The organism is Lentzea sp. NPDC036955, assembly GCF_055608005.1.
Window position 1 is genome coordinate 1020604 of sequence record NZ_JBVJRC010000001.1, and the last position, 56342, is coordinate 1076945.

Consider the following 56342-nt stretch of genomic DNA (forward strand, 5'->3'; position numbering starts at 1 on the left):
CGACCTGGTGAAGCGGCTGCGGCAGAACCTGCACTACGAGATCGACGACGAGGAGCGCAACGTCTTCCTCACCGGCGCGGGCTCCGAGGCCGTCGAGCGCGCGCTGGGCGAGATCGACCTGTACTCGCAGGAGCACGTCACCTCGACGCTGTCGAAGGTCAACGTGGCCCTGCACGCGCAGGTCCTGCTGCACCGCGACGTCGACTACATCGTGCGCGACGGCAAGGTGCACCTGATCAACGACACCCGCGGCCGCGTCGCGAAGCTGCAGCGGTGGCCGGACGGCCTGCAGGCCGCGGTCGAGGCCAAGGAGAACGTGCAGACGACCGAGTCGGGCGAGATCCTCGACTCGATGACCGTGCAGGCGCTGCTGTCGCGGTACCCGACGCGGTGCGGCATGACCGGCACGGCCGTGGCGGTCGCGGAGACCCTGCGCGAGTTCTACTCGCTCGAGGTCCTCGTGATCCCGCCGAACAAGGAGAACATCCGCGAGGACGAGCACTTCCGCCTCTACGCGACGCTGGAGCAGAAGGAAGCCGCGATCGTCGAGGAGATCAAGACCGCGCACGAGAGCGGGCGCCCGATCCTCGTCGGCACGCTCGACGTCGCCGAGTCGGAGCGGATCTCCACGAAGCTGCGCAAGGCCGGGCTCGAGTGCGTGGTGCTGAACGCGAAGAACGACGCCGAGGAGGCGGCGATCATCGCCGACGCCGGCTCGTTCGGGCGCATCACCGTGTCCACGCAGATGGCCGGTCGCGGCACCGACATCCGCCTGGGCGGCCACGAGGGCGAGGACCACGACCGCATCGCCGAGCTGGGCGGCCTGTACGTGGTCGGCACCGGCCGGCACTCGTCCTCCCGCCTCGACGACCAGCTGCGCGGCCGCGCCGGACGCCAGGGCGACCCCGGTGGCTCGGTGTTCTTCTCGTCACTGCAGGACGACCTCATCACCCAGTACGCGCCCGACGCCGAGGACCCGTCCGAAGTGGACACCGACGGCCGGGTGCGCGACAAGGGACTGCTGCACACCTTCGAGCACGCCCAGCGCGTGGCCGAGGGCGTGGACCTGGAGATCCACCGCAACACGTGGCGCTACAACAAGCTGATCGAGCACCAGCGCGACCTGCTGCTCAAGCACCGGGACGTGGTGCTGCGCACGGACGCCGCGTTCGAGAAGCTCGGCGAGAAGGAGGGTGCGCCCGACGAGATCGCGGCGGAGGCGGCGCGCGGGATCACGCTGTTCTTCCTCGACGACCTGTGGACGCACCACCTGACGTTCCTGTCCGACCTGCGCGAGGGCATCCACCTGCGCGCGCTGGCGCGGCAGAACCCGCTCGACGAGTTCCACCGCGAGGCCATCCCGGCGTTCAACAAGATCGTGCCGGAGTCGTGGGAGCTCGCGAAGGAGAAGTACGAGGCAGCGAAGATCACCGACGACGGCTACGACCTCGCCGACGCCGGGGTGAAGCGCCCCAGCTCGACGTGGACGTACCTGGTGCACGACAACCCGTTCGGCTCCGGGCTGGAGGAGACGATGAAGGGTCTGGTCAAGATGGTGCGCGGCCAGCGGCGCTGACCGTCACGGGCCGGACCGTCACGAGCAGGACCGTCGCTGCCCGGCCGTGACGGTCCGACGGTCGCGGCTCGACCGTCGCGGTCCGATCATCGCGGCTCGACCGTGCCGGTCCGATCGTCACGATCTGGGCAGCAGGTCGTCGGCCGCCCTGGCGGGCCTGGGCAGTTCCTCGGCCCGCGTGACCGCCCTCGCCGGGGTGGCCGCGGGTCTGGCCGCCACCGCGGGCGCGGCCGTGCTCCTGCTCGCCGTCGTCATCTCCTCGGAGAGCGTCCTGATCTCCGCGAGGATGTCGAGGTGCTCCTGCGACGGCGGTGGTCCCACGAAGTTGGACCTGTTGTGCGCCGTCCGTTCCGCTCGCTCGGCCAGTTGGCGGATGCGGCGGAGGAGATCGTGCTCCCCGTTGGGGGGCAAGAAGTCCGTCTGCTCCATCACCCGTGCAAGCTTTCGCGTGCACGGGTGACCAGTCGATCCCCTAGTCGGCTGATTCCAGTTTGCGGAGGAGCCAGGCGTGGAAGTCGCCGATGTGGTGCTCGGAGGGCACCAGCACTCCGCCCTGCGCGTAGGCCTTCGAGGCCATGGCGGGCTGGCATCGCTCGCAGGCTTCGAAGTCCTGCTCGTTCACCCGGTGGAACAGCTCGACCGAGCGGGAGACGTCACGGCCGGTGGCGACGACTTCCTTGGCGTAGAGCCAATCGCACTCCACGACCGTCCGGTCCGCGGCCACCGGGTACATGCGGTGCACGATCACGTGGTCCGGCACGAGGTTCACGAAGACCTGCGGCTTGACGGTGATGGCGTAGTACTTCCGGTCGCGTTCCTCCTCCAGCGCCGCAAGCCTTGCGAAGCCCTCACCACCGTCGACGGTGAACCCCTGGACGTCCTCGCCGAACTCGGCGCCGTGGCCGACGTAGTACTGCGCCGCGTAGCCGTCGGCGAACTCGGGCAGCACCTCGGTCAGCTCGGGGTGGATGGTCGCGCAGTGGTAGCACTCCATGAAGTTCTCGATGATCAGCTTCCAGTTGGCCTTGACGTCGTAGACGATCCGCCTGCCCACGGACAACCGGTCGACCTCGTAGCCGTCGATGGCGTCGAGTGACCCCAAACGTTCGGTCACCGCGCTCAGCACGTCGTCCTCGAACCTCGGAGGACTGTCCGAAAGGTTCACCCACACGTAGCCGAGCCATTCGCGCAAATGCACCTTCGTCAGTCCATACGCAACGCGATCGACGTCGGGCATTGAGGTGAGGTTGGGTGCGGCGATCAGGTTTCCGTCCAACGCGTAGGTCCAGGCGTGGTACGGGCACTGGAACGCGCGTTTGACGCTGCCGGCCTCCTCGACGCAGATGCGCGCGCCGCGGTGGCGGCACACGTTGAGGAACGCGTTGAGCGCACCGCGGCGGTCGCGTGCGACGAGCACGCTCTCCCGTCCGACCTGCACCGTGCGGAAGTCGCCGGCGTCCGGGAGGTCGGCCGCGCGGACCGCGCAGAACCACATGCGCTCGAAGATGGCCGCCTGTTCCCGTTCGAAGATCGCGGGATCGGTGTAGTAGCGGCCCTCCAGCGTGGGGATCAGGCTGCCGGTCATGCTCCGCCTCTCAGACGCGCCGGGTCGAACAGGGCGATCGGGTGCCTCGTCGCACCCTCGGCTGCGAGGTCGGCGACGATCTCGCCGACCACCGGCACGAACTTGAAGCCGTGCCCGGAGAACCCGCACGCCACCGTGACGCCGCCTTGGCGCGCGATCACGAAGTGGCCGTCGGCGGTGTTGGTGAACATGCAGGTGGACGCCCGGTCGAAGGTGCCGGTGACACCGGGCATGCGGTCGGCGACCAGCGCCCTGGCCGCCTCGACCTCGTGGTCGTGGACGGTGCGGTCGATGGTCTCCGGTGTGCAGGACCGGCCTTCGCCGTAGATGGCGACCTTGACGGTGCCGCCGCGTTCGGGGAAGCCGTAGAACGTGCGGCCGGCGCGTTCCCAGATGTAGGTGGGGTGGTCGCGGAGGTCCGCGGTGGGGCGGAAGAAGTGCTGCACCTGTCGTTCGACCTCGAACGTGACGCCCAGGTGCGCCAGCAGCCGCGGCGCCCACGGTCCCGGTGCGAGGACGACGTGACCGGTCTCGTAGGTGCCCTTCGCGGTGGTGACGCGGCCGGCCTCCCAGCGGGTCACCGGTTCCGCGAAGCGCAGCTCGGCGCCCGCCCGTGCGGCGAGGTCGAGGTGGGCGCGCACGGCGCTCTCCGGCACGACGTAGCCCGCTCCGGGTTCGTGCAGCGCGACCTCGTGCGGGTGTGGCCGCATCACCGGGAAGCGCCGGCGGATGTCGTGCGCGTCCAGCACCTCGTGCCGCAGGCCGTACTGCTCGGCGCTGCGCCGGCTGCCCGCGACGGTGCGGCTGTCCGGTGCGCCGACGAGGACGCCGCCGACCCGGTGGAAGATCCGCTGCCCGCTGTCGTGCTCGACCCGGTCCCACAGCTCGTGCGCGCGCAGCAGCAACGGGACGTAGGCCGGGTCCTCGAAGTAGGCCTGCCGCGTGATCCGCGACTCGCCGTGGCTGGAGCCCAGTGCGTGCACGGGCGTGAACTGCTCGAGCCCCAGCACCCGGAGTCCGCGCCGGGCCAGGTGCCAGGCCGCGGCGCTGCCCATGCCGCCGAGCCCGACCACGACGACGTCGTAGGTGCCGCTCACCCGCGCAGCCGCTTCATCCCGGGGTCGAACAGCGGCTCCGGCACCGGCCGCGCGCGCACCCTGGAGCCGAAGTACTCGATCTCGACCTCGCCGACGCCCTCGGGCAGCCACGCGTAGGCGATGTTGACGCCCGTCGTGTACCCGTAGGCCGCGCTCGTGACGTACCCGACCGGCTCACCGCCGTGGAACACCGGCTCGCTGCCCATGACGACCTGGTGCGGGTCGTCGATCGCGAGACACGTGAGCTTCCGGTCGCTGGAACGCTTCCCGAGCGCCTCCTTGCCGAGGAAGTCCTCGTCCTCGCGCACCGCGAACCCGAGGCCCGCCTCGAACGGGTCGTGCTCGTCGGTGACGTCGGTGCCCCACGACCGGTAGCCCTTCTCCAGCCGCAGGCTCGCGAACGCCCCGCGCCCGGCCGCGATCACGCCGTGCTCCCGCCCCGCCTCCCACAGCGTGTCCCACAGCGTCACGCCGAGGTCGGCCGTCGTGTACAGCTCCCAGCCCAGTTCGCCCACATAGGACAGTCGCAGCGCGGTCACCGGCACGTTCTTGACGAACCCCCGTTGCGCGGTGAAGTAGCCCTTCCCGGTGTCGAGCGTGTGCGCGACGCCGTTGAGCAGGTCGCGTGCCCTGGGTCCCCACAGGCCGATGCAGCACGTTCCCGCCGTGATGTCCCGGACGTGGACGTCGTCCGGTGCGTGCCGGGTGAGCCACGCCAGGTCGAGGTTGCCGTTGGCGCCGACCTGGAAGGTGGTCTCGTCGAGCCGCGCGACCGTGAGGTCGCTGCGCACACCGCCGGTCTCGTCGAGCAGCAACGTGTACACGACTGCGCCCGGTTTGCGCCGGAGGTTGTTGGTCGTCATGCGCTGCAGGAACTCCAGCGCGCCCGGCCCGCTGACCTCCAGCCGCTTCAACGGGGTCATGTCGAACATCGCCACGCGCCTGCGCGTCACCAGGGCCTCGGCGCCGCAGATCGGCGACCAGTACCGGCTCGCCCACTCGCCGCGCTCCGGGACCTCCGCGACCTCGGGCAGGTCCGCGTTGGCCTCGAACCAGTGCGGCCGCTCCCAGCCGGCGGCTTCGAGGAAGAACGCGCCCAGCTCCCGGTGCCGCGCGTAGAAGGGGCTCGTCCGCAGCGGCCGGGGGCTCTCCACGGGCTGCAGCGGGTGCAGCACGTCGTAGACCTCGGTGAAGTTCCGGCAGCTGCGCTCCAGCACGTAGTCCGGCGCCAGCTGCACCTGTTCGAACCGGCCGAGGTCGCTGGCGTGCAGGTCGAGCCGCGGCTGCCCGTCGACGATCCACTCGGCCACCGACCGCGCCACCCCGGCCGAGTGCGTGATCCACACCGCCTCCGCGACCCAGAACCCGCGCACCCGCGGGTGCTCCCCCAGCAGCGGCATCCCGTCGCTGGTGAACGAGAACAGCCCGTTGAACCCGCGCTGGACCCCCGCCTCGGCCAGTGCCGGGAACAGCTCGACCGCGGCCTCCCACGACGGCGCGAAGTCCTCCTCGGTGAACGGCAGCTCCGAGCCGGTGATGTCCCCGGCGGCGATCGGCATGGGCCGGTGCCCGTAGGCCCCGATGCCCAGCGCCCGGCCGTGCGAGCGGAAGTACAGGTCGGCCTCTTGGTGCCGCAGGATCGGCTGCCGCGCCAATGCCCGCGGGTCGGCGGCCAGCTCACCGGTGAAGGCGTACTGGTGCGCCATCGGCACGAGCGGGACGGTCAGCCCGACCATCTCCCCCAGCACCGGCCCCCACATCCCGGCGCACGACACCACGACGTCGGCCGGGAAGGTGCCGCTCTCGGTCCGCACCGCGGTCACCCGGTCGCCGGAGGTCTCGACGGCGACGACCCGCTGCCCGTACTCGAACCGCGCGCCCCGCTCGACCGCCCTCCGCGCCTGCACCTCGGCGGCGGCAACGGGTCTCGCGAGACCGTCGCCCGGGATCAGGAAGCCGCCGAGGACCTGGTCGTGGTCGAGCAACGGGTGCAGGCGCGCCACCTCGCCGGCGTCGACGAGCCGGCTCGGCACGCCCCACGCCGTGGCCCAGCCGTGCCGGCGGGACAGGTCGGCGAGCCGCTCGGGGGTCGTGGCGATCTCCAGGCCGCCGACCTGGTCGAAGCAGCCCAGCGCGGTGTACTTCTCGACCGTGTAGCGGGCGAACGCGGTCATGCTGCGGCAGGGGTTCGTCTGGAACACCAGGCCCGGTGCGTGGCCACTGGACCCGCCCGCCGCGGGCCCGTCCGCCTGGTCGAGGACCGTGACGTCGGTGAAACCGCGTTCGGTGAGCTCGTCGGCGAGCGCGCACCCGACGATCCCCGCCCCCACGAGCACCACGCGAGGCACTGCACCAGGCATCAGGACACCCCTTCGCCGCTGTTGCGCGTCACAGAACTCGTTCCGCTATATGCAACAAGCTGCGGCCAGCGGGACCGCCTGTCAATACCGCCGTTCGTGCCGCGGGCGTGTGCCGGACCGTGAAAACGGGCGGCAGCGGTGCTGTTGACCTCGGTTGGCGCGGCACCCACGCCGAACGCTTACGGGCCCGCTCAGCCCGCGAAGTAGCCGAGCTGCGCCGACAGACCGGCCGCGGCCGCCGACATCGTCGGGACGATCTCCCGCACCCGGTGCCGCGACAACCGGTACGACGGCCCGGACGCGCTCATCGCCGCGACCACCTCGCCGCGGTGGCCGCGCACCGGGACCGCGACCGCGTGCAGGCCGAGCTCCAGCTCCTCGAAGCACACCGCGAACCCCTGCCGTGCGACCTCGTCGAGCTCGGCCAGCAGGCGAACGGGGTCGACCACGGTGTTCTCGGTGTAGGGGTCGAGGTCCTGCGCGGCCAGCCGCGTGCGCTCGGCCTCCGGCAGGTGGGCCAGGAGGACCTTGCCGGACGAGGTGGCGTGCAACGGGGTCCGCCGGCCGATCCAGTTCACCGCCGAGACGGCGGCGGAACCGCGGGCCTGGGTGGTGTTGATGGCGACGCCGGCGTCGTGCACGGCGATGTTCACGGTCTCGCCGAGCTCGTCGGCGAGGGCCTGGCAGACGGGCTGGCCGAGCTTGGTGAGGTCCATCCGGCCGGTGGCGGCGCCCGCGAGCCGGACCACGCCGAAACCGATCGCATACTTGCCGCGTTCCCCCAGCTGCTCGACCAGTCCGCGGGCCTCCAGGACGGAGACGAGCCTCGACACCGTGGACTTGTGCACGCCCAGCTCACCCGCGATCTCGGTGATCCCGGCCTCGCCCTGGGCCAGCAGCTCCAGCACGCTGATCGCCCGGTCGACGGACTGCACCTGAGCTGCCGAGTCGGAGTTGCCCATCGCGCAACAGTAACCGGGAAGCAAAACACCCGGCCGAACTCTTGACGGCGAGTCGGCGGAGCCGGACATTGTGTTGCGTCATTCGGAACGCGTTTCGCTTCACGCAACGGAGGCCGACGATGATCCGCGCCTGCGCTCTCACGGACCTGCCCCCAGGAGAGGCGGTGCGCATCGTCGGCCCTCATGCGCCGATCGCCGTCTTCAACGCCGACGGCACCCTGTACGCCATCGACGACACCTGCACCCACCAGGACGCCTCCCTCAGCGAGGGGTGGCTGGAGGGGTGCCTCGTCGAGTGCCCGCTGCACGCCGCGTCGTTCGACCTTCGCACGGGCGAGCCCACGTGTCTGCCCGCCAAACGACCGGTGAGGACCTACCCCGTTCGCGTGGAGGATGGTGAGGTCTATGTCGATGTCGAGGTGAACAGGGACGTGGCGTGAGGACGATCGCGATCATCGGTGCTTCGCTGGCCGGTCTGAGGTCGGCGCAGGCACTGCGCAGGCAGGGGTTCGACGGACGGGTCGTCGTGGTGGGTGACGAGGTGCACCTGCCCTACGACCGGCCGCCGTTGTCGAAGGACTTCCTGCTGGGCAAGTGCGAGGCGGTGCCGCTGGCCGACCAGGAGGACCTCGACGAGCTTGACGCGCAGTGGCGGCTCGGCGTGCGGGCCACCGGGCTGTCCGCGCGCGAAATCTCACTCAGCGACGGCACCACCGTCGCCGCCGACGGGTTCGTCATCGCCACCGGCGGTGTCGCGCGCACGATGCCGGGCACGCACGTCCTGCGCACCCTCGACGACGCGACCCGGCTGCGCGACGCGTTCGCCGGCGCGCAGCACGTCGGCATCATCGGTGCCGGGTTCATCGGCGCGGAGATCGCGTCGAGCGCCCGCGCGCTCGGCAAGGAGGTCACGGTCGTCGAGGCGCTGCCGACCCCGTTGACCCGCGTGCTGGGACCGGAGATGGGCGCCGCGTGCGGGCAGCTGCACGGCGACCACGGATCAACGTTGATCACCGCCGTCAACGTTGAGTCGGTCAACGTTGACGGCGGGATCAAGCTCGCCGACGGCCGGCTCGTCGGCGCCGACGTCGTCGTCGCGGGCATCGGAGCCCGCCCGGCGACCGACTGGCTCGCCGGTGGCCCGGTCGACCTGAACAACGGCGTCGCGTGCGACGCGGGCGGCGTGACGAACCTCCGCAACGTCGTCGCCGTCGGGGACGTCGCCAACTGCGCGGGGCACCGCGCCGAGCACTGGACGTCGGCCACCGAGCAGGCGCAGGTCGCCGTCCGCAACCTGCTCGCGGGCGAGACCGTCGCCACGCACGCCAACGGCGGCTACGTGTGGTCGGACCAGTACGGCGTGCGGATCCAGTTCGCCGGACGAGCGACGAACGTCGTTCGCGTCGAAGACGGGTCCATCGAGGACCGGAAGTTCGTCGCGACCTACCGGGACGACCGTGACGAGGACGCGGTCGTCGGTGTCCTGGCCATGAGCAACGCCCGGCTCTTCACCCGATTCCGCCGGGATCTCCGGTAGAGACGGTTGTCACGGTTTGACCGCCGCCGGCGACCGGCAACACCCCCATGTCCTGCGTGGACAGACGAGAGGGAGGCCTCCGTGTCGCCGGTGCGGCAGATCATCAACCCCTTCGACCAGAGTGTTCTCACCGAGGTCGAGGACCACACTCGCGAGCAGGCGACCCAGGCGATCGCGAAGGCCAGAACCGCTTTCGACCACGGCGACTGGCAGCACTCGGCGCCCGAGCACCGCGCGGCCGTGCTGAACCGGGTCGCGGACCTGCTGGAGCGCGACAAGGAGGACATCGCCCGCACCGAGACCCTCGACACCGGCAAGACGCTGGTGGAGAGCCGGATCGACGTGGACGACGTCGTCTCGGTCTTCCGCTACTACGGCGGGCTGGCCGGCCTGCTGCACCCCAAGATCGTCCAGGGCACACCGGAAGACGTCATCAGCCGCGTCGACTACGAACCGGTCGGCGTGTGCGGCATGATCGCGCCCTGGAACTACCCGCTGCTGCAGATCTCCTGGAAGATCGCACCGGCGCTGCTGGCGGGCAACACGCTGGTGGCCAAACCGAGCGAGATCACCCCGCTCACCACGATCAGGCTGTTCGAGCTGCTGACCGAGGCCGGGCTGCCCGACGGTGTCGCGAACCTCGTGCTCGGCACCGGCCCCGAGGTGGGTGCCCCGCTGAGCGAGCACCCGGACGTGGACCTGATCTCGTTCACCGGCAGCCTCGCCACCGGTCAGCGGATCATGGCCGCCGCGGCGCGGACGGTGAAGAAGGTCGCGCTGGAGCTGGGCGGCAAGAACCCGAACATCGTCTTCGCGGACGCCGACCTCGACGTCGCCGTCGACTACGCGCTCACCGCCGCGTTCTTCCACGCGGGCCAGGTCTGCTCGTCCGGCACGCGGCTCATCGTGCACACCGACGTCTACGACGACTTCGTGGACGAGGTCGCCCGCCGGGCCGAGCTCGTCAAGCTGGGCAACGGCTTCGACCCCGACACCGAGTCCGGTCCCCTCGTCTCCGCCGAGCACCGCGCCAAGGTCGAGCGTTACGTCGAGATCGCGGAGCAGGAGGGCGCCACCCTGAAGGCCGGCGGCAGGCGACCGGACGAACCCGAGCTGCGGAACGGTTTCTTCTTCCGCCCCACCGTCTACGCGGACTGCCGCGCGGACATGCGGCTCGTCCAGGACGAGACGTTCGGCCCGATCATCACCGCCGAGCGCTTCCAGACCGAGCAGGAGGCGATCGCGCTGGGCAACAACACCGACTACGGCCTCGCCGGCGGTGTGTGGAGCCAGGACCTCGACAAGGCGCAGCGGGTCGCCAGGAAGCTGCGCCACGGCACCATGTGGATCAACGAGTTCGGCCCCTACCTGCCGCAGGCCGAGTGGGGCGGCTTCAAGCGCTCCGGTGTCGGCCGCGAGCTCGGCACCGCCGGTCTGCACGAGTACACCGAGCCCAAGCACGTCTACCAGAACCTCAAGCCACAGGCCCAGAACTGGTTCGCACGCCGCACTCGTTCCGCGCGGGAGGACTCCGAGTGACCGCGTACGACTACGTGATCGTCGGCGGCGGCACGGCGGGCTGCGTGCTCGCGGCACGGCTGACCGAGGACGAGAACGTCACCGTCGCGGTCGTCGAGGGCGGTCCCTCCGACGTGGGCGACGAGAAGATCCTGAACCTGCGCAACTGGATCAACCTGCTGGAGACCGAGTACGACTACGACTACCCGACGGTCGAGCAGCCCAACGGCAACTCGCACATCCGGCACAGCCGCGCGAAGGTCCTGGGCGGGTGTTCCAGCCACAACACGCTGATCTGCTTCCGGCCGCTGCCGCAGGACCTCGACGACTGGGGCCACGGCTGGACGTGGGACGCGGTCGGCCCGTACTTCGACAGGGTCCAGCTCAACATCATCCCGGTGGCGGAGAAGGACCGGAACCCGATCGCGCGGGACTTCGTGGCCGCGGCGCGGCGGGCCACGGGTGTTCCCGAGGTCGAGGACTTCAACGCCGGGCCGTTCCAGGACGGAGTGGGTTTCTTCTCCATCGCCTACCACCCGGAGAAGGGCAACCAGCGTTCGAGCGCGTCCACGGCGTACGTGCACCCGGTCCTGGAGCGCAGGAACCTGACGCTGCTGCTCCACACGTGGGCCAGCAAGATCGAGCTCGACGGCGACCGCGCGATCGGCGTGCACACCGACAAGGGCTACGTCGAGGCGAACAAGGAGGTCCTGCTGTGCGCGGGCGCCATCGACACGCCCCGCCTGCTGATGCTCTCCGGCGTCGGTGACGCCGAGCACCTGAGCAGCATCGGCATCGAGCCGAAGCACGACCTGCCCGGTGTCGGCGAGAACCTGCTCGACCACCCCGAGTCGGTGATCGTGTGGGAGACCACGGGACCGTTGCCGGAGAACTCGGTGATGGACTCCGACGCGGGCCTGTTCATCCGCCGCGACGCCGCCGACCCGCGGCCGGACCTGATGTTCCACTTCTACCAGATCCCGTTCACCGTCCACACGGAACGCCTCGGCCACCCGGCGGTGGAGCACGGCGTGTGCATGACGCCGAACGTCCCGCGCCCGCACAGCAGGGGCCGGATGTGGTTGCGGTCCAGCGACCCGGCGGAGAAGCCCGCGCTCGACTTCGGCTACTTCACCCACCCCGACGGCTACGACGAGCAGACCCTGGTCGACGGCTTCAGGATCGCGCGGAAGATCGCCGAGCAGGAGCCGTTGAGGTCGTGGCTCAAGCGGGAGATCGCCCCCGGCCCGGACGTCACGAGCGACGAGGAGCTGTCCGAGTACGGCCGCAGGGCCGCGCACACCGTCTACCACCCGGCAGGCACTTGCGCGATCGGGTCCGTTGTGGACGGTGACCTGAAGGTCATCGGCCTCGAAGGCCTCCGCGTCGTCGACGCGTCCGTGTTCCCCACCATGCCGACGGTGAACCCCATGGTCACCGTCCTCATGATCGGAGAGCGGGCCGCCGACCTGATCAGGCAGGCGTAGCGGCGGTGACCGCCGAGGACCGGCTGGGTCCACCTGATCGCCCTGCTGGTCACCATCGCGTCGGTCAGCTACGGCGCGGAAGGCTCCGGCGGCTACCTGCCGGCGTTCTTCGCGGCGGGCATCATCGACCTCTACCAGTGCTACGGCTTCGATCCTCAGCGGTGCGCTCGTGGCCGGCCTCAGCCTGCTCTGCATGCTGATCGCCAAGCCGTTCGGCGACTCCGACGCGGCGGCCGGTGGTGCGGTGCCGGTGTCAGCCGAGGAGGCGCAGCAGCCGCAGGGCGAGCTGCACCTCCAGCACGCGGTCCGGCGACTGCCAGTCGCCGAGCAGCGACGTGACCCGGTCGAGCCGTTGCGTGACCGTGTTGACGTGGAGGTGCAGCTCGGCCTTGGCGCGGCTCAGGCTCGCGCCGCAGCGGAAGTAGACCTCCAGCGTGTGCACCAGCTCCGTGCCGCGTTCGGTGTCGTAGTCGAGCACCGGGCCCAGCACGGACCGCACGTAGCCGGACACGTCCGCGCGTTCCCCGAGCAGCACGCCGACGAACCCGAGGTCGGCCATCGTCGCGGCGTCCTTCTCCCTGCCCAGCAGCCGCAGCGCCCGCAGGCAGCGGCGGGCCTCCTCGTAGGCGGCCGCGATGGCCACCGGCCCCGCGACCGGCCCGGACGCGCCGACCGTGGCTCCCAGCGCCCGCGCGACCTCCTGGGCGACCGCCGTCGACCCGGACGGCAGCGCCAGCACCACGTCCCGGTCCCGCGACCCCGCCAGTCCTCTGTGGACCGACGCGTAGTGCGTGGCGGCGCCCAGGTTCCCGTCCGCCACGAGCACGACGTGCGGGTCGGTCAGCTCGACGCCGACCCGGCGGGCCCGCGCCAGCAGCCCCGCCGGGTCGCGCCCGTCGAGGAGGTCGGTGATCAGCTCGCCGCGGACCTTGTTCTCCGCCTCCGCCACGGTCCTGCGCAGCAGCAACAGCAACGCCGTCACGACCGCCGACCGTTCGAACAGCCGCCGGTCGGCGTCCGACAGCTCGGGCCGCCCGGACAGGGTGACCCCGCCGAGCAGCTCCGAACCCGCGAGCACCGCGCACACCCACACGCCGTCGATCCGCACCGCACGGCCGTTGGCGCGCACAGCGGACGTCGGCGCGGTCTCCAGGACCTCCACCGCACCGCCCAGCAGCTCCCCCACCGCGGCGGCCACGTCGGCGGCGGAACCACCGCGCAGCACCAGGTCCGTGAGCCGGTCGTGCGCCTCCTCCGCGCGTTTCATCGCGGCGTTGTTGGCCTGGATGGTCTCGAACAGCGAGGCCGTGTCGATCGCGATGGCCGCGTGGTCGGCCAGCGACTGCAGCAGCGAGACCTCCTCCGGCGGGAACTCCCGCGCGGTCCGGTCGGCCGCGTAGAGCACGCCGATGACCTTCGAGCCGAGCTTCAGCGGCACGCCCAGGATCGCCACCAGGCCCTCGTCGCGCACCGCCGAGTCGATCGGGCCGGTGTGGTTGAACCGGGCGTCGCCGAAGTAGTCGGGCGTGACGTAGGGCTGGGCGGTCTGCGCCACGAGCCCGCCCAGGCCCTCGCCGAGGCCGAGCCGGACCTGCTGGAAGAGCGGCGAGACCGACCCGTCCGTCACCCGCATGTAGGTGCCGGCCGGGTCGTTCATCGACAGGTACGACAGGTCGGTGCCGAGCAGCGTGCGCGCCCTCCGCACGATCGAGCGGAGGACCGCGTCCGGCTCGCGCATGCCCGCGAGCTCGGACGCGGTGTCGAACAACGCCGCCAGTTCGGCTTCACGCCGTCGTGTCACACCCCAACCCTGTCACGTTCCTCCAGGTCCGCACCACGGGTCTCCTTCGCGAAGACGATCGCGACCACGGTGATCACGCAGGTGAGGACCACGTAGACGGCGATGGGGAACGACGACCCGTACGCCTGCAGCAGCGCGGTCGCGATCAACGGGGCCAGCGCGCCGGCCGCGATCGAGGCGAGCTGGTAGCCGACCGACGCACCCGAGTAGCGCACCCGCGTCCCGAACAGCTCCGAGAAGAACGCCGCCTGCGGCCCGTACATCGCGCCGTGCAGCACGAGTCCGACGGTCGTGGCGAGCGTGATCAGCACCGGGTCCCTGGTGTCGAGCAGCGCGAAGAACGCGAAGATCCACCCGGCCATGCCGACCGTGCCGACGAGGTAGACCGGCTTCCGCCCGAACCGGTCGGAGAGGTGGCCCCACACCGGGATCGTCACCAGGTGCACGGCCGAGGCGACCAGCACCGCGTTGAGACCGACCGACTTCGACAGCCCGAGGCCGGTGACGACGTAGACGAGGATGAACGCCGTGATCACGTAGTACGACACGTTCTCGGCGAACCGCGCGCCCATCGCGATCAGCACCTCGCGCCAGTTGTGCTTGAGCAGCTCCAGCGCGGGCGCCTTCTCCTCGGCCGGCCCCTTCGCCTTCGTCTCCTGTGCCGCCTTCTCCTGGGCGGCCAGGAAGATCGGCGACTCCGACACGGTGAGCCGGATCCACAGACCGATCACCACGAGCACACCGGAGAGCAGGAACGGGATGCGCCAGCCCCACGCGAGGAAGTCCGCGTCCGACTGCACCGCCGCGAGGACCGCGAGCACCGCCGTCGCGAGCAGGTTGCCGCACGGCACACCGGCCTGCGGCCACGACGCCCAGAACCCGCGCCGCTGCGGATCACCGTGCTCGGACACGATGAGCACGGCCCCGCCCCACTCGCCGCCGAGCGCGAAGCCCTGCACCAGCCGCAGGAACGTCAGCAGCAACGGTGCCAGGACGCCCACCGACGCGTACGTGGGCAGCACGCCCATCAGCATCGTCGCGCCACCCATCAGCAACAACGACAGCACCAGCAGCTTCTTGCGCCCCAGCCGGTCGCCGTAGTGGCCGAACACCAGCCCGCCCAGCGGCCGTGCGAGGAAGCCGATCGCGTACGTGGTGAAGGCGAGCAGCGTGCCGGTCAGCGGATCGGCGGTCGGGAAGAAGAGCTTGTTGAACACCAGGGCGGCGGCCGACCCGTAGAGGAAGAAGTCGTACCACTCCACCGTTGTCCCGATGAGTGAGGCCCCAACCACTTTCTTGATCATCGACAACTCCTCATTGAGCAGTCCAGCCGCCGTCGACGGCCAACGACGTACCGGTCACAAAACTGTTGTCGCACAACCACAGCACGGCTGCCGCCACCTCGTCGGGCTCGATCAGCCGCTTGACTGCGCTGCGCTTGAGGAAGACCTGCTCCGCGACGTCGGCCGCGGGGATGCCGTGCACCCGCGCCTGGTCGGCGATCTGCTTCTCCACCAACGGGGTCCGCACGTAGCCGGGTGCCACGCAGTTGGAGGTCACGCCGTGCGGCGCGCCCTCGATCGCGGCGACCTTGGAGAAGCCCTCCAGGCCGTGCTTCGCCGCCACGTAGGCGGACTTGAACGCCGACGCCCGCAGCCCGTGCACGCTGGAGACGTGGACCAGCCGTCCCCAGCCGCGGTCGTACATGTGCGGCAGGACGTGCCGGGTGAGCCGGAACGCGGCACCGAGCATGAGCTCCAGCATCGCCGAGAAGCGGTCGGCGGGGAACTCGTGGATGGGGGCGACGTGCTGCACGCCGGCGTTGTTGACGAGGACGTCGACCTCGGCGGGCAACGCGCCGACGTCACCGGTCAGGTCGAGGACGTGCCCGACACCGCCGATCTCCTCGGCGAGCGGCAGCACGCCGGGGTCGACGTCGACCAGGTGGACTTTCGCGCCGTCAGACGACAGGGCGCGGGCGCAGGCCAGGCCGATGCCGCTGGCGGCTCCGGTGACCAGTGCGGTGTGGCCCGTGACACTCGACATGGCCGGAAACGGTAGGCGTGACCGGTCGTGACCGACATGTGGCGGCTCCACATATTGCCTGGTCGCAAGGTAGATTTAGCCACCATTTAGCGAGATTCGGGCATATGTCGCGAGAACGCCGGGTACAGGGGCGTAAGCTCCCGTCACCTGAACGGGGGAAGATCAGAACGAGGGGGCTACCACCATGTCTTTGACACCCATATACGACGACCTCCTGCGCGAGCTCGAAGAGATCGCACAGGAGGCCGGTCTGACCGGTTCGGAGCCCGTCCCCGAACCCGCCGAGTGACTACTTCGGGACAGCGATCAGGTCAGCGGGAACCGGCTGGTCCTTGCTGATCAGGTCGAACAGCTGGGACGCCTGCTCCTTGTTCCACTGCACGACCGAACCCGCACCGGGCACCGTCGGGGTGCCCGCGATCGGCACCGTCCCGCTCTGCGCCTCGCCCATGTTGAGGGCGACGCTCGCGAGGTGCCACACGTGGTCGTCCTCGTTGACCGACACCGCACCGGACGCCGCGTTGAGCAGCGGAACGACGCGGAACGGGTTCGCGAGGGTGGCAGGGCTCTGCACCTTCTCGAACAGCGCCGACAGGAACTTGCGCTGGTTCTGCACGCGCTGCAGGTCCGCGGTCGCGAACGCACGGGTCCGCACGAACCCGAGCGCCTGCGGCCCGTCGAGCTCCTGGCAGCCGGCGGGCAGGTCGATGCCGGCCAGCGGGTCCTTGATCGGCTCGTCGATGCAGATGTCGACGCCGCCGACCGCGTCGACCATGTCGGAGAACCCGCCGAAGCCGATCTCCATGTAGTGGTCGATCCGCACGCCCGTCGCACCCTCGACGGTCCGCACGAGCAGCTGCGGCCCACCGAACGCGAACGCCGCGTTGATCTTGTTGCGCCCGTTCTCCGGGATGGGGACGTAGGAGTCGCGCGGCAACGACAGCAGCGTCGGCTTGGCCGCGCTGTTGTCCGGCAGGTGCAGCATCATGATGGTGTCGGTGCGCCGGCCCGCCGCGTCACCGGTCGCGAGAGCGTCCTTCTGCTCCTGCGACAGGCCTTCCCGCGCGTCGGAACCGACGAGCAGCCACGTGGTGCCCGGCGTCTCGGCCGGCCGCCCCTCGTAGTCCGGCAGCGCGTCGATGCGCTTGAGGGTCGAGTCGACGTAGAAGAAGAACCCGACTGCGGCCAGCAGCAAGACCAGCAGCACGACGAGGATGGTGCGTCCGGGACGCTTCCTCTTCCTCGGTCGCCCCTGCGGCATGGGACGCCGCTGCTGCTGATAGCCCTGGTGGTACCCAGCGCTCATGTGTCGCCAACCCCGATCGCATCAGTTTCGCTTTGCACCTAGGGACGCGGTGCGCCCGTTCAGGTTGCGACGAACCTACCGGGGCGGCAGCACGAGCGCTTCGAAGAGGCGGGTGACCTCAGCCGACGGGTCGTCGGTCCAGCCCGTGTGCGCGGGCGAGGTCTGCACGACGGTGCTGCGCGGCGCCGTGAGCCAACGGAACCGCTGCCCGATCGTCGTCCGGCTCACCGGCCCCGCGTCCGGCGTGCCGTCGCACGAGCTCGCGAGGTGGGCCAGGCTGCTGCCGAGCGTCTCGAGGTCGAGCGCCGGGTCGAGCGCCCGGAGCCGGTCACCGTCCACATGGGTCTTCGCGCACAGGAAGTCCAGCGCGGCGCAGTAGACGATCACGCCGACGTTCACGAACTCGCCCCGCTCCTGCCGCGGCACCGCCCGCAGCAGCGCGTACTCAAACACGTGCGGCACGCGCGGCCTCCAGCGAGTCGACCCAGCCGCGGTGGGCGAGGCGAAAGGTGAAGAAGTCCTTGTAGCGCCGCCTGAGTTCCTGCGGATCACCCTCCAGCCACTCGTCGGGCACGAGCGCGAGCACCTCGTCGAGCAGCTCCGGCGTGATCTTCGCGGCGAACTCCGCGTCCACTTCGGACAGAGCACCGGCGTTGGGCAGCACGGCGTGGTCGGAGGCGTCGTAGCGGAACTCCTTGGTGGCGGGCCTGTCCTCGCTCCAGGAGTAGTGGAAGTACAGGCTCGCGCCGTGGTCGATGAGCCACGGTTCCCGGTGCCACAGCAGCATGTTCGGGTTGCGCCAGCTGCGGTCGACGTTGAGGGTGAGCGCGTCGAACCACAGCAGCCGGGTCGCGAGCTCCACACCGGGGTCGCGCACCACCGGGTTGAAGTCGAACGAGCCGGGCAGGTAGTCGAAGCCGAGGTTGAGCCCGCCGCTGGCGCGCAGCAGCTCCTGGACCTCCTGGTCCGGTTCCGCGCGGGCCAGCTCGGGGTCGAGGTGCACGAGCACGATCTCCGGCACCCGGAACCCCAGCCGCCGCGCCAGCTCGCCGACGACCACCTCGGCGACGAGCACCTTCACGCCCTGCCCCGCGCCGCGGAACTTCACCACGTACATGCCCAGGTCATCGGCCTCGACCAGCCCCGGCATGGAACCGCCCTCGCGGAACGGCGTCACGTACCGGGTGGCCGTGACCTCCCTCAGAGAACTCACCCGCGCATGATCACACGAACACCCGCGCGGAGCCGAGCGGGATTCCGCTCCGGCTCGGCCGGCCGCGGTGGCGGGGGACGCCACCGCGGCGAGCGGGCGTCACCCCAGTCGCGCGGGCAGCACGCAGACCGGGATCGGGGTCTGCAGCGCGGTTCCGGACGGGGTCAGCTTGCCGGTCGCGCCGTCCACGGCGAACGACGTGACCGTGTTCGAGTTCTGGTTGGCGGCGAACAGGAACCGCCCGCTCGGGTCGGTGGTGATGTGCCGCGGGTACCTGCCGCCGACCGGCGTGGTGCCGACCAGGGACAGCTCGGCGCCGCTCACCGCGAACTGCGCGACGCTGTCGTGGCCGCGGTTGGACAGGTAGACGAACCTGCCGTCGCCGGAGACCAGGACCTCGGCCGGGTAGTTGCGCGCCCCGCCCGCCGGGGCGGTCTGCAGGACCTGGCCGGGCGTGAGCCGCCCGTCGGCGTAGCCGCACGACACGATGGTCGAGTCGAGCTCGTTGGCCACGTAGGCGACCTTGCCGTTCGGGTGGAACGCCAGGTGCCGCGGTCCGGCGCCGGGCTTGAGCTTCGCCGTCGCGACCCTGGTGAGCTTCCCGGCCGCCAGCGAGTAGGTGAACACGGCGTCCGCGCCCAGGTCGACGGCCAGCGCGTACCGGCCGGCCGGGTCGAACAGGACCTGGTGGGCGTGCGGGCCCTGCTGGCGCTCCGGGTCGGGGCCGGAGCCGGTGTGCCGCACCAGCTGCGACCGCGCGCCGATGCCGCCGTCGGAGCGCAGCGGGAACACGCTGAGCGTGCCCGACGAGTAGTCGGCGGTGATCAGGTACCGGCCCGACGGGTCCAGCGTCAGGTGGCACGGGTCGGCGCCACCGGTCGCGACCTTGTTGACCACCTTCAGCGAGGTGGCGTCGATCGCGGTGACCTCGCCGTTGCTCGTCTCGTTGACCGCGTAGAGGAAGCGGCCGTCGCGCGACTCGACGACGAACGAGGGGTTCACCACGCCCTTGATGACACCGGTCTGCCGCAGCTGCCCCGAGGCGGTGTCGTAGGTGCCGATGCCGATGCCCTGGGCGCCACCGCTCCACGTCGTGTACGCCCCGAAGAAGACTCTCCGCGTGGTGGCAGCCGCCTCGGCGGTTCCTCCGGTCATCAGCAGTCCCGCTCCCACGCCCATGGCTCCGAGAAATCGTCGCCGGTCCACACCCACGTCCGCACCTCCGGTTCGATCTCAACGGCGGCGGCGCAGCCCACAGTGGCCCAGATCGATACAGTCCGGCAATAGGTGCAACAAAGATTGCGCCTACCGCAACGGGTCGGCGGAGATCAGCCGGGCCTTCTCGGCCGCGAGGTCGTAGGCGGGCTGCGGGAACTTCGGGTCCATCTCGCGCAGCGTCTCCAGCAGCAGCCGGCTCACCGCCCAGTTCCGGTACCACTTGCGGTCGGCGGGCACCGCGTACCAGGGCGTCGCCGAGCAGGCCCGCAACGCCGCCGTGTACGCCTCCTGGTACTTCGACCACTTGGACCGCACGTCGATGTCGGCCGGGTTGTACTTCCAGTTCTTGCGCGGGTCGTCCAGCCGTGCGAGCAGCCGCTCCTTCTGCACCTCCGGCGAGATGTGCAGGAAGCACTTGATGAGCGTGGTTCCGCTCTCGGCGAGCTCGGCCTCGAAGTCGTTGATCTCGCTGTACCGCTTGCGCAGCTCCGCCGCCGTCAGCAGCTTCTCCACCTTCGGCACCAGCACGTCCTCGTAGTGCGAGCGGTCGAACGCGCCGATGCGGCCCTTCTCCGGCAGCACCTTGCGGACCCGCGTGAGGAAGTGCTGGCGGCGTTCGGCCGGGGTCGGCTTCTTGAACGACGCGATCCGCACGCCCTGCGGGTTCACCAGGCCGACGACGTGGCTGACGACCCCGCCCTTGCCCGAGGTGTCCATGCCCTGCAGCACCAGCAGGACCGCACGGGAGTCCTCCGCGTAGAGCGCCTCCTGCAAGCTGTCCAGCTCGGTCCCGGTGGCGGCGAGGTCCTCGGCCGCCTCCTTCTTGTTCGCCGGCCCGATCGGCCGACCGGCCGGGTCGAGGGTGGAGAGGTCCACCTCGTCGAGTCGCAGGGCCGCACGAACCGACTTCTTCGCCATCAGTCGACCGTAGCGATTCACCGCCCAGTCCGCTCGTCATGCAAAGATCACCCACCGATTGGTGGATCTACGCAACATTTGACGGCTCCCCGCAACGCTTCGCGGCTGAAATCGCCTGTCCGGCACCCTAGCCTTGGAGGATGACCGCCATCGCCGACCACCACACCAGGGGAACCATGAACCTGGCCAGCGCTGATTACGTCGCACTCGACGAGGAGTGGAGCACGCACAACTACCACCCGCTGCCGGTGGTCATCTCGCACGGCGAGGGGGCGTGGGTCACCGACGTCGAGGGGCGCCGTTACCTCGACTTCCTGTCCGGCTACTCGTCGCTGAACTTCGGCCACCGCCACCCCGACCTGGTGGCCGCCGCCGTCGAGCAGCTCGGCCGCGTGACGCTCACCAGCCGCGCGTTCCACCACGACCAGTTCGGCCTGTTCTGCCGCGAGCTCGCCCAGCTCACCGGCACCGAGCTGGTCCTCGCGATGAACTCCGGCGCGGAGGCCGTCGAGTCCGCGATCAAGGTGGCGCGCAAGTGGGCCTACCGGGTCAAGGGCGTGCCCGAGGGCACCGCCGAGATCATCGTGGCCGGCTCGAACTTCCACGGCCGCACCACGACGATCGTGTCGTTCTCCACCGACGACACCGCGCGCAACGACTTCGGTCCGTTCACGCCGGGCTTCAAGGTCGTCAAGTACGGCAACCTCGACGAGGTCGAGTCCGCGATCTCCGAGCGCACCGCCGCCGTGCTGATCGAGCCGATCCAGGGCGAGGCCGGCGTCGTCGTGCCGCCCGCCGGGTACCTCGCGGGCATCCGCCGCCTGTGCGACGAGCACGACGTGCTGATGATCGCCGACGAGATCCAGTCCGGTCTCGGCCGCACCGGTGAGCTGTTCGCGCTCGACCACGAGGGTGTGCGCGCCGACCTCTACACGCTGGGCAAGGCGCTGGGCGGCGGCATCCTGCCGGTGTCCGCGGTGGTCGGGTCGAAGGCGGTGCTGGGTGTGCTCAAGCCCGGCGAGCACGGCTCCACGTTCGGCGGCAACCCGCTCGCCTGCGCCGTCGGCCGCGCGGTGGTGCGGCTGCTGGCCACCGGCGAGTTCCAGGAGCGGTCCCGCGAGCTGGGCGGGTACCTGCACGCCGAGCTCGGCAAGCTGGTCGGCCACGGCGTCGCCGAGGTGCGCGGGCGCGGCCTGTGGGCCGGTGTCGAGATCGCGCCCGGCGGCCCGGTCGGCCGTGCGGCGTCCGAGGCGCTCTCCGCGCGGGGCGTGCTGTGCAAGGAGACCCACGCGTCCACGTTGCGCGTCGCGCCGCCGCTGGTGATCACGCGGGACGAGATCGACCTCGGTGTGCGGGCGATCGCGGCGGTCGTCGCACCGTAGCTGGCACCCTGGCGGGGTGATCGACGACTTCGCGAAGCAGTACCTGCACGAGGACCTCCGGGAGATCCGTGAGGTGATGGTGCGCAAGCTCGACGGGCTGTCCGAGTACGACGCCCGCCGGCCGCTGACCACGACGGGCACGAACCTGCTCGGCCTGGTCAAGCACCTGACCCTCACGGAGTCCCGCTACTTCGGCGAGGTCTTCGGCCGTCGGTGTCCGTGGCCGGTGGCCCGCTGGGACGACCCGGCGGTGCGCGGCACCGACCTGTGGGCGACCGAGCACGAGACGCGCGCGGACATCGTCGAGGGCTATCGGCGCGCCTGGGAGCACTCGGACGCGACGATCGCCGCGCTGCCGGTCGACGCGCCCGGCCACGTCCCGTGGTGGCCGCGCCCGGACGTGCTGTTGTTCAACGTCCTCGTCCACGTGCTCACCGAGACCAACCGGCACGCCGGGCACGCCGACGTCCTGCGCGAGCAGCTCGACGGCACGGTCGAGGTCGCGGGCAGGGACGCGGCGTTCTGGGAGCGGCGGAGGGCGGAGATCGACCGCGCCGCGCGCAACGCGTGACGGTTCGTGCCCGTCTGGGCGAATCGACTCAGGGCCGTAGGTCACAAATGCTGCGGACCAGGCACACCGTCCACCCGGCCGATGCATCATGGCTCGCATGGGTGAACGGGTGCGGGCTCGGGCCGCCGCCGCGCTGGGCCGGTGGGTCGAGCCGGAGGAGGTCTACGCGCGAGGCCGCGCGTTGCGGTCCACTGTGGACTTCAAGGCGCACAGGGCCGTCTCGCTGGCCGCGCGGCGCCCCTCGGTAGAGGAGTTCCTGCACGCGAGCAACCAGGGCCGGCTGGAGCACCTGGTCCCGTTGCGGATCGGGCGGATGCTGGCCAACCCGTTCGCGTTCTTCCGCGGCGCGGCCGGCCTGCAGGCGGGCGACCTGGCCGCCGGGGTCTCGACCGGTGTGCACGCCCAGCTGTGCGGTGACGCGCACGCGGCGAACTTCGGCCTCTACGGCACGCCCGAGGGTCAGATCGTCATGGACGTCAACGACTTCGACGAGACGCTGCCGGGCCCGTGGGAGTGGGACCTCAAGCGGCTCGTCACGTCGCTGGTGCTCGCCGGGCGCACCGGCGGCGTGTCCGACAAGGGGTGCCGTGACGCCGCCGAGGACGCCGTCAGCGCCTACCGCTCGGTGATCGCGCACCTGGCGGAGGTCCCGTTCATGGACTCGTGGACCGCACTGGGCGACGAGTCGACGCTGTCGAAGGTCAAGGCCGACGACCTGATCAACGACTTCTCCAAGGCGGCGCAAAAGTCGCGCAAGAACACCAGTGCCCGGTTCGCCGCGAGGTGGACCGCGCACGACGGCGAGCGGTGGCGGTTCGTCACGAACCCGCCGACCTTCACCTCCGTCACGCAGCGCACCGCCGACGCGGTGGTCGCCGCACTGCCGTCCTACGTGGACACCCTGCGCGAGTCCCGGACCAACCTGATCATGCGCTATGGCGTGTCGGACGTGGCGTTCCGGGTCGTCGGCACCGGCAGCGTCGGCCTGCGCAACTACCTGGTCCTGTTGCACGGCAACGGGGACGAGGCGCTCGTGCTGCAGTGCAAGGAGGCCAGGCCGTCGGCGCTGCAGCCGTTCCTGGACGTCGAGCCGGCCAAGCACGAGGGCAAGCGGATCGTGCACGGCGCGCGGCTGGTGCAGGCCGAGACCGACATCCTGCTGGGCTGGACGACGATCGAGGGCCGGCCGTTCATCGTGCGGCAGTTCCGCAACCGCAAGGGCGAGATCGACGCGACCACGCTCAAGCGCGACGACCTCGACGACTACGGCCGGTTCGCGGGCGCGCTGCTGGCCCGCGCGCACACCCGCTCGGTCGACCCGCGGCTGCTCGCGGGCTACTTCCGCAACGGCGGCGGCGAGGACCTCGACGAGGCGTTCGCGAAGTACGCGTTCGACTACGCCGACCGGACCGAGGCCGACCACGCCGAGCTCGCGGCGCTGGTCAAGAACGGGAAGCTGCCCGCGCACGTCGAGTGACCGCGCGGGCCGACACGCCAGCGGATCCGCCGCACCGAGGCGGGTGGGAAGAATGTTTAGCCTGGTCACATGAAGATCCGCCGCGCCGCCTCCCCCGACGACGTGTCCGCCGCAGCGCACCTGTTCGACACGCCGCCGCTGCCGGACGCGACGGCGCGGTTCCTCGCCCAGGACCACCACCACCTGCTGATCGCCTACGTCGGCGAGCGGCCGGCCGGGTTCGTGTCCGGTGTGGAGACCACGCACCCGGACAAGGGCACCGAGATGTTCCTCTACGAGCTGGGCGTGGACGAGGCGTTCCTGCGCCGCGGCATCGGCACGGCGCTGGTCGAGGCGCTGCGCACGCTGGCGGCGGAACGGGGCTGCTACGCGATGTGGACCGGCACCGCCACCGGCGACACGGCGGCGCAGGCCACCTACCGCAAGGCCGGCGGGCTGGTCGGCGACGGCGCGCTCGTCGCCTGGAACCTGCCGTTCACCGTTCCACCGGAGGCCTGACCCCGCCCGCGGCCCTGGTTCGGCAGATGGCGAACAAGTTGGTGGTGGTCAGCGGCGATTTGATCATGTGTTGGTGGTACTTGCAGATGCCTGGCCAGGGAGGACGAGAGGCGGGGGCTCAGGTCCAGACCGGCTCGTCCACTTCGGACACGCGGCCGTCCGCGCGGAAGTGCAGGAACCGGTCGAACGACCGCGCGAACCACCGGTCGTGCGTCACCGCGACGACGGTGCCCTCGAAGTCGGCGAGCGCGTCCTGCAACGCCTCCGCGGAGGCGAGGTCGAGGTTGTCGGTCGGCTCGTCGAGCAGCAGCAGCGTCGCACCGGACAGCTCCAGCAGCAGGATCTGGAACCGGGCCTGCTGGCCGCCGGACAGGTGCTCGAACCGCTGGTCGCCCGCCTGGTGCAGGCCGTAGCGCTGCAGCACCGACATCGCGGCACCGCGGTCGCGGCCGGCGCGCTGACCGTCGCCGTGCCAGAGGATGTCCACGAGCGTGCGGCCGAGCCACTCCGGGTGCTCGTGCGTCTGCGCGAACAGACCCGGCACAACGCGCGCGCCGAGCTTCCACGCGCCTGTGGTGCGCACGTCGTCACCGCCGAGCAGGCGCAGGAAGTGGCTCTTGCCCGAGCCGTTGGAACCCAGCACCGCCACCCGGTCGCCGAAGAAGATCTCCTGCGAGAACGGCTTCATCAGCCCGGTCAGCTCCAGCTGCTCGCACGTGATCGCGCGGACACCGGTGCGACCGCCACGGAGCCGCGGGGCGACCTTCTCGTCCTGCGGGACCTCCGGTGGCGGCCCGGCGTCCTCGAACCGTTGCAGCCGTGCGGCCATCACGCGGTACTTCGGTGCCATCGACTCGTAGTACTTCGCCTGCTGCTGCAGTGAGCGCACGAGCTCCTTGAGGCGTTCGTGCTCCTCGTTCCAGCGGCGGTGGTCCTCCAGCAGCTTCTCGATGCGCCGCGCGCGGGCGTCGTGCCAGGTCGCGAACGAACCGGGGTGCGTCCACGCCGAGTGCGCCTCGACGGTCACGACGTGCGTGGCGGCGTTCGCGAGCAGCTCGCGGTCGTGGCTCACGACCAGCACGGCCTTGTCGGTGGCGCGCAGGCGGTCCTCCAGCCAGCGCTTGCCGGGCACGTCGAGGTAGTTGTCCGGCTCGTCGAGCAGGAGCACCTGTTCGTGGCCGCGCAGCAACGCCTCCAGCACCAGCCGCTTCTGCTCGCCACCCGACAGCGTGCGCACCTCGCGGAACCGGGCGCGGTCGAACGGCAGGCCGAGCGCCGCCACCGTCACGGTGTCCCAGAGCACCTCGACGTCGTACCCGCCGGCCTCGCCGTAGTCGGTGAGCGCGGTCGCGTACCGCATCTGCGCGGCCTCGTCGTCGGTGTCCATCAACGCGAGCTCGGCGTCATCGAGCTCCTTCGCGGCCGCGCGCAACGGCTGCGGCGCCACGGCCAGCAGCAGGTCCCTGACCAGGGTGTCGTCGCGCACCGAGCCGATGAACTGCGGCATCACCGCGAGCCCGCCCTGCACGTGCACGCTGCCCTGCTTCGGCGTCAGCTCGCCGGACAGGATGCGCTGCAGCGTCGTCTTGCCGACCCCGTTCGCCCCCACCAGCGCGACGACGGTCCCGCCGCTCACCTTGAACGAGACGTCGCGGAACAGCTCCCGGCCGTCGGGGAGTGCGTACGCCAGCCCGTTCGCTTCCAGATAACCCACGCCGAGATGGTCACGGCAGCAGGGGTTCGGGCGCCACCGAGTTTCGGACAGCCTCTGCGCTGAGCAATATATTGGATATCAGCGGATGCGTATTGGATGCCGGTGCCACACGAGCACGCCGGCGGTCACCAGCAGGCACTGGAACGCCGGCCCGAACGCGGAGATCGTCAGGCACAGCACGGTCAACCCGCCGAACACGACCAGCAGGAGCCAGAACAGCCACGGCCGCGCGGACCGCGAGCTGGCCATGGCGCGGGCCAGACCGGGTTCTTCGGTGCGGAGCCGCTGCTCGATCTCGTCGAGGGAGCGGCGTTCGGCTTCGCTCAGCATCGGGGCCTCCGGGGAGACGTCGGGACGTCATCATTCCCACTCGTCCACCAGGGGATACTCGAAGAACACCGGACTCAAACTCGCCGAACGGGCGAGTTTCACCGGCTCAGGGCCACGAGCCTGGACACCGCCCGCAGGTACTTCTTGCGGTAGCCGCCGCGCAGCATCTCCTCGGTGAAGAGGTCCGACAGCGGCTGCCCGGACACCGCCACCGGGATGTCGCGGTCGTAGAGCCGGTCCCCCAGCGCGACCAGCCGCAACGCGACGGACTGGTCGGGCGCCGCGGTGACCCCGCGCAGGTGCACGGTGCTGACGCCGTCGACGAGCCGCCCGTACTTCGACGGGTGGATGCGGGCGAGGGCCTTGAGCAGGTCGCCGAAGTCGTCGAGGGTCGAGCCGGGCATCTGCTCGGCACGCGCCTGGAGCTCGTCGTCGGTCATCGGCGGCGGTGCGTCGGGCAGGCCGCGGTGGCGGTAGTCGGGGCCGTCGACGCGCACGACGTCGAACTTCGCCGACATCGACTGGATCTCGCGCAGGAAGTCGGCGGCGGCGAACCGGCCCTCGCCGAGCTTGTCCGGCAGCGTGTTGGAGGTGGCGGCGATGTGCACGCCCTGCGCCATCAGCTCCTTGATGAGCCGGGTGACGAGCATGGTGTCACCGGGGTCGTCGAGCTCGAACTCGTCGATGGCGAGCAGCCGGTGCCCGCTCAGCCGCTTGACCGCCTCGGGGAACGTCAGCACGCCGACGAGGTTCGTGAGCTCGACGAACGTGCCGTACGCCTTGGGGCCGGGCACGGCGTGCCACAGCGAGGCGAGCAGGTGGGTCTTGCCGACGCCGAAGCCGCCGTCGAGGTACAGGCCGAGCTTGCCCTCGTCCTCGGACCTGCCGAACAGCGACCACTTCCTGCGGCGCGCGTTCACCCGCGCGGCGAACTCCTGACCGGCCTTCACGGCGGCGGCCTGGCTGGGCTCGTCCGGGTTGGGGATGTAGCTGTCGAAGCTGACGGTGTCGAACCTGGGCGGGGGCACCAGGCCCTCGACCAGTTCGTCGGCCCCGATCTGGGGATCCCGGTCGGACAGGCGCATGCCCCGCAGCCTATCGGCGTGATGGGATGGCCCAGTGCAGATGTTGTGGCCCTCACCGGGCGTTGAGATGACCGACACAGCGCTGGAGGACCTCTACGGCTACCCGGCGGACCGCACGTGGGTGACCGCGAACTTCGTGTCCAGCGTGGACGGTGCGGTGACGGTCGACGGGCGCTCGGCGGGGCTCGGCTCGCCCGCGGACAAGCGGATCTACCTGCTCGGGCGCGACCTCGCGGACGTCGTGCTGGTGGGCGCGGGAACGGTGCTGGCCGAGGGCTACCGGGGTGCGCGGCCCGACGTGGCGCGGCGGGAACGGCTGGGCCTCGCGCCGGCGTTGCCGATCGCGATCGTCACGGCGCGCGGCTCGCTCACCCCCGGCTTGCCGCTGTTCACCGACACGGCGGTCCCGCCGATCGTGGTCACGACGGCGCGGGCGGAGCTGCCCGAGCTGCCCGCCGACGTGGTCGTCGCCGGTGAGGACGAGGTCGACCTCGCGGTGGCGGTGCGGGAGCTGGCGGCGCGCGGGCTGCGCAGGATCAACCTGGAGGGCGGGCCGAAGCTGTTCGGCACGATGCTCGCCGCCGGGCTGGTCGACGAGCTGAACCTGACGGTGGCGCCGGTGCTCGCGGCCGGTGACGCCGGGCGGATCGCGCACGGACCGGGCGGGGTGCCCGCGGACCTGGAGCTGCGGTCGGTGCTGCGGGCGGACGACGTGCTGTTGCTGCGGTACCGGCGGCGGGACTCCCGCTGACGGTGCAGGATGTGCCGCGTGGACCTGCCACTGACCCCTCCCCTGCAGCCGATGCTGGCCACCGCGGTGAACGGCGTCCCCGACTCGGGCGACCTGCTGTTCGAACCGAAGTGGGACGGCTTCCGCTGCGTGGTGTTCCGCTGCGGTGACGAGGTCGTCCTGCAGTCGCGCAGCGGCAAGCCGCTGAACCGCTACTTCCCCGAGGTCGTGGCGTCGATGCTGGCGGTGCTGCCCGAACGCGTGGTCGTCGACGGCGAGCTCGTCGTGGCCCGCGACGACGAGCTGGACTTCGACGCGTTGTCCGAGCGCATCCACCCGGCGGCCTCGCGGGTGGCGCTGCTGTCCGAGACGTCACCGGCGACGTTCGTGGCGTTCGACCTGCTCGCACTGGGCTCACGGGAGCTGCTGGAGTCGGCGACGGTGGACCGGCGGGCGGCGCTGCTGGAGCTGCCGGGCCTGAACGTGACGCCGGCGACGACGTCGGTGGAGACCGCTCGGCAGTGGTTCACGCTGTTCGAGGGCGCCGGTTTGGACGGTGTGATGGGCAAGCTCGCCAGCGGCCCGTACACGCCCGGCAAGCGTTCGATGATCAAGGTGAAGCACGCGCGCACGGCCGACGTCGTGCTGGCGGGTCTGCGTTGGCACAAGGACACCGAGCCGGGCACGGCCGTCGGGTCGATGCTGCTCGGCGTCTACGACGACAACGACGTGCTGCACCACATCGGTGTCTGCGGCTCGTTCAAGGCGGCCGAACGCCGTGAGCTGGCGGCCGAGCTGACGCCGTTGATCACGACCGCCGACGACCACCCGTGGGCGGCCCCGCGGCCGGGGCAGCGGATTCCGGGGGAGATCAACCGGTGGCGCGGGCAGCAGGCCGGGTACGTGGCGCTGCGGCCGGAGCGGGTCGTGGAGGTCCACTACACGCAGACCGAGGGCGACGCGCCGGTGCGGTTGCGGCACAACGGTCAGTTCGCGCGCTGGCGGCCGGACCGCGAGCCGCTGTCGTGCCGGTACGACCAGCTGGAGATCCCGGCGCGCTACGACGTCGCCTCGGTGCTGAAAGGTGAGCTGCGGGCCCGTTAGGCCTCGGGACGTGCCGACTGCGTGGCCCCCACGGACGCGATGACCACGCAGCACACGGCCACCCACTGCGCCGGTTCGAGGTGCTCGCCGAGCAGGACCAGCCCGGCCACGGCGGCGACCGCGGGTTCCAGCGACATCAGGATGCCGAACACCCGCGGCGGGATGCGGCGCAGCGCCTCCAGCTCCAGCGAGTACGGCACGACCGACGACAGCAACGCCACCGCCAAGCCCGCGACCAGCACGAACGGGTCCAGCAACGCCGTGCCCGCCGACGCTGCGCCGAACGGCAACGCGATCACCGCGCCGACGACCATCGCCAGCGCCAGCCCCTTGCCGTCGGAGGTCTGGCTGCCGAGCTTGGCCGCGATCAGGATGTAGCCCGCCCAGCACACCGCCGCCGCCAGCGCGAACAGCACGCCGACCAGGTCGAGGCCGCCCTGCGCGCGGGTGAGCAGCAGCACGCCGCCGCCGGCCAGCACGACCCACACCCCGTCGAGCCAGCGGCGCGACCCGGCGACCGCCACCGCGAGCGGGCCGAGGAACTCGATGGTCACCGTCGCGCCGAGCGGGATGCGGTCGAGCGCCTGGTAGAAGGTCAGGTTCATCGCGGCCAGGACACCGCCGTAGCTCGCGACGACCAGCAGCGTGCGGCGGTCCACCCGCAGCGACGGGCGCCAGATGAGCAGCAGCACCGCGGCGGCGAGCACGAGCCGCACCGCCACCGTCCCGGTCGCGCCGACGGACGTGAAGAGCTGCTTCGCGAAGGCCGCTCCGACCTGGACGCTCACGATGCCGAGCAGCACGAGCGCCGGCGGCGGGACCGCCCCCATCAGGCGTGCGACGGGCAGACCGTCCGCATGAGACATCGCTCCATCGTGCAGGAGGTCCTTTCGGCACCCGATGCGGTTTCCCACAGGCCGGGAACGGCCTGACTCACCTTGTTCACACCTGGCGCGTGCGAGGCTCCACCCGAGCCCGAGTTGGACGGAAGTGAGGAACACCTGTGCGTCGCGCTGCCCTGGTCCTGCTGGCAGTGAGCGTGCTGACGGCGTGCAGCGCCGGGCCGTCGCTGCGGCCGGTGATCGCGGTCAGGGGCGAGGGCGACCAGCCCGCCGACCAGAGCGCGCTCGCGGGACCGCAGCCCGTTCCGCCGCTGGAGGACTACCGGTCGGACTCGCTCGCGTGGTCGCCGTGCGGCGAGCAGATGCGCGACCGGATCGGCACGAACGTGCCCGAGGGCGACCAGAAGTACGAGTGCGCGCGGATGAGCGTGGTGCTCGACCCGCCGGGACGGCCCGGCCGCGGTTCGCTCAGCGTCTCGCTGACCCGCGTCGGCTCCGGCAAGAGCGCGCTGGTCGTGGTCGGCGACCCCGCCGGGGAGTCCGGCACGGTGAAGGCCGCGCGGCTCGCGGCGGCGCTGCCGGAGGACCTGCTCACCACCTACACGATCATCGGCGTGGACCGGCGCGGCACCGGCCGGTCCGAGGGCATGGCCTGCGTGCCGTCCGGGACGCGTGCGGCGCTCGTCGAGTACGACCCGGCCGAGCCCGAGCAGTCCCAGCTGGTGGTCGCGGCCGGTGAGGCGGCGCAGGAGTGCGTGCTCGACCTGGAGGGCAGGCTGACCGCGTTCGACTCGTGGCGCGCGGCCGCCGACCTCGAACGGCTCCGCGACCACCTCGGCACCGACCGGCTGAACCTGCTCGGCATCGGGGAGGGCTCGCGGGTCGTCACGACCTACGCCCAGCGCTACCCGAACCGCATCGGCCGCACCGTGCTCGACGGCGCCCCCGACCCGACGCTCGACCAGGCCGGTGTCCTCGAGTCCCGCGCGGCGGCCGCCGAGGCGACGTTCGAGGCCTTCGCCCGTGACTGCCTGGCCCGCGGCTGCGCGCTCACCAAGCCGCGCGACGACGTGAACGGCCTGCTCACCCAGCTGCGCACCACCCGCATCCGCGGTGAGTACGTGGACCTGACGGCCGGGTCCGCGCTGAACGCGATCCTGTCCGGCCTGGGCGACCGCTCCCGCTGGCCCGCGCTCGCCGACGCGGTCGTGAAGGCCCGCGCGGGCGACGGCACCGCGCTGTTCACGTTCCTCAACCCGCTGGTCGGCGACCTCGACGAGAACCCGCCGCGCTTCGACGCCGGCCTCGTGATCGGCTGCAACGACACCACCACCCGCATCCCACCGGACCGGGTGAAGGCGCTGGCGACGGACTGGCAGGGCAAGCACCCGCTGTTCGGCACGCTGTTCGCCCGGCAGCTGCTGCACTGCAGCCCGTTCCCGGTGCCGTCGCTCGCGAAGGTGGACCCGCTGAAGAGCGCGCCGCCGATCGTGCTGCTCAGCACCGCCGACGACCCGGCCACGCCCGCCTCGGGCACCGAGCACGCGGCGCAGCGGCTGCCGGGGTCGGTGCTGATCGGCTGGCAGGGCAGCGGGCACGGGGCGCTCGGGGTGTCGGGCTGTGCGACCACCGCGGTGCGCGACTACCTGGTCGAGGCGAAGGTGCCGACGAACGGCACGGTCTGCCCGCCCTGATCTTCCAGGACATCAGCAGGGGGAGCCTTCCGCGGTTCGGGAAGGCTCCCCCTGCTCGGTTCTGGTGTCAGCAGCTCGAACAGCAGCCGCAGCCGGGCCCCGTGCACCCGGAACAGCATCCACACGTACCCATCAGGGCCTCCCGTTTTCACGCCGGACCAGCGGGACCTCCGCGCGTTCCACGGTCCGCCCCGCCACCGGCCCTGGGAAGCCCCCTCACCCGAACGCGGCCACACCACCACCGGTGCGGTCGCAGCCGGTGACCGCGTTACGCGCCCAGGTCCTCCAGCGCCTTCTGCGCTGCCTCCAGTTCGGCGCGCAGCTGCTCCACGCGGGCGAGCTGCTGGGCACGCGCCGCGTTCAGCACGCCCTCGACGATCTCGGCGACCTCGGGCGTGAGCAGCTTCGCGGCCTGCGCGACGGAGGCCGGCGAGACCGCCGTCGGCCGCACGGACTTGCGCGCGCCCTGCATGACCTCGACGGTCCACTCGCCCTCGCCGGCGCTCACCAGGGTGATGGTGACCTCCGGCGCCGCCTTCGCACCACCCTGCTTGCGGGCGGGCTTCGGCGGCGGGGGCGCCTCGACTGCGGGAGCGGGTTTCGGCTTGGGGGCCGCGGGCTTCACCGGCACCTCCGGGACGTAGGGGTACTCGACCACAGTCTCCCGCGGCGGCTCGGGCTGCGCGGCGGGTGGTGCGGCGGGCTTCTTGCGGGGCGGCGGTTTCTCCAGCGTCAGCTCGGACGGGCCGAACGACATCTCGTCCTTCGACCCCGTCGGCCGCACCTGGATGAAGTCGCCCTCCTCCGGGTCGGTGAAGGCAAGCACCTTCGCCGACCTCCCCGCCTCCATGCCCACCGCGGCCGCCGTGAACCACACCAGCGGCTGAGTGCCCCCGTCGAGCTGTGAGCGCAGGTCGCCGACGTCCTCCGCCGACAGCCCGCTCTTCTTCGCCATCGCGCTGCCTCCCGCCATTCGAACACCTGTGCCCCAGCATGCCCTACACCCCTGACAATTCTGAGCACCGGGTCGACGGCAAGATCAAGTCACGGGAACCGTGCGGTGAAAGCGCTCTCAGGCGAACGGGCCGGTCACGCCTCTTCTGCGCGCAGCCGGTACTCGCACCCGTACTCGACCACGTAGGCGAGGTCGTAGACGTGCACGATCTTGGGGCCGCCGTGCAGGTGCACGTACGTGACCGTCTGCTTCGGCTCCTCCGGCACGGAGGGCAGCGAGTCCACGCGCCCGTCGAGGGGACCGCCGACGTACCGGACGACGTAGGGCTGGGCCATGGCGACCTCCTCTCGTTCCGCCCAGTCTACGAGGTCACCCACCGGATCCAGAGCGGGTACAGCCGGTTGGCCCACCTGCCGGACGACCGGACGGCCAGCGCGTCACCCCTGCTCGCGCACCCGCGACGGCTGCCTGGGCGGGACTACCGTCCGGGAGGTCAGGCACCCCACTGGAACACGAGGCCCGCTCATGGCCGATGGCCCCACCGACCAGCTCCGCAGCCCCGTCCTCATCGAACTGTGCCTGCTGCTGCGCGACTTCCTCGACGACCTCGACCTGACCGACCTGAACGACGACGACCTTTACCGGCACATCGCCTTCGCGGTATCCCTTCAGCACTCCGGCCGTGACTTCACCGCGCGGCCCGCTCCGGAGCTCGACCACGTCGCAGCCGCCGTGCTGCGGCGGCTGGCAACCGGGCCCCTGGGCGATCCCTCACTGCGGTCGCCCCAGGCGCGGTACGCGACGGACGCGACACCGTACGAGGTCCAAGTGGCCGACGAACCCGCAGGTGACGACAAACCGGTCGGAGCACTGTGGACCTCGTCCCTCCTGCCGGACGGCACCAGCATGTGGCAATGGGGAGAGTGGGCGGAGTTCGGCCGGACGAGACCGCTGTCCACCGTCACCTTCGACCCGGCGGGCGTCCGGTCGTTCACCATCGGCTCGCCCTCCGACTACGGGCGGCTGGTGACCCGCTACCCGCACTCGTCAGCGGGACGCGCTCGGGTCTGCTGGAGTCGCGCCGCCGAAGACCTCGATGCCGTGCACCTGACCGTGACCGGCCTCCTCACAGCGCACCACGTCCCGGTCAGGACGCCGCACGGCACCGCCGTCCTCACCGGCTGGGACGCCGAATCCACCGCCTGGCTGCACCTGCCGCCCGGCTTCCAGCAGCACTGAACCCAAGGCGCAGGAACGAGTTTCCCAGCCCTAAGCGGGTTGCCAGCTGTTGTGCCTGTGATGCCCCGAGTTCCCGCCCCTTGCTCTGCTGGCGTCTGCAAGGAGGGGGAGGGGCGGACAAGACCTCTGGCCAGGTGCTCAGTTCTTCTTCCGAGAAGGCTGAACCCGCAGCGGCTCGCCCGGCATCTTCGGGTAGTCCGGCGGGTACGGCATCTCCCCGCGCGGGTCCGCCGCGTACCACTCCAGCAGCGTCTCGATCCCGAACGCCTCCGAGTCCAGCCCCGCGTGCGGGTCCCCGCGCTCGGCCAGGTAGGAGGGCACGGTCAGCACGTCGAAGTCGTCCGGGTCCACAGTGGACAGCTCGTCCCACGTCACCGGCGTCGACACGGTGGCACGCGGGGTGCCGCGCACCGACCAGGCCGACGCGATCGTGCGGTCGCGGGCGGCCTGGTTGAAGTCGATGAACACCCGCTCGCCGCGTTCTTCCTTCCACCACGCCGAAGTCGCCAGAGACGGCGCCCGCTTCTCCACCTCGCGGGCCAGCGCGATCACCGCGTGCCGGACGTCGACGAAGTCCCACTCTGGCCGGATGCGCACCGCCACGTGGATGCCACGACCGCCGGACGTCTTCGGGTGACCGGTGAGGCCCGCGTCGGCCAGCACCTCGCGCAGCACGCCGGCGACCCGTGCGGCGTCGCGGAAGCCGGTGCCGGGCTGCGGGTCCAGGTCGATGCGCAGCTCGTCGGGCAGGTCGACCAGCGGGCGGCGGACGGGCCACGGGTGGAAGTCGAACGTGCCGAGGTTCGCCGCCCACACGACCACGGCCTCCGAGGTCGGGCAGATCTCGTCGGCGGGGCGGCCGGACGGGAACCTCACCGTCACCGTCTCGACGTAGTCGGGGGCGCCCTTGGGCACGCGCTTCTGGTAGAACGCCTCGCCCTCCACGCCGTCGACGTAGCGCTTCAGGACGACCGGGCGGTCGCGCAGGACGGACAGCAGCACGGGCGCGACCGTGCGGTAGTACTCCACCACTTGGAGCTTCGTGATGCCTCGCGCCGGGAAGTACGGCTTGTCCGGGTTGGACACCCGCACCAGCCGGTCACCGACCTCGAGCTCGATCGCCTTCGACTTCGCAGCAGCCACGCCGAAACACTAGAGGCCCCGCACGAACGCCGCGAGCGCCAGCTCGAAGCTGTCGCGGTCCAGCTCGCGGGCCACGCCGGGCAGCAGGTGGGCGCGGTCGAGGTGCGGGTAGCGGCCGGAGTAGGCGGCGGGGTCGGAGGAGAAGCCGCTGGAGAACGAGCTGAGCGCGGAGCCGAACACGATGTACATGACGCCCGCGGCGATCATCGTGGCCTCGCGGCGGGACCAGCCGGCGTCGACCAGGGCGCCGTGCATCACGTCCAGGCGCTTGAGCGACTCCTCGCGGCCGGCGGGACCGTAGGCCAGGAACGGCACGATGTTCGGGTGCGACGCCAGCGCCTCGCGGTAGGAGCGCGCGCACTGGACGAGTCCGGCGCGCCAGTCGCCCGAGGCGAAGCCGGACACGTCGATCGTGGCGAGGATCGCCGCGGCCACGTCGTTGAGCAGCGCGTCCTTGGTCTTCACGTGCCCGTAGAGCGACGCGGCCTGCACGCCGAGCTCCGCGGCCAGCCTGCGCATCGACAGGCCGTCGAGGCCGTCGCGGTCGATGATGGCCAGTGCCACCGACCGGATCCGGTCGGGGCTCAACAGAGGGGTGCTCGGCCGCGGCATGTGAGTTAACCTAACACTGTTCGGTTTATCGGGAGGGCCTGTGGACTTGACGCTTTCTGACGAACACCGGCAGCTCAGGGAGCTGGCCCGGCGGTTCACGGACGAGCGCATCGTCCCGCACGCGACCCGGTGGGACCGCGAGGAGGCCATCGACCGCGCGCTCGTGCCGCAGCTCGGCGAGGTCGGCTTCCTCGGGCTGGGGATCGACGAGGCCCACGGCGGCTCCGGCGGTGACAACCTCGCGTACTGCCTGGTCCTGGAGGAGGTCGCCCGGGGTGACAGCGCGGTGCGCGGGATCATCTCCGTGTCACTCGGGCTGGTCGCGAAGTCGATCGCGCGGCACGGCACCGAGGAGCAGAAGCAGCGCTGGCTGCCCGGTCTGACCAGCGGCGAGCTGGTCGGCTGCTTCGCGCTCACCGAACCCGGCACCGGCAGCGACGCGGGCAGCCTCGCCACCAGGGCCACCAGGTCCGGTGACGGCTGGGTGCTCGACGGCAGCAAGGTCTTCATCACCAACGGCACGTGGGCCGACGTCGCCCTGGTGTTCGCCCGCACCGGCGGACCGGGGCCGAAGGGCGTCAGCGCGTTCCTCGTCCCCACCGCGACCGAGGGGTTCACCGCCACCGAGGTCAAGGGCAAGCTCGGCATGCGCGGCCAAGCTACCGCCGAGATCACCCTGCAGGGGGTGCACGTCGGCGCGGACGCCCTGCTCAGCGAGGAGGGCTTCAAGCTCGCGATGGGCGCGCTCGACAAGGGCCGCATGTCCGTCGCGGCGGGCTGCGTCGGTGCCGCCCAGGGTGCGCTCGACGCCGCTCTCCGCTACGCCGGGGAACGCGAGCAGTTCGGCAAGCCCATCGCGGGCTTCCAGCTCGTGCAGGAGCTGCTCGCCGACATGGCCGTGGAGACCGAGGCCGCCCGGCTGCTCACCTGGCGGGCCGCCGACCTCGCCGACCGGGGCCTGCCCCTGAGCACGGCGGCGTCCATGGCCAAGCTCTACGCCAGCGAGGCCGCGGTCAAGGTCGCGAACAACGCGATCCAGGTGTTCGGCGGCTACGGCTACATCGACGAGTACCCGGTGGGCAAGTTCCTGCGCGACGCCCGCGTCACCACCCTCTACGAGGGCACCAGCCAGATCCAGAAACTGCTCATCGGCCGGGCGCTGACCGGCATCAACGCGTTCGTCTAAGGGAGAGAAATGGACTTCACGCTCGACGCCGAGCAGAAGGAGATCCGCGACTGGGTGCGGACCTTCGTGCGCAAGGAGATCGTCCCGCTGGAGCCGGAGGTGCTGCGCCGGGAGCGCGCCGGGCAGCCCGGCCTGCCCAAGGACGAGCTGAAGGCGTTGCAGGACAAGGCGAAGGCGGCGGGCTTCTTCGGCGTGCTGACGCCGCAGGAGTACGGCGGCATGGGCCTGGGCGCGCTGATGACCGCGCTCGTCGAGGCCGAGCTGGGCCGCAGCTTCGTGCCGTTCCGCTTCGGCGGCTACGCGGACAACATCCTGTTCCACGGCAACGAGGAGCAGAAGCAGCGCTACCTGCTGCCGACGATCTCCGGCGAGCGCGTCTCGTGCTTCGCGATCACCGAGCCCGGTGCCGGCAGTGACGCCAAGGCCATCCGCACCTCCGCCGTCCGCGACGGCGACGAGTGGGTCATCAACGGTGAGAAGACCTTCATCACGCAGGGCAACGAGGCCGACTTCGTGATGGTGTTCGCCGTGACGGACAGGGAGAAGGGCGCCGACGGCGGCGTCACCTGCTTCCTCGTCGACCGCGACATGGGCTGGAAGTCAGAGCCCATCCCGACCATGGGCCAGTGGGGCCCGGCCGCGCTGGTGTTCGACAACGTGCGCGTGCCGCACGAGAACATCCTCGGCGAGGAGGGCAAGGGCTTCCACCTCGCCATGCAGTGGATCGGCCAGGGCCGCTACCTGCTGCCCGCCCGCGCGCTGGGCAGCGTCGAGCGGCTGGTCGAGATGGCGGTGGAGCAGGCGAAGAACCGCGTCACGTTCGGCCAGCCGATCGCCGAGTACCAGGCCATCCAGTGGATGATCGCGGACTCCGCGGTCGAGATCGAGGCGCTGCGCTGGCTCGTGCTGCACGCGGCGTGGCTCGTGGACCAGAAGCAGGACTCGCGGCAGGCGCAGTCCATCGCGAAGCTCTACGGCGGCATCAAGGCCAACGAGATCGTCGACCGCGTGCTGCAGATCCACGGCGGCATGGGCTACACCCGCGAGCTGCCGATCGAGCGCTGGTACCGCGAGCTGCGGCTGCTGCGCATCTACGAGGGCACCGACGAGATCCAGCGCCGCACGATCGCCCGCAACCTGCTCAAGGGCCACGCGAACGTCCGCGGCACCCTCGGGTAATGCTCGACCACGGCATCCTCGGTGTCGTCGAACGACAGGTCCGCACCTGGTCGTCCGGCGACGCCGAGGTGTACGCGGCCGCGGTCGGCGGGTTCTCCCCCGCGTTCGCCATCCCGCTGCTGCAGCACGGCGGCCCGCAGCTCGGCCTGACCGGCGCCGACATGACACGCGTGCTGCACGCCGAGCAGTCGCTGTGGCTGCACGGGCCGTTGCCGCGCGAGGGTTCGGCGGTCGTCACGAAGACCGTCACGGACATCCTCGACAAGGGCTCCGGCGCGCTCGTGGTGAGCACCTGGGAGTCGGAGTACGCGTCCACCCGCTCGTCGTGCTTCGTCAAGGGCGAGGGCGGCTTCGGCGGTGCGCGGGGCACGACCCGCGAGTTCGCGGTGCCGGCCGCCGAACCGGAGGTGACCGTCGTCCGCACCACCGCCGACCAGGCGCTGCGCTACCGCGAGACCGGTGACGTCAACCCGATGCACCACGACCGGGAGTTCGCGCGGGCGGCCGGGTTCGACCGTCCCGTACTGCACGGCCTGTGCACGCTCGGGATCACCGTGCGCGGCAGGGAGTTCACCGAGCTGCACGCGCGGTTCACCGCCCCGGTGCTGCCCGGTGACGAACTGCGGGTCGAGCACTGGCCCACCGGCGAGTTCCGCACGTCGGTGGCCGGGCGGCAGGTGCTGATCGGTTCGGTTTTCCGAAGTGGACGCACACCGGACCGGTGAACCATCGGGGCATGAGTTCCGCCCTCGCCCTCGTGGACGCCGGGATCGAACCGGTCCGCGTCGCCGTCGACTCCCGTGACCTGATCAGCGCCGCAGGGGTGGCGCACCTGCTGAAGAGCTCCCCTCGGGTGCGGGTGGTGTCCGACCGCGCCGACGCGCACGTGCTGCTGGCCGTGGTGAACGAGCTGTGCGCGCAACAGGCCGCACGGCTCAAGGCCATCGCGGCACCCCGTGTCGTCGTCATCGCCGCACGGCTGCACGACCTCACGCCGTCGATCGCCGCGCAGGCCGGGCTCCCGGTGCCGGTGCGCCGCGCCGACGTCACCACCGAACGGCTGGAGAAGCTGCTGCTCGGCGGGCAGCCCGTCACCGGGGCCGGGTCGGTGCTGAGCGACCGCGACGTGCAGCTGCTGCGGCTGCTCGCCGAGGGCGCCACCGTCGCGGAGGTCGCGCAGCGGCTGTTCTGCTCGGAGCGGACCGTGAAGTACGCGCTGCACCAGGTGCTGGAGCGGTTCGGGCTGCGCAACCGGGTGCACGCGGTGGCGTGGGCGATCCGCTCCGGCCTGCTGTGAGGCTCAGTCGCCGAACACCGCGGAGAGCTGCACCCGCCGGCTGATGCCGGTCTTGCGGTAGACGCGGGTGAGGTGCAGCTCGACCGCCCGTTGCGTGACGCCGAACCGGGTGGCGATGGCCCGGTTCGTCTCGCCGTCGAGCGCCAGCCGGACGATGCGCGACTCGTGCGGCGTCAACCGGCCCCACGCCGCCCCGATCCGCCGGACCGGTTCCCGCGCGGTGGCCCTCGCGCCGAGCCGTGCCTTCGCCGCTGCCGCGACCAGCCGCCACGGCGCGATCGCCGGGTTGTCCGCGCGCCACAGCGCGAGCCGCTCGCCGCACTCGGTCGCGTCGGCCAGCGCCGCCCGCGGTGAGCCCAGCTCCAGGTGCATGCGGCCGCGGTGGTGCAGCAGCGTCGTGCACACCCACGCCGGCGGCAGCGTGCCCGCGTAACCCAGGCGCCCCAGCAGTTCCGCAGCCTCGTCCGGCACGCCACCGTCCACAGCGGACGCCACGAACGCCGCCGCTCCCAGCGCCGCGCAGCCCCGCGCGGGTGAGGTCCGCGCCGTCAGCTCCCGCACCAGCCGGGACACCGCGGCGTGGTCGCCGTTCGCCCGGTGCGCCCACGCCTCCAGCGCCACCAGCCAGTCGTCCTCGGCACCGACCAGCCGCGCCCGCAGCCGCGGTACGAGCTCCAGCAGCACGGCCGCGTAGTCGGACGTGCTGTGCAGCAACGCGAGTCCGGCGAACACCAGGTCCGGCACCGCGTCGCCGGCACCGTCCGCGACCGCGCCCAGCACCTGCTCGGCGAGCTCGGCGCCGTCCCCGCGCAGGCTGAGCCAGAACGCCCGCAACGCCGGCCCGCCGCTCCGGTCGGCCGCACCGGCGTGCGCCGCGCTGACGGCGCTCGCGACCGGTCCGAGCTCCAGCCCGAGCAGCTCCTCGTCGCACTGCCAGTCGAGCACCACGGCACCGAGCCGGTCCCCGCCCGCGAGCCGGCCGAGCTCACCGGCGCGGGGCGCGACGCCGCAGCGCAGGTGCAGCTCCGCCAGGCCGTCCGCCACCTCGGCCGCGACCCGGTCGTCCATCGGCTCGCGCACCGCCGCGCGCAGGCACCGCGCCGCGTCCCCGGCCCGTCCCGCCGCCCGGTGCAGCCGGGCCGCCGCCGACAGCACCGGTGCCACCCACGGCTGCGCGACGGGTTCCGCGCACGCCACGACGTGCCCGGCCACGGCGGTCGCGGTGTCACGGCGCCGGTGCAGGACGCGGGCCGCGGTGCGGTGCAGTCGTTCGCGGTCCTGTGGCGCCATCTCGTGCCGGACCGCGTGCCCCAGGGCGGGCGAGCAGACCCGCATCGGCCCGTCGGCGGCGACCCGCGCGTCCACCAGCCGTTCGAACGCCGCCAGCGCCTCCAGCGACGGCGTCCCGGCCACCTCGCACAGCACGTCCAGCGACGTCTCCCCGAGCACGGCGAGCGCGCGGCCGACGGCCACCGCCCCGGCGTCGAGGGAGTCCCAGCGTCGCCGCACCGCGCGCAGCAACCGCGGCAGCCGCAGCGACGACAGCGTGTCGCGCAGGCACGCTGCCGTGAAACCGCCCTCGGCCACCAGGTCCAGCGCGTCGCTCAGCACGCCGGCCGCACCGCCGCTGAAGCGCAGGAACAGCCGGGTCACCTCCGGCGGCACCTCGGCACCTGCCCGGCGGCGCACCAGCTCGGCCACCGCCTCGGCACCGACCGGCCGCACCGCCACCCGTTCCGCGTCCGGCAGCAGGACCGGCACCGCGTCCGGGTCGAGGTCGCCGGCCACCAGCACCGGTCCGCGGAACCGCGCGAGCCGCTGGAGCTGCTCCGCGGGCAGCTGGTCGGCGTCGTCGACCACCAGCACAGCGCGCCGGTCGGCACCGGGCCACGCCCGCACCGGTGTCAGTCCGCTGCGCACCGCGATCGACGACGCGACGGCCAGCAGCGCGCTCTTGCCCGTGCCGACGGCACCGTGCACCACGCACGACCGCCCGGCACCGAGCGCCTCGGCCAGCGCGGCGACCTCCCGTTCGCGGCCGACGAGCCGGCCGGCCACTTGACCCGGCACCGCACCGGCCGGTCGCGGGCGGCGGGCAGAAGGGGCACTCATGTCACCCGTCCTTTCTGGGACGGATTCCAGGAAATCGCCTCGTCAGCGGAAGGACCATGCAGAACGACCGGCAGAAGTCCCGCCGCCGCGCACCGGCTGGGACGAGGGCCACAGCGCCGCCGTCGCACGTCGGAAAGCCGCTCGGACCGTCCGATCAGGCAAATCTCATCAGATTGGCGCCGCGCGCTCGTTTCAGGGCCGGTGGAAACAGGAAACCGGTCCACGTACCTGTGAACCATTTCAGTGCCGGCCACGTGAACCCAGGTGAACCACCGGCGAACATTCGGGAGCTCCCATGCGGGTCGCGTCACGCACCGTCTTCGACTTCGTCCGTGCCGACGGCGCGACCGCACCCGTGGACACCGAGCTGGTCTACACCGGCGAGGACCCGTTCGCCGTCTCGATGCACTTCCACGCGGGCGACGCGGTGGCGACCTGGATCATGGGCCGCGACCTGCTGCGGGACGGCCTGTCGCGGCCGTCGGGCAAGGGTGACGTGCGGGTGCGCCCGAGTGGCAGAGCGGTGGTGCTGGAGCTCGTCTCCTCCCGGCACACCACGGTGCTGCGGGTGCCCCTGGCGACCCTGCGCGAGTTCCTCGACGCCGCCTACTGCCTGGTCCCGGCGGGCTCGGAGCGGTTCGACGCGGACGCGTTCCTCAGCACGGTCCTCCGCTAGGCCGTGAGCGCGATGCCGAGCGCTTCCGCCACGTCGTGCTGGAGCTTCGTCATGCCAGGCGACTCGTAGCCCTCGCTCTCAGCCAACGCGCGCACGCGGTGCCGTGTGGCAGCGTCGTGGTCTCCCATCCGATCGCACGTCTGCGCGAGCTCGATCAGCACGGACACCCTGGCCTCCGGGTCACCCATGCCCTCGGCCGCGCGGGCGAACTGTTCACGCGCCTCCCCGCACCGGCCGGCGGCGCTGAGCGCACGGCCCCGGCTGTGCCGCACCATCGCGCGCAGACCGCCGAACTCGCCGATCAACGCGTCCGCCTCGGCCACGACCGTCAGCGCCCGCTCCGGGTCCCCCGCGGCGGTGAGGCTGTCGGCGAGCCGCAGCAGCAGCTGCGCCGTGTTCTCCTTCGCCACACCGCGCTGGGTGCCGCGCACGGCCCGTTCCTCCGCGATGGCCGCGAGGTGGGTTTCCACGGCGTCGGCGACGCGCCCGGTGCGTTGCAGCACCACGCCGGTGAACGACAGCGCGAACACCACCGCCATCGGCAGCCCGGCCCGGCGGAACAGCTCGGCGGCGCGCCGGCCGTGCGTGACCGCCGTCGCCTGGTCGCCCCTGCGGGTCTCGATGCCCGCGCGGTAGTAGTGCGCCCACGCCGTCTCCAGCACCGAACCGCACTCCTGCGCCACCCGCAGCGCCGCCTCGTGGGCCTCCAGGGCAGCGGGCAGGCGGACAGCACGGGCGAAGTACACCCACGACACGAAGTTGAGCTGTTTCGCTTCGTCTTCCTTGCGGCCGAGTGCGCGCGCTGCGTCGACACCGGCCGTGTAGACCTCCAGCCACAGATCGCTCTGGCCGCGGTGGTCGGAGTACCAGTGCATCGCGTTCGCCAGTGCCAGCACGGCTTCGTGGTCACCCGCGCGCACGGCCTCCCTCAGCGCACCACGCCAGTTCGCCACCTCCGCGAGCAACCAGCGGTCCGCGCACTCCAGGTCTGCCGCGCCCTGCTCGTCGGGGTGGAACAACGCCGCCGTGGCCGTCGCGGTGGTCATCAGCCAGTCCCGCGTCCGCAGGCGGTGCTCGTCGATGCCGGGTTCCTCGCCGTGCAGGCGTTCGCGCGCGTAGTCCCGGATCAGGTCGTGGAACGTGTACCGGCCGGGGAGGTCACCGGGACGCACGAGACTCGCGTCGACCAGCTCCTCCAGCAGCGCCTCCGCGTCGTCGGGCGGGACCCCGGCGGCGACGGCGGCGAGCTCGACCGACGTGTCGTGGCCGGGCACCAGCGCGAGCCTGCGGAACACCGCGGCGGTCCCCGGTGCGAGCAGCCGGTAGGACAGCTCGAACGCGGTCCGCACCTGGACGTCGCCGGTGGCGAGCACGTCGAGGCGCGCACGTTCGTCGGAGAGCTGCTCGGCGAGCCGGCGCAGCGACCGCGGCCCGGTGAGCCGGTGGCCCGCGATCGCGAGCGCCAGCGGGATGCCGCCGCACAGCCCCGCGACCGCACCCGCGGCCTCCCGGTCGGCCGCCACGCGGTCACCGGCCATCGCCGCGAGCAGCGCGACGGCGTCGTCGCGGCCGAGCGGACCGAGCTCGACGCGGTGCCGGGCGACGAGGCCCGCCAGGACGTTGCGGCTGGTCACGAGCACGAGCGAACCGGGGGCGGCGGTGAGCAGCGGGCGGACCTGGGCTTCGTCGGCGGCGTTGTCGAGCACCAGCAGCACCGCGCGGTCGCGCATCATCGAGCGGTGGAGCCGGTCGCGGTCGGCCGGGTCGGACGGCATCCGGGCGTCGGGCACGCCGAACGCGGTGAGCAGCCGGGTGACCGCCCGGTCGGCCGGCAGCGGTTCGGCGTCCACGCCGCGCAGGTCCAGGTACAGGCAGCCGTCGGCGAACGACCCGGCGAACCGGTGCGCGGCGTCCACGGCGAGCGCGGTCTTGCCCACGCCGGGCGGCCCGTGCACGACGACGACGTCGAGCACCTGCGCCGTACCGGCCGCCCGCACGCGGTCCGCGAGCTCGCGCCGCGCCGACTCGCGGCCGGTGAGCTCCGTGGCGGGCGGCGGTGCGCAGGCGGTCCGGTCAGCGTGGTCGGACCGCGGCTGCCCGGCCTCGCCCAGGCGGGCCAGCGTGCCGAACTCCCCCGCCTCGCCCAGGTCCAGACCCAGGCCGGTGACGAGCAGGTTGACAGTCGTCGCCTGCGGTGTGTGGACACGGCCGCGTTCGAGGTCGCTCAACGCGCGCACGCTCAGCCCTGTGCGAGACGCGAGCTGTTCCTGCGTGAGTCCGGCCCTGCGGCGGTAGAACCGCAGGAACTCACCGAACGTCGTCCCGCGCATTCCCCCGCCTTCGCACACCCACCTCGTCCGACGGCGATTATTCAGGCCTTGAGGCTCGTCAGCATCTGCGCGCACACTCGGGACAGATGGCGGCGCATCACACCCGAAGCGCGCGCCGCGTCACCTTCCTCGACCGCGCGCACGAGCTCGTCGTGGTCGTCCAGCGACGCGTGCTGATGCGGCGGGTCGTCCTCCAGCGCGCTGCGCAGCAGCACCACCCGTTGCTGCACCAGCCACACCTGCTCGGCGATCCGCGGGCTGCGCGCGGCCTCCAGCAACGCCCGGTGGAACGCGAGGTCCAGCCGGTACGGGAACGGCTGCCCCGCCGTGTAGTCGCGCCGCGACTCGGCGCACACCTCGTGCAGCCGCACCAGGTCGACATCGGTGCGCCGGGACGCCGCCAGCTCCGCCGCAGCGCACTCCAGCGCCGTGCGCAGCTCGAACAACGCCCGCACCTCGTCCTCGTCGGCCGCCGGCACGAACGCGCCCCGGTGCGGCACGAGCATCAGCAGCCCCTCCGAGGCCAGGTGCCGGATCGCCTCGCGCAGCGGGCCGCGGCTGATGCCGAGCTGGTGGGCCACCTCGACCTCGTTCACCCGCGACCCGGCGGGGATGACCCCGGTCAGCACCTGCTCGCGCAGGACGTCGACCGCCTGGCCGGCCAGGCTCAGGTGCAGCGGAGGTGTCACGTTCGTCTCCTGATCTGGACGGCACCGACCGTCCGGGGGTTACATTAGGTGCGTAGTCAACTGTCGACAGTTGGCAGTTCTGTTCTTCGGTCGTGAGGGAGGGCGTCATGGGGCACGAGGTGGTCGCGGAGGTCTGGCGGGGCGACTTCCTGGAGTCGGTGCACCACGGCACCGTCGTGGCGACGGACGCGACCGGCACCCCGGTGCTCTCGGTCGGCCGGCCCGGCGACGTGGCGTTCCCCCGGTCGTCCAACAAGCCGCTGCAGGCGCTCGCGATGCTGCGCAGCGGCCTCGACCTCGACGGCGAGCTGCTCGCACTGGCCTGCGCCTCGCACTCCGGCGAGGACTTCCACGTCGAGGGCGCCCTGCGCATCCTCGCCGGTGCCGGGCTCACCGAGGACGCCCTGCGGTGCACGCCCGACCTCCCCCTGGGCGAGGCGGCCCGCGCCCAGCACCTCGCCCGCGGCCTGGACGCGGCCCCGAAGTACATGAACTGCTCCGGCAAGCACGCCGCGATGCTCGCGACCTGCGTCGTCAACGGCTGGTCGACCGAGGACTACCTCGACCCGGCGCACCCGCTGCAGGTGGCCACCCGCGCCACCATCGAGGACGTCGCGGGCGAGCCGGTCGCCCAAGTGGGCGTCGACGGCTGCGGCGCACCGATCTTCGCGATCAGCCTGACCGCTCTCGCCAGGGCGTTCGGCCTGCTCGCCGGTGCCGAGGAGGGCACGCTGGAGCACCGGGTCGCCGCCGCCATGAACGCCTTCCCGCAGTGGGTCGGCGGCACCGGCCGCGACGTCACCGAGCTGATGGACGCGCTGCCCGGCGTGATCGCCAAGGACGGCGCCGAGGGCGTCTACGCGGTGGGCCTGCCGAGCGGTGAGGGCATCGCGCTGAAGATCGCGGACGGCTCGTCGCGCGCCCGCGCGGTGGTCGTCGTCGCCGTGCTCAAGCGCCTCGGCGTCGACGTCGGGAAGGCCGCCGGACTCGCGACCGTGCCGGTGCTCGGCCACGGCAGGGCGGTCGGCGCGGTCCGGCCCTCGCTCGCCGTCGCCAGCTGAACGGCCGCGCGGATCACCGCTTCGCACCGGTGGAACCCGGCCCTCAGCCACTAAGCTGGTGGTCATGGGCGATTCGAAGGACGAGCGCGAGCAGATCCAGGAGGAGCTGATCGGCCTCGACCCGCAGGACCCGGAGACGAAGGCGTTCGCCGCGCACCTCGACCGGATGAAGCGCGAACGCCCCGGCTACACCGTCGAGGGCTACCTGGACGGGGTGCAGGACTTCGCCGACTCCGCGAACCGCACGACCGGCCACCAGCGCCTGGTGGCCGTGTTCGTCGTGGGGCTGATCCTGCTCGGCGTGGTGCTCACGATCTGGTTCGCGCTGAGCGACATCATCGCCATCATCTTCTGAACCAGTCCTTAACGGGGTCTTACGCCTGCGCCCCTCGATGCCCCCGCCGGGAAGCCCAGCGACCGCCGCGGCGTTATAAAGGGTCATGGAACCTGTTGTCGGCACCACTCCCAAGATCGTGCGCTCCGAAGAGGAATGGCGCACCCAGCTCAACCCCGCCGAGTTCGCGGTGCTGCGGCAGGCCGGCACCGAACGGCCCTGGAGCGGCGAGTACGTCGAGACCAAGACCGAGGGCGTCTACGAGTGCCGTGCGTGCGGCGCGGAGCTGTTCCGCAGCGACACCAAGTTCGACTCGCACTGCGGCTGGCCGTCGTTCTTCTCACCGCTGGCGGGCGACTCGGTCATCCTGCGCGAGGACCGGACGCTCGGCATGAAGCGCGTGGAAGTGCTCTGCGCCACGTGCCACAGCCACCTCGGGCATGTCTTCGAGGGTGAGGGGTACCCCACACCGACGGACCAGCGCTACTGCATCAACTCCGTCTCCTTGAAACTCGTTCCGTCCGAATAGGAGACTGGACCGGGTCCGGCGGAACGGCCGGGCAGAACCTGGGAGGCGCGATGATCTTCACCGAGTTCGGCACCGACGGCGAGGGCTCCAGCGGGGTCGACGGCGGCTCCTCCAGCTGAGCCGCGTTCCCCGCCCACGGGCGGAAACCGCGACCGGGAGCGGGCAACCCTAAGGCTTCGTCAACAAGCCTTGTGAGCCTGTGGCGCGGACCACACCATGAACGTCACCCAAGCAGGGTCTTGGGGGCAGTCAGGGGGTGGGTCGCATGAGGCCTTGGGGATTGTCCGGACCGGAGTTCCTCCAGCTCTACTGGATCGGGCTGGCACTGGCCGTGCTGGTCGCGATCGTGTTCCGGGCGCGCGCACGGGCCGGTGGGAGCCAGCCCGTGCGCCTGCTCGACGTGGACGAGATCGCCTACCTGGTGGGCGGTCCGCGGCGCGTGGTCGAGACGGCCATCGCCCGCCTGCTCACCGCGGGTGAGCTCAGGGTCTCCCGCCGTGGCGCCGTTCAAGCCACCAGCTCCGCGCAGTCGCGCAACCCCGTGGACCGCGCCGTGCTCGCCGACAGCCGGCGCTACCAGAACCGCACGGTCTCCCTGCTGGTCCTGACGATGACCGGCGACCCCGCCGTCACCTCGATCGGCCGCCGCCTCGAGGACATGGGTCTCCTCATCCGCCCGGAGGCCGCGAAAAGCGCGCGGCGCAACGGATCGGTGTTGTTCTGGCTGCTGTTCGCGGTCGGCGTGGTGCGCTGGGTCAACGGCATCGCGATCGACGCGCCGGTCGGCTGGCTGTCGCTGCAGCTGGTCCTCACCCTCCTGCTGCTCTTCCTCGTCACGCGGCGCGGCAAGCTCGTGCGCACGACCAAGGGGGATCGTGCTCTCGACGCCGCCCGCACCTCGAGGGGAGGGGAGGCCAGCCCGGACCACGCGACCTTCGTGGGCGCGGCCGCGCTGGTCGCCCTCGGGGGCCTCGCCCTCTACCCGGACCTCGCTGTGCGCAGCTCGTTGCTCGCCGCACCGGCCGGGACGTCGGCGGGCTACACCGGTGGCAGTTCGTGTTCGTCGAGCTCCTCCTCGTGTTCGGGCGGGAGCAGCTGCGGCGGTGGCGGTGGCGGGGGCGGCTGCGGCGGAGGCGGCGGCGGCTGCTGAGCCCACGGTGCCGTTCGGGTAACGAGAGGAACCGAGCAGCGGATTCCACGTCGAAGGTGCGACGGCACCAGTGGAACGGGGAGTGCTGATGGCCAAGTCTTCGACCAGGACCGACTGGTCCGCAGAGGAGATCGGGTACCTGGCAGGGGGACCGGACAGGGCGGCGCAGGCCGCACTGGCCCGGCTGATGGACGGCGGTCTGGTGCGGGTCTCCCGCGAGGGGCTCGTGACCGCCGTCCACCAGAACGGCTACGGCGCCACGACCCGGATCGAGGCCAAGGTCCTGGCCGGGGTCCAGGGTGCCGGTCAGCCGATGCGCTCGGTCGTGGCGTGGGCCGCCCGCAGCCCGGAGATGGCCTCGCTGCAGCAGAGCCTGGTCGACCGGGGTCTGCGGCGGCGCAAGGTCAGCGGGTCCACCGGCCTCCAGGTGGTCTGCATCCTGATGACCGTCCTGTTCTTCGGCATCGGGTTCGCCGAGCACGTGTTCTGGGTGTTCGCCGCGCTGACGGCGTTCCTGGCGTTCCTGGTCCGCAGGAGGGGCCCGCTGACGCCCCTGGGCAGCACCGTGCTGAAGTACGCACGGCACAACATGCTCAGCCGGCCGCACACCGTGGCGACCCGCGGTCTCACGCCGGGCAAGCGCAGCAGGCGGTCCACTTCGGACAACGGTGGCTGGCACTACACCGCCGGGTCCGGCTACGTCTACACCTGCGGCGCGGCGTCGAACTGCGCCGGGAGCGGCTGCGGTTCCGGCAGCGGCTGTTCGAGCAGCGGCTGCGGCGGTTCCAGCAGCAGCTGCGGCAGCTCCAGCAGCAGTTGCAGCAGTTCCAGCAGCAGTTCCAGCAGTAGTTGCAGCAGTTCGAGCAGCAGCTGTGGCAGTTCGAGCAGCTGCGGCTCCAGCAGCTGAGGGGGAAGACCGGATGACCACGACGACGCCCCAGGGCACCCGGCTGTCCGCGGAGGAGATCGGGTACCTGACGGCGGGACCCGGCCGGGCCGCGGAGACCGCGCTGGCCCGGCTGGTCGACACCGGCGCGGTCCGGGTGTCGCGCGACGGGCTCGTGACGGCCGTGCGCCAGGACGGCCAGGCCGCGACCACGTCGCTGGAACGGCAGGTCCTCGACCAGCTGAGCACCGCCGTGCGGTTCGAGCTGGTCGTGGAGTCCGCCGCGTTCAGCCCGGAGGCGCAGGCGCTGCACCGGTACCTGGTGGCGCGGCGGCTGATGCAGCCGTCACGCCGGCGCAGTGACGCCTGGTGGACCTACCTCGTGCTCGCCGCCGCCCTGCTCCTGCTCGGGGTCGTGTCCTCGCCGATGTTCCTCATCGGTGTGCCGGTCGCCGTTCTGCTGGTCGTCTGGGCCCGTGGCCGCGAGCCGCTCACCAAGGCGGGCCGGCAGGCCCTCCTGCACGCCACCGCGCACGACCGGGTGCACGCGGTGGCGGTGCACGGGTTCTGCGGGAAGGTCGACGGGCGCCCGGTCGCCGGGCTCTTCGGCCTGTCGCAGAGCGTGGTGCGGATGTTGCCGCGCAAGGGCCACCTGAAGAAGTCCACTCCGGACCGCGGCGGGTCGTCGTGCGGCAGCTGTGGTGCCGGGTGTGGTAGCAGTGGATGCGCTTCGAGCGGCAGCGGCTGTTCGTCGAGTGGTGGCAGCAGCTGCGGCGGTGGTGGCTGCGGCGGTGGCGGAGGAGGCGGCTGATGGCGGTCATCAAGGACCTGGGCGTCGGCATCGGCTGGCGGTCGGAGATCGACCTGACCGTGGAACGGCTGCCCGGCGTGGACTTCGTGGAGGTCGTCGCCGAGAACCTGCACACCGGCCACCTGCCGGAGTCGGTGACGATCCTGCTGGAGCGCGGCATCCCGGTGCTCCCCCACGCCGTGTCGCTGTCGCTGGGCGGCGCGGAGGAGGTCGACCTCCAGCGCGTCGAGCACCTCGCGTCGGTCGCGGAGGCCGTCGGTGCTCCGCTGGTGAGCGACCACGTGTGCTTCGTGCGCGCGGGCGGGCTCGACTCGGGGCACCTGATGCCGGTGCCGCGGACCAGGGACGCGCTCGACGTGCTCGTCGCGAACGTCAAGCGCGCCCAGGAGCACCTGCCGGTGCCGCTCGCGCTGGAGAACGTCGCCGCACTGCTGGAGTGGCCGGACGGCGAGCTGACCGAGGGCCAGTTCCTGGCCGAGCTCGTCGAGCGCACCGACTGCTGGTTGCTCGTCGACGTCGCGAACCTCTACGCCAACGCCCGCAACATCGGCACGAACCCGCAGCGGTTCCTCGACGAGATCCCGCTGGAGCGCCTGGCGTACGTGCACGTGGCCGGCGGCGAGCAGCACGGCGACATCTACCACGACACGCACGCCCACGCGGTGCTGCCCGAGGTGCTCGACGTGCTCGACGAGCTGTGCTCGCGCGTCGCGCCTCCCGGTGTTCTGCTCGAACGCGACGACAACTACCCGTCGGACGCCGAAATCTCGTCCGAGCTGACCGCTATCCGCGCGGTGGTGGACAAACACCGTGACTGAGAAACACGACCACATTGACGCTTCGGCTGCACGCAAAAGGCTTGCCGCGCAGCAGGCGGAACTGTTGAATGCATTGCTCACGGACACCCCCGCACCTGCGGGGTTCGACGAACGACGCATTGAGGTCGAACGGCGCGCGTTGCTCGCGAAACGCCGGGGCATCGTGCGGATGCTGGGCCCGGAGGTCGCACACGAGCTGGGCGACCGGTTCCGGCCGCTCTTCGACCGGTATGCGCTGGCCAACCCCCGCAAGGCGGGGTCACGGGCCCGCGAGGACGCCGCCGCGTTCGCCGACTGGCTGCGCGCCGCCGGTGAGCTGCAGGCGCCGCCCAGGTCGCGCTGGAAGTTCTGGCGGTCGCGCTGACGGGCACGGAGAAGCCGCAGGAGAATACCCCGTTCAGCCCTGTGTGATCCGGGCCACCCTCGATACGTTCGAAAGCGTCGGGGGACCTTTTTCGCCTTGCCTTCGCTTTTCCGCGGAAGGCCTTCCGGCCTGCGCGGACCACAGCGCGCAGCAATTCGAACCACGAGGGGATTCGAATGCGCGGCAAAACGAAAGTGCTGGGCGCCGCCTTCGCGGCGCTCACCCTGACCGCCCTGCCGGCCACCGCTGCCACCGCGGCACCGACCGGGAACCAGCCCGCCCAGGCCGTTGACGAGGTCACTCTCGTCACCGGTGACAGGGTGCTGCTCGGCGCGGGGCAGCGGGTGCTCGGCATCCAACCCGGCGAGGGCAGGCAGGACATGACGTTCCGGACGCACCGCGGTGCCGACGGGCACACCCTGGTCGTCCCCGGCGACGCGATCGGGCCGCTGGCGGCGGACCGGCTCGACCGCAGGCTCTTCGACGTCACCACGTTGCTGGAGTTCGGCTACCGGGACCGGATGCCGTTGGTCGTGGACGGCCGGGCCAGGCTGGGCGCGCGCACGACCGGCGACTGGGGCGCGCTGCGGTCCGGTGCGGCCAAGGTCTGGCTCGACGGCATCCGCAAGCCGGTCCTGGACCGCAGCGTGCGGCAGATCGGCGCACCCGCGGCCCACCAGCGCGGCATCACCGGCAAGGGCGTGAAGGTCGCCATCGTCGACACCGGTGTCGACGAGAACCACCCCGACCTCCGCGGCCAGCAGGTCGCCGAGCGGAACTTCACCACCGACCCGGACAACACCGACAACGTCGGCCACGGCACGCACGTCGGGGCGACCGTCGCGAGCCACGACGTGAAGTACGGCGGCGTCGCACCCGGCGCGCAGCTGCTCGACGCCAAGGTGTGCGTCGAGTCCGGCTGCCAGGAGTCGTGGATCCTCGACGGCATGCGCTGGGCGGCCGAGCAGGGCGCCCAGGTGGTCAACATGAGCCTCGGTGGCAGCGACACACCGGAGGTCGACCCGCTGGAGCAGGCGGTCAACGACCTGACCGCGCGGTACGGCACGTTGTTCGTCATCGCCGCGGGCAACTCCGGCGGCACGGGCACGGTCGGCTCCCCCAGCACGGCCGAGGCCGCGCTCTCGGTGGGGGCCGTCGACCGCGACGACAAGCTCGCGCCGTTCTCCAGCAGGGGCCCGCGCACCGGGGACAGCGGTCTCAAGCCCGAGGTGACCGCGCCGGGCGTCGACATCGTCGCGGCGGCCGCGGGCACCAACGGCGAGCACGTCGCCGCCAGCGGCACGTCGATGGCGACCCCGCACGTGGCGGGCGCGGCGGCGTTGCTGCGCCAGCAGCACCCGGAGTGGACGCCCGCCCAAGTGAAGTCCGCGCTCGCGACCACGGCCAGGCCGGCCGCCGGCGTCAGCGCGTTCGACCAGGGCGCCGGCCGCATCGACGTGGCGAAGGCCGTCGAGCAGGTGCTGACCGCCGACGTCGTCGCGCTGAACCTCGGCCGGCACGAGTGGCCGCACGCCGACGACGAACCGGAGACCAAGCCGGTCACCTACACCAACCCGACGGACGCGCCGGTCACGCTGGACCTCAGGATCGACACGACCGCTCCGGCGGGCATGTTCACGCTGGGCGCCACCAGGGTCACCGTTCCCGCGAAGGGCACGGCGGCGGTGCAGGTCACCGGCGACACCCGCGTCGGCGGCAAGGACGGCACGTACACCGGCGTGGTCGTGGCGACCTCCGGCTCGCACACCGTCCGCACTCTCGTCGGCATCGACCGCGAGGTCGAGTCGTACACCCTCACGGTCGACCTGACCGACCGCGAGGGGCAGGACCCGGCGAGCTCGATCACGTTCGTCGACGGCCTCGACTCCACCGGCTTCAAGGTGCTCGTCGGCGCCGGTGACCAGAAGATCCGGCTGCCCAGGGGCACCTACGTGCTCGACTCGTCGATCAGCACCCCGGAGCACCTGGACGTGCTCCTCCACCCGACGGTGGCGGTGACGGGCGACCTGACTGTGCGGCAGGACGCCCGGCTCGCGCAGCGGATCGACGTGCGGGCACCGGAACCGCCCGGCTCGTTCGTCGTCGGTGAGCTTAGCTGGCAGCGCACGTACGGCGACCGCACGGTCGGGGCAGGAATCCTCTCGTTCGGCGGCTTCGAGGGGGTGGCGGCCGCGCAGATCGGCGGTCCGCTCCCGCCGCGCGAGCTTTCGTCGCTCACGGCCCTGCACGCCAACTCGGCGGCCGACCCGGCGACCTACTACCGGCTCGCCTACCCGGTCGGCGGCAGCCTGCCCACCGGCCTCACCCGCACACCGCGCAAGGAGGACCTCGCGCGCGTCGAGACCGCCATCGGTGGCCTGAAGCCGGGCAGCACGGCGACCAAGGGCGAGTTCCCGTTGACGGTGCACGGCCTCAGCGGCTCCTCGGCGCTCTACCCGGTGCCCTCCGGCGCCAAGGCGGTCGACTACCTGACCACCGAGGACCTGCGCTGGCAGTCCGTCGTGAGCACCCAGCACGCCAACGGCGCGCAGGAACGCGTCATCTCCGGCCCGCGCACCTACGCATCCGGCCGCACCCACCAGGAGCGCGAGGTCGTGCCGGTGTTCTCGCCGGCGCTGCCGGAGTCGCCGTACCCGTTCGCCGAACGCCTGCGGGACGAGCTCTACTTCGGCGTGCCGATGCTGGGCGACGGCAACCACGGCAGTGGCACGTCCACTGTGGACAGCGCACGCACGGCCCTGTACCGGGAGGGCACCCTGGTCGGTGAGCTGCCGCAGAGCGGTGGCCTGTTCGAGGGCCTGCCCGCGGGTGAGGCGGACTACCGCGCCGAGATGAGCCTCGACCGCGGCTCGCGGTTCGAGCTCAGCACGCGGGTGTCGGGCAGGTGGACGTTCAGGTCCAAGGCGACCGGTGAGCAGCGTTCGGTGCTGCCGCTGTCGGTCGTGCGGTTCGCTCCGAAGCTCGACGCCAACGGCGCCGTGCCCGCCGGGACGTTGCAGCGCCTCGGTCTGCTCACGCAGTCGCAGGGCGACACTGGCGCGGTGCGCATCACCGGTGTCGAGTACTCGTTCGACGACGGCGCGTCGTGGCGTCGTGCGGGGGTGGTCGGCACCAGTGCGCTCGTTCACCACCCGGCGGACGCGAAGTGGGCCTCGCTGAGGGCCACTGCGGTCGACGCGAAGGGTGGCACCGTCGAGCTGACGGTCATCCGCGCCTACCGGGTGGCCGCGCAGTAGCCGGGTGACGCGAAAGGCCGCCCGGAGGTGCTCCGGGCGGCCTTGTCGTCGTCAGGGCTACGGGAGGTTGAGCACCAGCTCGGCCGCCGGGACGCGGGTGCCCGTGTAGAACGGGATCTCCTCGCGCACGTGCAGCCGCGCCTCGGTGCCGCGCAGGTGGCGCATCAGGTCGACGATGCGGTGCAGCTCGTCGGCCTCGAACGCGAGCAGCCACTCGTAGTCGCCCAGCGCGAACGACGCGACGGTGTTCGCGCGCACGTCCGGGAAGTCGCGGGCCTCCTTGCCGTGGTCCGCCAGCATCTTGCGGCGGTCCTCCTCCGGCAGCAGGTACCACTCGTAGGACCGCACGAACGGGTACACGCAGATGTACTTGCGCGCCTCCTCACCCGCGAGGAACGCGGGGATGTGGCTGCGGTTGAACTCCGCGGGGCGGTGCAGGGCGACCTGCGACCACACCGGCGTGGAGACCTTGCCTAGCGGCGTGCGGCGGAAGCCCGTGTAGGCCTGCTGCACCTGCTCGATCTCCTCGGCGTGCCACCAGATCATGAAGTCCGCGTCGGCGCGCAGACCGGCCACGTCGTAGACGCCGCGGACGACGACGCCCTTGCCCTCCAACGCATCCAGGTAGTTCTGGGTCTCGCTGGCGGCGGCACTGCGGTCCTCGGGCAGCTTGCCGGGTTCGACCCGGAACACCGACCACATCGTGTAGCGGATGGTGTCGTTGAGCTCGTTGTAGTTCAGGCGCGCCATACGTCCATCTTGGCACGCGCCGCTCAACGCCGGACGCGGCCCAGCAGGTGGGCTGCGACACGGGCGGCGGCCGAGTCTGCGGTGGCGATGCACGCGGGCACGCCCACGCCGTGCAGGGTGGCGCCCGCCACGGCCAGGCCCGGCACGTCGCCGATGCCCTTCTCGATCGCCTCCACCAGGTCGACGTGACCGACGCCGTACTGCGGCAGCCCACCGCCCCAGCGCTGCACCACCGAGTCGACCGGGGTGGCGTTGACGCCGGTGAGCTCGTACAGGTCGTTGCGCACGGCCTTCACCAGGTCGGCGTCGCTGCGCTGCAGCAGCGCCGTCTCGCCGTGGCGGCCGACCGAGCCGCGCAGGAGCACCGGCTCACCGAGGTGGCCCCACTTGCGGCTGGAGAACGTGAACGCCTTGGCGGTGAACGGGGTGATGCGGTCGGAGTACCGCTCCCCCTCCGCGATCAGCACACCGGAGCGGTCCGGCAGCTCGGTGCCCGGCGGCAGCGCGAGCGCCACCACGGCCATGGAGGCGACCTCGACCTTGCCGTACGCGGCGGACACCTGCGGCGCGATCTCGGCGAGCAGCTTGCGCGACGCCGGCGCGGGCACGGCGAGCACGACGCCGTCGCACTCCAGGTACTGCGGGGTCGCGGCCGAGCCGATCTCCAGCCGCCAGCCGTCGCCCAGCCACGACAGCACGCGCACCGGCAGGCCCAGGCGCACCTCGGGCCTGGCGACCTCGGCGAGCCGGTCGACGAGGGAGGAGACACCGCCGTCGAGGCTCGCGAACACCGGCGGCCGCGCGGCACGGGGCTGCGGCGGCGCGGGCATGATCATCGCGGCGGCGGCGAGCAGTGAGCCGACGCCCTTGTCGAGCAGGGTGGCGATCTGCGGCATCGTGGCGCGCAGGCCGA

Annotated in this window: 53 protein-coding genes (2 of these 53 only partly in view); 27 read left to right on the top strand and 26 right to left on the bottom strand. The window is 71.6% G+C overall.

Features of this window, described 5'->3' with window-relative positions:
• Window positions 1–1576, top strand: the 3' portion of a protein-coding gene (gene secA2, locus ACZ7CF_RS04680; RefSeq protein WP_360398994.1) for an accessory Sec system translocase SecA2. It extends 710 nt beyond the left edge of the window; the window shows 1576 of its 2286 coding nt (coding positions 711–2286); its start codon lies off the left edge, out of view; it ends in the stop codon at window positions 1574–1576.
• A 117-nt stretch (window positions 1577–1693) separates the two neighbouring features.
• On the opposite strand, the gene ACZ7CF_RS04685 is transcribed toward secA2, so the two are convergent.
• The 5 genes from ACZ7CF_RS04685 to ACZ7CF_RS04705 form a co-directional block, all read right to left on the bottom strand.
• Window positions 1694–2005, bottom strand: a complete 312-nt coding sequence (locus tag ACZ7CF_RS04685; protein WP_458434456.1) for a hypothetical protein — start codon at window positions 2003–2005, stop codon at window positions 1694–1696.
• Window positions 2006–2048: 43 nt separating this feature from the next.
• Window positions 2049–3161 carry an aromatic ring-hydroxylating oxygenase subunit alpha gene (locus tag ACZ7CF_RS04690; protein ID WP_470368833.1) on the bottom strand — a complete coding sequence of 371 codons (1113 nt, stop codon included), beginning with the start codon at window positions 3159–3161 and terminating at the stop codon, window positions 2049–2051.
• The gene (gene solA, locus ACZ7CF_RS04695) at window positions 3158–4258 is read right to left on the bottom strand and encodes an N-methyl-L-tryptophan oxidase (protein WP_470368834.1); all 1101 of its coding nucleotides are present in this window, start codon (window positions 4256–4258) and stop codon (window positions 3158–3160) included. Before solA ends, ACZ7CF_RS04690 begins: the two co-directional genes overlap by 4 nt.
• Window positions 4255–6618, bottom strand: a complete 2364-nt coding sequence (locus tag ACZ7CF_RS04700; RefSeq protein WP_470368835.1) for a GcvT family protein — start codon at window positions 6616–6618, stop codon at window positions 4255–4257. Before ACZ7CF_RS04700 ends, solA begins: the two co-directional genes overlap by 4 nt.
• Window positions 6619–6809: 191 nt before the next feature.
• Window positions 6810–7580 carry an IclR family transcriptional regulator gene (locus ACZ7CF_RS04705; protein ID WP_458433617.1) on the bottom strand — a complete coding sequence of 257 codons (771 nt, stop codon included), beginning with the start codon at window positions 7578–7580 and terminating at the stop codon, window positions 6810–6812.
• Window positions 7581–7699: 119 nt separating this feature from the next.
• On the opposite strand from ACZ7CF_RS04705, the gene ACZ7CF_RS04710 reads away from it, so the two are divergent.
• The 4 genes from ACZ7CF_RS04710 to ACZ7CF_RS04725 all read left to right on the top strand — a co-directional run bounded on the left by ACZ7CF_RS04710 (window position 7700) and on the right by ACZ7CF_RS04725 (window position 12122).
• The gene (locus ACZ7CF_RS04710; protein WP_360399009.1) at window positions 7700–8020 is read left to right on the top strand and encodes a bifunctional 3-phenylpropionate/cinnamic acid dioxygenase ferredoxin subunit; all 321 of its coding nucleotides are present in this window, start codon (window positions 7700–7702) and stop codon (window positions 8018–8020) included.
• Entirely contained in the window at window positions 8017–9117 is a 1101-nt protein-coding gene (locus tag ACZ7CF_RS04715) for an NAD(P)/FAD-dependent oxidoreductase (RefSeq protein WP_470368836.1), read from the top strand. The genes ACZ7CF_RS04710 and ACZ7CF_RS04715 overlap by 4 nt, the downstream gene beginning before the upstream one ends.
• 81 nt (window positions 9118–9198) lie before the next feature.
• Window positions 9199–10656: an aldehyde dehydrogenase family protein gene (locus ACZ7CF_RS04720; protein ID WP_470368837.1), complete on the top strand. Its 1458-nt coding sequence runs from the start codon at window positions 9199–9201 to the stop codon at window positions 10654–10656.
• On the top strand, window positions 10653–12122 hold the full coding sequence (locus ACZ7CF_RS04725) for a GMC family oxidoreductase (RefSeq protein WP_470368838.1): 1470 nt from the start codon (window positions 10653–10655) through the stop codon (window positions 12120–12122). The genes ACZ7CF_RS04720 and ACZ7CF_RS04725 overlap by 4 nt, the downstream gene beginning before the upstream one ends.
• Window positions 12123–12375: 253 nt before the next feature.
• Here ACZ7CF_RS04725 and ACZ7CF_RS04730 read toward each other — a convergent pair whose 3' ends face one another.
• The 8 genes from ACZ7CF_RS04730 to ACZ7CF_RS04765 all read right to left on the bottom strand — a co-directional run bounded on the left by ACZ7CF_RS04730 (window position 12376) and on the right by ACZ7CF_RS04765 (window position 20624).
• Complete coding sequence (locus tag ACZ7CF_RS04730) at window positions 12376–13923, bottom strand: helix-turn-helix domain-containing protein (protein ID WP_470368839.1); 1548 nt, start codon at window positions 13921–13923, stop codon at window positions 12376–12378.
• Complete coding sequence (locus ACZ7CF_RS04735; RefSeq protein ID WP_360399024.1) at window positions 13920–15227, bottom strand: MFS transporter; 1308 nt, start codon at window positions 15225–15227, stop codon at window positions 13920–13922. Before ACZ7CF_RS04735 ends, ACZ7CF_RS04730 begins: the two co-directional genes overlap by 4 nt.
• Before the next feature lie 10 nt (window positions 15228–15237).
• Window positions 15238–15969 carry an SDR family NAD(P)-dependent oxidoreductase gene (locus ACZ7CF_RS04740; protein WP_360399027.1) on the bottom strand — a complete coding sequence of 244 codons (732 nt, stop codon included), beginning with the start codon at window positions 15967–15969 and terminating at the stop codon, window positions 15238–15240.
• 289 nt (window positions 15970–16258) lie between these two features.
• Window positions 16259–17176 carry an LCP family protein gene (locus ACZ7CF_RS04745; RefSeq protein WP_360399030.1) on the bottom strand — a complete coding sequence of 306 codons (918 nt, stop codon included), beginning with the start codon at window positions 17174–17176 and terminating at the stop codon, window positions 16259–16261.
• A gap of 174 nt (window positions 17177–17350) precedes the next feature.
• Entirely contained in the window at window positions 17351–17737 is a 387-nt protein-coding gene (locus tag ACZ7CF_RS04750; RefSeq protein WP_360399033.1) for a DUF3037 domain-containing protein, read from the bottom strand.
• A complete protein-coding gene (locus ACZ7CF_RS04755) occupies window positions 17721–18488 on the bottom strand; it encodes a HipA family kinase (protein WP_470368840.1) in 768 nt (255 codons plus the stop codon). Before ACZ7CF_RS04755 ends, ACZ7CF_RS04750 begins: the two co-directional genes overlap by 17 nt.
• Window positions 18489–18587: 99 nt before the next feature.
• Window positions 18588–19643, bottom strand: coding sequence for a lactonase family protein (locus tag ACZ7CF_RS04760; protein WP_470368841.1), 1056 nt, complete (start codon window positions 19641–19643; stop codon window positions 18588–18590).
• A 150-nt stretch (window positions 19644–19793) separates the two neighbouring features.
• The gene (locus ACZ7CF_RS04765) at window positions 19794–20624 is read right to left on the bottom strand and encodes a PPK2 family polyphosphate kinase (protein ID WP_470368842.1); all 831 of its coding nucleotides are present in this window, start codon (window positions 20622–20624) and stop codon (window positions 19794–19796) included.
• A gap of 140 nt (window positions 20625–20764) precedes the next feature.
• On the opposite strand from ACZ7CF_RS04765, the gene rocD reads away from it, so the two are divergent.
• The 4 genes from rocD (at window position 20765) to ACZ7CF_RS04785 (ending at window position 24552) form a co-directional block, all read left to right on the top strand.
• Window positions 20765–22006, top strand: a complete 1242-nt coding sequence (gene rocD / locus ACZ7CF_RS04770) for an ornithine--oxo-acid transaminase (protein WP_360399045.1) — start codon at window positions 20765–20767, stop codon at window positions 22004–22006.
• Window positions 22007–22022: 16 nt separating this feature from the next.
• On the top strand, window positions 22023–22577 hold the full coding sequence (locus ACZ7CF_RS04775; protein WP_470368843.1) for a DinB family protein: 555 nt from the start codon (window positions 22023–22025) through the stop codon (window positions 22575–22577).
• Between the two features lie 97 nt (window positions 22578–22674).
• A complete protein-coding gene (locus ACZ7CF_RS04780) occupies window positions 22675–24054 on the top strand; it encodes a DUF2252 domain-containing protein (protein WP_470368844.1) in 1380 nt (459 codons plus the stop codon).
• Window positions 24055–24123: 69 nt separating this feature from the next.
• Window positions 24124–24552, top strand: coding sequence for a GNAT family N-acetyltransferase (locus ACZ7CF_RS04785; protein ID WP_360399054.1), 429 nt, complete (start codon window positions 24124–24126; stop codon window positions 24550–24552).
• Window positions 24553–24670: 118 nt separating this feature from the next.
• Here ACZ7CF_RS04785 and ACZ7CF_RS04790 read toward each other — a convergent pair whose 3' ends face one another.
• The 3 genes from ACZ7CF_RS04790 to zapE all read right to left on the bottom strand — a co-directional run bounded on the left by ACZ7CF_RS04790 (window position 24671) and on the right by zapE (window position 27681).
• Entirely contained in the window at window positions 24671–26266 is a 1596-nt protein-coding gene (locus tag ACZ7CF_RS04790; RefSeq protein WP_360399057.1) for an ABC-F family ATP-binding cassette domain-containing protein, read from the bottom strand.
• Window positions 26267–26344: 78 nt separating this feature from the next.
• Window positions 26345–26596, bottom strand: a complete 252-nt coding sequence (locus tag ACZ7CF_RS04795) for a DUF3040 domain-containing protein (protein ID WP_360399060.1) — start codon at window positions 26594–26596, stop codon at window positions 26345–26347.
• A gap of 98 nt (window positions 26597–26694) precedes the next feature.
• The gene (gene zapE, locus ACZ7CF_RS04800) at window positions 26695–27681 is read right to left on the bottom strand and encodes a cell division protein ZapE (protein WP_470368845.1); all 987 of its coding nucleotides are present in this window, start codon (window positions 27679–27681) and stop codon (window positions 26695–26697) included.
• A gap of 67 nt (window positions 27682–27748) precedes the next feature.
• Here zapE and ACZ7CF_RS04805 point away from each other — a divergent pair, with 67 nt between their 5' ends.
• Window positions 27749–28432 (top strand): pyrimidine reductase family protein, encoded by a 684-nt coding sequence (locus tag ACZ7CF_RS04805; protein ID WP_470368846.1) that lies wholly within the window; start codon window positions 27749–27751, stop codon window positions 28430–28432.
• 18 nt (window positions 28433–28450) lie between these two features.
• Window positions 28451–29515, top strand: a complete 1065-nt coding sequence (locus tag ACZ7CF_RS04810) for an ATP-dependent DNA ligase (RefSeq protein WP_470368847.1) — start codon at window positions 28451–28453, stop codon at window positions 29513–29515.
• On the opposite strand, the gene ACZ7CF_RS04815 is transcribed toward ACZ7CF_RS04810, so the two are convergent.
• Window positions 29512–30381: an EamA family transporter gene (locus ACZ7CF_RS04815; protein ID WP_470368848.1), complete on the bottom strand. Its 870-nt coding sequence runs from the start codon at window positions 30379–30381 to the stop codon at window positions 29512–29514. The two genes, ACZ7CF_RS04810 and ACZ7CF_RS04815, sit on opposite strands and share 4 nt — an antisense overlap.
• 137 nt (window positions 30382–30518) lie before the next feature.
• Between ACZ7CF_RS04815 and ACZ7CF_RS04820 the strand changes: the two genes are divergently transcribed.
• Window positions 30519–32051 (top strand): alpha/beta hydrolase, encoded by a 1533-nt coding sequence (locus ACZ7CF_RS04820; protein WP_360399075.1) that lies wholly within the window; start codon window positions 30519–30521, stop codon window positions 32049–32051.
• Window positions 32052–32319: 268 nt separating this feature from the next.
• Here the strand turns inward: ACZ7CF_RS04820 and ACZ7CF_RS04825 are convergent, their stop codons facing one another.
• Complete coding sequence (locus ACZ7CF_RS04825; RefSeq protein ID WP_458433630.1) at window positions 32320–33024, bottom strand: DUF6319 family protein; 705 nt, start codon at window positions 33022–33024, stop codon at window positions 32320–32322.
• 116 nt (window positions 33025–33140) lie between these two features.
• The gene (locus tag ACZ7CF_RS04830; protein WP_360399081.1) at window positions 33141–33383 is read right to left on the bottom strand and encodes a hypothetical protein; all 243 of its coding nucleotides are present in this window, start codon (window positions 33381–33383) and stop codon (window positions 33141–33143) included.
• A gap of 148 nt (window positions 33384–33531) precedes the next feature.
• Here ACZ7CF_RS04830 and ACZ7CF_RS04835 point away from each other — a divergent pair, with 148 nt between their 5' ends.
• On the top strand, window positions 33532–34245 hold the full coding sequence (locus ACZ7CF_RS04835; protein WP_470368849.1) for a hypothetical protein: 714 nt from the start codon (window positions 33532–33534) through the stop codon (window positions 34243–34245).
• Between the two features lie 138 nt (window positions 34246–34383).
• On the opposite strand, the gene ligD is transcribed toward ACZ7CF_RS04835, so the two are convergent.
• Together ligD and ACZ7CF_RS04845 are read right to left on the bottom strand one after the other, a co-directional pair.
• Window positions 34384–35388: a non-homologous end-joining DNA ligase gene (gene ligD, locus ACZ7CF_RS04840; RefSeq protein WP_360399087.1), complete on the bottom strand. Its 1005-nt coding sequence runs from the start codon at window positions 35386–35388 to the stop codon at window positions 34384–34386.
• A 9-nt stretch (window positions 35389–35397) separates the two neighbouring features.
• Window positions 35398–36000, bottom strand: coding sequence for a TetR family transcriptional regulator (locus tag ACZ7CF_RS04845; RefSeq protein ID WP_360399090.1), 603 nt, complete (start codon window positions 35998–36000; stop codon window positions 35398–35400).
• A gap of 40 nt (window positions 36001–36040) precedes the next feature.
• Here ACZ7CF_RS04845 and ACZ7CF_RS04850 point away from each other — a divergent pair, with 40 nt between their 5' ends.
• The 4 genes from ACZ7CF_RS04850 to ACZ7CF_RS04865 are packed head-to-tail and all read left to right on the top strand — an operon-like array spanning window position 36041 to window position 39662.
• Window positions 36041–37186 (top strand): acyl-CoA dehydrogenase family protein, encoded by a 1146-nt coding sequence (locus tag ACZ7CF_RS04850; protein ID WP_360399093.1) that lies wholly within the window; start codon window positions 36041–36043, stop codon window positions 37184–37186.
• 9 nt (window positions 37187–37195) lie between these two features.
• Window positions 37196–38365 carry an acyl-CoA dehydrogenase family protein gene (locus ACZ7CF_RS04855; RefSeq protein ID WP_360399096.1) on the top strand — a complete coding sequence of 390 codons (1170 nt, stop codon included), beginning with the start codon at window positions 37196–37198 and terminating at the stop codon, window positions 38363–38365.
• Window positions 38365–39090 (top strand): MaoC/PaaZ C-terminal domain-containing protein, encoded by a 726-nt coding sequence (locus ACZ7CF_RS04860; protein ID WP_458433634.1) that lies wholly within the window; start codon window positions 38365–38367, stop codon window positions 39088–39090. The genes ACZ7CF_RS04855 and ACZ7CF_RS04860 overlap by 1 nt, the downstream gene beginning before the upstream one ends.
• Window positions 39091–39101: 11 nt before the next feature.
• On the top strand, window positions 39102–39662 hold the full coding sequence (locus tag ACZ7CF_RS04865; RefSeq protein WP_360399102.1) for a response regulator transcription factor: 561 nt from the start codon (window positions 39102–39104) through the stop codon (window positions 39660–39662).
• Window positions 39663–39665: 3 nt separating this feature from the next.
• On the opposite strand, the gene ACZ7CF_RS04870 is transcribed toward ACZ7CF_RS04865, so the two are convergent.
• Window positions 39666–41774, bottom strand: a complete 2109-nt coding sequence (locus ACZ7CF_RS04870; protein ID WP_470368850.1) for a helix-turn-helix transcriptional regulator — start codon at window positions 41772–41774, stop codon at window positions 39666–39668.
• A gap of 295 nt (window positions 41775–42069) precedes the next feature.
• On the opposite strand from ACZ7CF_RS04870, the gene ACZ7CF_RS04875 reads away from it, so the two are divergent.
• A complete protein-coding gene (locus ACZ7CF_RS04875; RefSeq protein WP_470368851.1) occupies window positions 42070–42450 on the top strand; it encodes an SsgA family sporulation/cell division regulator in 381 nt (126 codons plus the stop codon).
• Here ACZ7CF_RS04875 and ACZ7CF_RS04880 read toward each other — a convergent pair.
• Together ACZ7CF_RS04880 and ACZ7CF_RS04885 are read right to left on the bottom strand one after the other, a co-directional pair.
• Complete coding sequence (locus ACZ7CF_RS04880; protein ID WP_470368852.1) at window positions 42447–44780, bottom strand: ATP-binding protein; 2334 nt, start codon at window positions 44778–44780, stop codon at window positions 42447–42449. The genes ACZ7CF_RS04875 and ACZ7CF_RS04880 overlap by 4 nt on opposite strands.
• 41 nt (window positions 44781–44821) lie before the next feature.
• Window positions 44822–45469, bottom strand: a complete 648-nt coding sequence (locus tag ACZ7CF_RS04885; protein WP_470368853.1) for a GntR family transcriptional regulator — start codon at window positions 45467–45469, stop codon at window positions 44822–44824.
• A 107-nt stretch (window positions 45470–45576) separates the two neighbouring features.
• On the opposite strand from ACZ7CF_RS04885, the gene ACZ7CF_RS04890 reads away from it, so the two are divergent.
• The 9 genes from ACZ7CF_RS04890 (at window position 45577) to ACZ7CF_RS04930 (ending at window position 54679) form a co-directional block, all read left to right on the top strand.
• Window positions 45577–46530, top strand: a complete 954-nt coding sequence (locus ACZ7CF_RS04890; protein WP_470368854.1) for an asparaginase — start codon at window positions 45577–45579, stop codon at window positions 46528–46530.
• A gap of 64 nt (window positions 46531–46594) precedes the next feature.
• On the top strand, window positions 46595–46885 hold the full coding sequence (locus tag ACZ7CF_RS04895; protein WP_360399120.1) for a hypothetical protein: 291 nt from the start codon (window positions 46595–46597) through the stop codon (window positions 46883–46885).
• 85 nt (window positions 46886–46970) lie between these two features.
• Window positions 46971–47393: a peptide-methionine (R)-S-oxide reductase MsrB gene (msrB, locus tag ACZ7CF_RS04900; protein ID WP_360399123.1), complete on the top strand. Its 423-nt coding sequence runs from the start codon at window positions 46971–46973 to the stop codon at window positions 47391–47393.
• 265 nt (window positions 47394–47658) lie between these two features.
• Window positions 47659–48543, top strand: coding sequence for a TIGR04222 domain-containing membrane protein (locus tag ACZ7CF_RS04905; RefSeq protein WP_470368855.1), 885 nt, complete (start codon window positions 47659–47661; stop codon window positions 48541–48543).
• Between the two features lie 88 nt (window positions 48544–48631).
• Entirely contained in the window at window positions 48632–49450 is an 819-nt protein-coding gene (locus ACZ7CF_RS04910) for a TIGR04222 domain-containing membrane protein (protein WP_470368856.1), read from the top strand.
• On the top strand, window positions 49416–50240 hold the full coding sequence (locus ACZ7CF_RS04915) for a TIGR04222 domain-containing membrane protein (protein WP_470368857.1): 825 nt from the start codon (window positions 49416–49418) through the stop codon (window positions 50238–50240). The genes ACZ7CF_RS04910 and ACZ7CF_RS04915 overlap by 35 nt, the downstream gene beginning before the upstream one ends.
• On the top strand, window positions 50240–51058 hold the full coding sequence (locus tag ACZ7CF_RS04920) for an MbnB/TglH/ChrH family RiPP precursor modification enzyme (protein WP_470368901.1): 819 nt from the start codon (window positions 50240–50242) through the stop codon (window positions 51056–51058). The genes ACZ7CF_RS04915 and ACZ7CF_RS04920 overlap by 1 nt, the downstream gene beginning before the upstream one ends.
• Window positions 51051–51422 (top strand): SCO6045 C-terminal-like domain-containing protein, encoded by a 372-nt coding sequence (locus tag ACZ7CF_RS04925; RefSeq protein WP_470368858.1) that lies wholly within the window; start codon window positions 51051–51053, stop codon window positions 51420–51422. Before ACZ7CF_RS04920 ends, ACZ7CF_RS04925 begins: the two co-directional genes overlap by 8 nt.
• Before the next feature lie 176 nt (window positions 51423–51598).
• A complete protein-coding gene (locus ACZ7CF_RS04930; RefSeq protein WP_470368859.1) occupies window positions 51599–54679 on the top strand; it encodes a S8 family peptidase in 3081 nt (1026 codons plus the stop codon).
• 57 nt (window positions 54680–54736) lie between these two features.
• Here the strand turns inward: ACZ7CF_RS04930 and hemQ are convergent, their stop codons facing one another.
• Window positions 54737–55429, bottom strand: coding sequence for a hydrogen peroxide-dependent heme synthase (gene hemQ, locus ACZ7CF_RS04935; protein ID WP_360399141.1), 693 nt, complete (start codon window positions 55427–55429; stop codon window positions 54737–54739).
• Between the two features lie 23 nt (window positions 55430–55452).
• Window positions 55453–56342, bottom strand: partial view of a protoporphyrinogen oxidase gene (hemG, locus tag ACZ7CF_RS04940; protein ID WP_360399144.1) — the 3' portion only. Its footprint extends 538 nt past the window's final position; 890 of the gene's 1428 nt are visible here — the last part of the coding sequence; its start codon lies off the right edge, out of view; its stop codon occupies window positions 55453–55455.

What these genes read in the sequence shown, in the direction of transcription:
- ACZ7CF_RS04815 (WP_470368848.1), bottom strand. Translation starts at nt 30,381, where the DNA reads ATGTCTCATGCGGACGGTCTGCCCGTCGCACGCCTGATGGGGGCGGTC.
- ACZ7CF_RS04855 (WP_360399096.1), top strand. Translation starts at nt 37,196, where the DNA reads ATGGACTTCACGCTCGACGCCGAGCAGAAGGAGATCCGCGACTGGGTG.
- ACZ7CF_RS04780 (WP_470368844.1), top strand. Translation starts at nt 22,675, where the DNA reads ATGGGTGAACGGGTGCGGGCTCGGGCCGCCGCCGCGCTGGGCCGGTGG.
- ACZ7CF_RS04875 (WP_470368851.1), top strand. Translation starts at nt 42,070, where the DNA reads ATGCGGGTCGCGTCACGCACCGTCTTCGACTTCGTCCGTGCCGACGGC.
- ACZ7CF_RS04805 (WP_470368846.1), top strand. Translation starts at nt 27,749, where the DNA reads ATGACCGACACAGCGCTGGAGGACCTCTACGGCTACCCGGCGGACCGC.
- ACZ7CF_RS04785 (WP_360399054.1), top strand. Translation starts at nt 24,124, where the DNA reads ATGAAGATCCGCCGCGCCGCCTCCCCCGACGACGTGTCCGCCGCAGCG.
- zapE (WP_470368845.1), bottom strand. Translation starts at nt 27,681, where the DNA reads ATGCGCCTGTCCGACCGGGATCCCCAGATCGGGGCCGACGAACTGGTC.
- ACZ7CF_RS04740 (WP_360399027.1), bottom strand. Translation starts at nt 15,969, where the DNA reads ATGTCGAGTGTCACGGGCCACACCGCACTGGTCACCGGAGCCGCCAGC.
- ACZ7CF_RS04760 (WP_470368841.1), bottom strand. Translation starts at nt 19,643, where the DNA reads ATGACCGGAGGAACCGCCGAGGCGGCTGCCACCACGCGGAGAGTCTTC.
- ACZ7CF_RS04735 (WP_360399024.1), bottom strand. Translation starts at nt 15,227, where the DNA reads ATGATCAAGAAAGTGGTTGGGGCCTCACTCATCGGGACAACGGTGGAG.
- ACZ7CF_RS04860 (WP_458433634.1), top strand. Translation starts at nt 38,365, where the DNA reads ATGCTCGACCACGGCATCCTCGGTGTCGTCGAACGACAGGTCCGCACC.
- ACZ7CF_RS04710 (WP_360399009.1), top strand. Translation starts at nt 7,700, where the DNA reads ATGATCCGCGCCTGCGCTCTCACGGACCTGCCCCCAGGAGAGGCGGTG.
- ACZ7CF_RS04865 (WP_360399102.1), top strand. Translation starts at nt 39,102, where the DNA reads ATGAGTTCCGCCCTCGCCCTCGTGGACGCCGGGATCGAACCGGTCCGC.
- ACZ7CF_RS04895 (WP_360399120.1), top strand. Translation starts at nt 46,595, where the DNA reads ATGGGCGATTCGAAGGACGAGCGCGAGCAGATCCAGGAGGAGCTGATC.
- ACZ7CF_RS04910 (WP_470368856.1), top strand. Translation starts at nt 48,632, where the DNA reads ATGGCCAAGTCTTCGACCAGGACCGACTGGTCCGCAGAGGAGATCGGG.
- ACZ7CF_RS04870 (WP_470368850.1), bottom strand. Translation starts at nt 41,774, where the DNA reads ATGAGTGCCCCTTCTGCCCGCCGCCCGCGACCGGCCGGTGCGGTGCCG.
- ACZ7CF_RS04765 (WP_470368842.1), bottom strand. Translation starts at nt 20,624, where the DNA reads ATGGCGAAGAAGTCGGTTCGTGCGGCCCTGCGACTCGACGAGGTGGAC.
- ACZ7CF_RS04795 (WP_360399060.1), bottom strand. Translation starts at nt 26,596, where the DNA reads ATGCTGAGCGAAGCCGAACGCCGCTCCCTCGACGAGATCGAGCAGCGG.
- ACZ7CF_RS04890 (WP_470368854.1), top strand. Translation starts at nt 45,577, where the DNA reads ATGGGGCACGAGGTGGTCGCGGAGGTCTGGCGGGGCGACTTCCTGGAG.
- rocD (WP_360399045.1), top strand. Translation starts at nt 20,765, where the DNA reads ATGACCGCCATCGCCGACCACCACACCAGGGGAACCATGAACCTGGCC.
- ACZ7CF_RS04700 (WP_470368835.1), bottom strand. Translation starts at nt 6,618, where the DNA reads ATGCCTGGTGCAGTGCCTCGCGTGGTGCTCGTGGGGGCGGGGATCGTC.
- ACZ7CF_RS04930 (WP_470368859.1), top strand. Translation starts at nt 51,599, where the DNA reads ATGCGCGGCAAAACGAAAGTGCTGGGCGCCGCCTTCGCGGCGCTCACC.
- msrB (WP_360399123.1), top strand. Translation starts at nt 46,971, where the DNA reads ATGGAACCTGTTGTCGGCACCACTCCCAAGATCGTGCGCTCCGAAGAG.
- ACZ7CF_RS04825 (WP_458433630.1), bottom strand. Translation starts at nt 33,024, where the DNA reads ATGGCGGGAGGCAGCGCGATGGCGAAGAAGAGCGGGCTGTCGGCGGAG.
- ACZ7CF_RS04705 (WP_458433617.1), bottom strand. Translation starts at nt 7,580, where the DNA reads ATGGGCAACTCCGACTCGGCAGCTCAGGTGCAGTCCGTCGACCGGGCG.
- hemQ (WP_360399141.1), bottom strand. Translation starts at nt 55,429, where the DNA reads ATGGCGCGCCTGAACTACAACGAGCTCAACGACACCATCCGCTACACG.
- ACZ7CF_RS04685 (WP_458434456.1), bottom strand. Translation starts at nt 2,005, where the DNA reads ATGGAGCAGACGGACTTCTTGCCCCCCAACGGGGAGCACGATCTCCTC.
- ACZ7CF_RS04880 (WP_470368852.1), bottom strand. Translation starts at nt 44,780, where the DNA reads ATGCGCGGGACGACGTTCGGTGAGTTCCTGCGGTTCTACCGCCGCAGG.
- ACZ7CF_RS04920 (WP_470368901.1), top strand. Translation starts at nt 50,240, where the DNA reads ATGGCGGTCATCAAGGACCTGGGCGTCGGCATCGGCTGGCGGTCGGAG.
- ACZ7CF_RS04845 (WP_360399090.1), bottom strand. Translation starts at nt 36,000, where the DNA reads ATGCCGCGGCCGAGCACCCCTCTGTTGAGCCCCGACCGGATCCGGTCG.
- ACZ7CF_RS04690 (WP_470368833.1), bottom strand. Translation starts at nt 3,161, where the DNA reads ATGACCGGCAGCCTGATCCCCACGCTGGAGGGCCGCTACTACACCGAT.
- ACZ7CF_RS04905 (WP_470368855.1), top strand. Translation starts at nt 47,659, where the DNA reads ATGAGGCCTTGGGGATTGTCCGGACCGGAGTTCCTCCAGCTCTACTGG.
- ACZ7CF_RS04835 (WP_470368849.1), top strand. Translation starts at nt 33,532, where the DNA reads ATGGCCGATGGCCCCACCGACCAGCTCCGCAGCCCCGTCCTCATCGAA.